Here is a 57,490-nt window from a genome sequence, read left to right on the forward strand (position 1 = left end):
ACCTCACATCCCGCATTGCGCATCAGTTTCATTTCGCGGAACTGACTGGTCATCGCATCGTACATCACGATTTTTCCGCTGGCAGGTTTGCCATAACCTGCCAGCAGTTTGATCGCTTCCATTGCCTGCAACGAACCAATTACGCCAATCAACGGCGCCATCACACCTGCTTCCACGCAGGTTAGCGCGTTCTCGCCAAACAAACGGCTAAGGCAGCGGTAGCAAGGCTCGCCGTCCTGATAAGTAAAGACGGTGATTTGCCCTTCCATACGAATTGCTGCTCCGGAAACCAGCGGCACCTTTGCGGCAAAACAGCCAGCGTTCAGTTGATTACGTACCGCTACGTTATCCGTACAGTCGAGCACCAGATCGTGTTCAGCAATCAACGCTGCAAGCTCAGCGTCATCAAGCAACGCATTCACCGGCGTAATCGAGATATGTGGATTGATCCGTGCCAGGGCGTCATGAGCAGATTCAACCTTCGGTTGCCCGACCGTAGCGTCACTGTGTAGCGTCTGGCGTTGCAGATTCGAGAGCGAGACAGTGTCGAAGTCGAGCAGCGTCAGGTTACCGACACCGGCGCTTGCCAGATACTGCGAGGCTGCGCAGCCGAGTCCACCAAGGCCGACGACCAGCACGCGAGAATCTTTTAACGCTTCCTGACCGTCAAAATCAAAACCACGCAGGATGATTTGCCGGTTGTAGCGCAGCATCTCCTGATCGCTGAGTTCCGCCATTACAGGCCTCCGAATAACGCGTTAAATGGCTCGACTTCCACCCATTCGCCCACTTCCACATTGCCGCGATCGCGTTCCAGCACGATAAAACAGTTGCCGAGGCTAAAGGAGCTAAATATATGTGAGCCCTGATGCCCGGTAGTGGTGACTTCCAGTTCGCCGTTGGCATTGCGTTGCAGCACACCACGCTGGAAATCAAGACGACCAGGCGTTTTCTTGAGGCGAGAAGCCGTGCGTACGCGCTGACGCGCGGGCAGGCCGCTGGCGGTGTTGCCGCTTAATTTTGCCAGTAACGGTTGTACCAGTTGGTAGAAGGTTAGCGTTGCTGAAACTGGATTACCCGGCAGGCCGCAGAACCAGCTATTGCCGAGTTTACCGAACGCGAACGGTTTACCCGGTTTAATCGCCAGCTTCCAGAAGGCAATTTCACCCAGCTCTTCGAGAATGGTTTTGGTGTAATCTGCTTCACCCACTGAAACACCGCCAGAACTGATCACTACATCCGCCTGACTGTCGGCTTCAATAAATGCTGCGCGCAAGGCGTGGGGATCGTCGCGGATAATCCCTAAGTTGATCACCTCGCAACCCAGTTGTTCTAACATCAGGTGTACGGCGAGACGGTTGGTGTCGTAGATTTGGCCGTCGCCCAGCGGCTGACCGGGTAACTGGAGTTCATCACCGGTGGAAAACAGCGCCACACGCACTTTGCGAATCACCGGAACTTCGGCAATTCCCAGCGAAGCAATCACCGGCAGCTCAGCGGTAGTCAGGCGAGTACCCGCCGGGAAAACAACCGCACCCGCAGAGATATCTTCACCGCGACGACGAATATTTTGCCCGCTACGCACTTCAGCGGTAAAACGCACTCCTGCATCTGTTTGTTCGGTCTGTTCCTGCATCACCACCGCTTCGCAGCCTTCCGGCACCGGAGCACCGGTCATAATGCGAATACAGGTGCCAGCAGGCCATTCACCATGATACGGCTGACCGGCAAACGATTTGCCAGCAACAGAAAGCGGTTGCCCGGAGGCGATATCGGCTAAGCGAACCGCGTAGCCGTCCATTGCCGAGTTATCAAATCCAGGGACATCGAGCGGCGAAACCACATCGCTCGCCAGAATACGACCAAAACACTGAACCAGTGGCAGCGTTTCCTGGGCAGTCAAAGGGGTAACGCGAGAAAGCATCTCATTAAGCGCGGTGTCGAGCGACATCAAACCGGTGGTAAATTCCATGAAAACACTCCTGCGGGGCAAAATCGAATCCGCCTATTATGTCAGAAAAACGCCACGGACTGTATGCCACCTCGGTCGTAGAGCGGGCTCCTGCCTTTACATGCCATATACATCTTTCTATATTCAAAAATTGAATGAATAATTCATAAAAATTCTGATATTTATAGCAAAGTGGCGAGCCACCCTTAATGGACGAATACTATGGGCAAAGCAGTGATTGCAATTCACGGCGGCGCAGGCGCAATTAGCCGCGCACAGATGAGTCTGCAACAGGAATTACGCTACATTGAGGCACTGTCAGCCATTGTCGAAACCGGACAGAAAATGCTCGAAGCGGGCGCAAGTGCGCTGGATGCAGTGACGGAAGCCGTGCGCTTGCTGGAAGAGTGTCCACTGTTTAACGCCGGAACTGGCGCTGTCTTTACGCGTGATGAAACCCATGAGCTCGACGCCTGCGTGATGGATGGCAACACCCTGAAAGCCGGTGCTGTGGCGGGCGTCAGTCATCTGCGTAATCCGGTTCTTGCCGCCCGTCTGGTGATGGAACAAAGCCCGCATGTGATGATGATAGGTGAGGGCGCAGAAAATTTTGCTTTTGCTCATGGCATGGAGCGCGTCTCGCCGGAGATTTTCTCCACGCCTTTGCGTTATGAACAATTGCTGGCAGCGCGTGAGGAAGGGGAAACGCTCCTTGACCATAGTGGCGCACCGCTGGATGAAAAACAGAAAATGGGCACTGTGGGAGCCGTGGCGTTGGATCTCCATGGCAATCTGGCGGCTGCCACGTCCACGGGGGGAATGACCAATAAATTACCTGGTCGGGTCGGCGACAGCCCGCTGGTTGGCGCCGGATGTTACGCCAATAACGCCAACGTGGCAGTTTCTTGTACCGGCACAGGCGAAGTTTTCATTCGCGCGCTGGCGGCGTATGACATTGCCGCGTTGATGGATTACGGCGGATTAAGCCTCGCACAAGCCTGCGAGCGGGTCGTTATGGAAAAACTCCCTGCGCTCGGCGGCAGTGGCGGTCTAATCGCTATCGATCACGAAGGTAACGTCGCGCTACCGTTTAACACCGAGGGAATGTATCGCGCCTGGGGCTACGCAGGCGATACGCCAACCACCGGTATCTATCGTGAAAAAGGGGACACCGTTGCCACACAGTGATGAGCTTGATGCCGGTGATGTGCTGGCGGTTGATAATCTCAATATTGCCTTTATGCAGGACCAGCAAAAAGTGGCAGCGGTTCGCGGTCTCTCTTTTAGCCTGCGACGTGGCGAGACACTGGCGATTGTTGGAGAGTCCGGTTCCGGCAAGTCAGTCACAGCACTGGCGCTGATGCGTCTGCTTGAACAGGCGGGCGGCCTGGTGCAGTGCGACAAAATGGTATTGCGGCGCCGCAGTCGTGAGGTGATTGAGCTTAGTGAGCAGAGTTCCCGGCAAATGCAGCATATACGCGGTGCGGATATGGCGATGATTTTCCAGGAGCCAATGACGTCGCTAAATCCGGTATTTACCGTGGGCGAGCAGATTGCCGAGTCTATCCGTCTGCATCAGAACGCCAGTCGTGAAGAAGCAATGGCGGAGGCGAAACGGATGCTGGATCAGGTTCGCATCCCGGAAGCGCAAACCATTCTTTCGCGTTATCCGCATCAACTCTCCGGTGGGATGCGCCAGCGGGTGATGATTGCCATGGCGCTGTCATGTCGTCCGGCGGTGCTGATAGCCGATGAGCCGACGACCGCACTGGACGTCACCATTCAGGCGCAGATCCTGCAATTAATCAAAGTGTTGCAAAAAGAGATGTCGATGGGCGTCATCTTTATCACTCACGACATGGGCGTGGTGGCGGAGATTGCCGATCGGGTACTGGTGATGTATCAGGGCGAGGCGGTGGAAACGGGCAGCGTCGAACAGATTTTTCATGCGCCACAGCATCCTTATACCCGTGCGCTATTGGCTGCTGTTCCGCAGCTTGGCGCGATGAGAGGGCAAGATTATCCCCGACGTTTCCCGTTGATATCGCTTGAACATCCGACTAAACAGGAACGCCCTGTCGAGCAGAAAACGGTGGTTGATGGCGAACCTGTTTTACAGGTGCGTAATCTGGTCACCCGTTTCCCTTTGCGTAGTGGGTTGTTGAATCGCGTAACGCGGGAAGTGCACGCCGTTGAAAAGGTTAGTTTTGATCTCTGGCCGGGTGAAACGTTGTCGCTGGTGGGCGAGTCTGGCAGCGGTAAATCCACTACCGGGCGGGCGTTGCTGCGCCTGGTCGAATCGCAGGGCGGCGAAATTATCTTTAACGGTCAGCGAATCGATACCTTGTCACCCGGCAAACTTCAGGCATTGCGCCGCGATATTCAGTTTATTTTTCAGGACCCTTACGCTTCGCTGGACCCACGTCAGACGATCGGTGATTCGATCATAGAACCGCTGCGTGTTCATGGGTTATTGCAGGGTAAAGACGCTGCTGCACGCGTTGCGTGGCTACTGGAACGCGTTGGTCTGTTACCCGAACATGCGTGGCGCTACCCGCATGAGTTTTCCGGCGGTCAGCGTCAGCGTATCTGTATTGCCCGTGCGCTTGCGTTGAATCCCAAAGTCATTATTGCCGATGAAGCCGTGTCGGCGCTGGATGTTTCTATTCGCGGGCAGATTATCAACTTGTTGCTCGATCTCCAGCGTGATTTCGGTATTGCATATCTGTTTATCTCCCACGATATGGCGGTCGTGGAGCGGATCAGCCATCGTGTAGCGGTGATGTATCTCGGGCAAATTGTCGAAATAGGCCCCCGGCGCGCGATCTTTGAAAATCCGCAGCACCCTTATACGCGTAAATTACTGGCGGCAGTTCCGGTTGCTGAACCATCCCGACTGCGGCCACAGCGCGTACTGCTATCGGACGATCTTCCCAGCAATATTTATCAGCGTGGCGAAGAGGTTGCAGCCGTCTCGTTGCAATGCGTCGGGCCGGGGCATTACGTCGCACAACCACAATCAGAATACGCATTCATGCGTAGATAACATTCAGGCGGAGAATCAAATGGCAAGAGCTGTACACCGTAGTGGGTTAGTGGCGCTGGGTATTGTCACAGCGTTGATGGCATCTTGTGCATTCGCTGCCAAAGATGTGGTTGTGGCGGTGGGATCGAACTTCACCACCCTCGACCCGTATGACGCGAATGACACGTTGTCACAGGCCGTGGCGAAATCGTTTTACCAGGGACTGTTCGGTCTGGATAAAGAGATGAAGCTGAAAAACGTGCTGGCGGAGAGTTATACCGTCTCCGGCGACGGCCTCACTTATACCGTGAAATTGCGTGAAGGGATTAAGTTCCAGGATGGCACCGACTTCAATGCGGCGGCGGTAAAAGCGAATCTGGACAGAGCCAGTGACCCTGCGAATCATCTTAAACGCTATAACCTGTACAAGAATATTGCCAAAACTGAAGCGGTCGACCCGACAACGGTGAAGATTACGCTTAAGCAGCCGTTCTCAGCGTTTATTAATATTCTTGCCCATCCGGCGACAGCGATGATTTCTCCGGCGGCGCTGGAAAAATATGGCAAGGAGATTGGTTTTCATCCGGTGGGAACCGGGCCGTATGAACTGGATACCTGGAATCAGACCGATTTTGTGAAGGTCAAAAAATTCACTGGTTACTGGCAGTCGGGACTGCCCAAACTGGACAGCATTACCTGGCGTCCGGTGGCGGATAACAACACCCGTGCGGCCATGCTGCAAACCGGTGAAGCGCAGTTTGCTTTCCCCATTCCCTACGAGCAGGCCGCGCTGCTGGAGAAAAACAAAAATATCGAGCTGATGGCCAGTCCGTCGATTATGCAGCGTTATATCAGTATGAATGTGACGCAAAAGCCATTCGATAACCCGAAGGTACGTGAGGCGCTGAATTATGCCATCAACCGTCCGGCGCTGGTGAAAGTCGCGTTTGCGGGATATGCAACGCCCGCCACTGGCGTGGTGCCGCCGAGTATCGCCTACGCGCAAAGTTACCAACCGTGGCCTTACGATCCGGCAAAAGCGCGCGCATTACTCAAAGAGGCGGGATATCCCAACGGTTTCAGTACCACGCTGTGGTCGTCGCATAACCACAGCACCGCGCAGAAAGTGCTGCAATTTACCCAGCAGCAGTTAGCGCAGGTAGGGATTAAAGCCCTGGTGACGGCGATGGATGCCGGACAACGGGCGGCAGAAGTAGAAGGTAAAGGGCAAAAAGAGAGTGGCGTGCGACTGTTCTATACCGGCTGGTCGGCTTCGACCGGCGAAGCTGACTGGGCGTTATCGCCGCTGTTTGCGTCACAGAACTGGCCACCGACGCTGTTTAATACTGCGTTTTACAGCAATAAACAGGTAGATGACTACCTGGCTCAGGCACTGAAAACTAACGATCCGGCGGAAAAGACCCGCTTGTATAAGGCGGCGCAGGATATCATCTGGCAAGAGTCGCCGTGGGTTCCGCTGGTGGTCGAAAAACTGGTGTCGGCACACAGTAAAAATCTGACCGGTTTTTGGATCATGCCAGACACCGGCTTCAGCTTTGAAGATGCGGACTTGCAATAAGCAACGCAGGGAGTGGAATGCTTAATTACGTTATAAAACGCTTACTGGGGTTGATTCCGACGCTGTTTATCGTCTCGGTGCTGGTGTTTTTATTTGTCCATATGCTGCCCGGCGATCCGGCGCGATTGATTGCCGGGCCCGAAGCTGATGCTCAGGTCATCGAACTGGTGCGTCAGCAACTGGGGTTGGATCAGCCGCTGTATCACCAGTTCTGGCACTATATCAGCAATGCCGTGCAGGGAGATTTTGGCCTGTCGATGGTCTCGCGTCGTCCGGTTGCCGATGAGATTGCCAGCCGCTTCATGCCAACGCTGTGGCTGACCATAACCAGTATGGCCTGGGCGGTGATATTTGGTATGGCGGCGGGGATTGTTGCCGCCGTCTGGCGTAACCGCTGGCCAGATCGCTTGAGTATGACCATCGCGGTGTCGGGGATCTCCTTCCCGGCATTTGCCCTGGGGATGCTTTTGATTCAGGTTTTTTCCGTTGAGCTGGGTTGGCTACCTACGGTAGGTGCAGACAGTTGGCAGCACTACATTTTACCCTCCCTGACGCTCGGCGCGGCAGTGGCAGCCGTGATGGCGCGCTTTACCCGCGCGTCGTTTGTCGACGTATTAAGCGAAGATTATATGCGTACCGCGAGGGCGAAAGGGGTGAGCGAAACCTGGGTTGTCCTCAAACATGGGCTACGCAACGCCATGATCCCGGTAGTGACCATGATGGGCTTACAGTTTGGCTTTTTGCTCGGTGGTTCCATCGTGGTGGAGAAAGTCTTCAACTGGCCCGGACTTGGGCGCTTACTCGTTGACTCCGTAGAAATGCGTGATTACCCGGTGATTCAGGCGGAAATTCTGCTTTTCTCGCTGGAATTTATTCTTATCAACTTAGTGGTGGACGTGCTTTATGCCGCCATTAACCCGGCTATCAGGTACAAGTAAGGATGCGATTATTTAACTGGCGTCGTCAGGCGGTGTTAAACGCCATGCCACTGGTAAAACCTGATCAGGTGCGTACTCCGTGGCATGAGTTCTGGCGACGTTTTCGCCGCCAGCATATGGCGATGACCGCCGTATTGTTCGTCATTTTGTTGATTGTGGTGGCCATTTTTGCTCGCTGGATCGCCCCCTATGACGCCGAAAATTATTTCGATTATGACAATCTGAATAACGGACCTTCTTTGCAGCACTGGTTTGGCGTCGATTCACTGGGGCGCGACATTTTCAGCCGTGTCCTGGTTGGTGCGCAAATCTCGCTGGCGGCGGGTGTGTTTGCGGTGTTTATCGGTGCGGCGATTGGGACGTTGCTGGGTTTGCTGGCTGGATATTATGAAGGCTGGTGGGATCGGCTGATCATGCGTATTTGTGATGTGCTGTTTGCTTTCCCTGGCATTTTGCTGGCTATTGCTGTTGTTGCGGTGCTGGGAAGCGGCATTGCTAACGTGATTATCGCCGTCGCTATCTTTTCTATTCCGGCGTTTGCCCGACTGGTGCGCGGCAACACGCTGGTGTTAAAACAGCAAACCTTTATTGAATCAGCGCGCAGTATTGGTGCCAGCGATATGACCATTTTGTTGCGCCACATCTTACCGGGGACAGTCTCTTCCATCGTCGTGTTTTTCACCATGCGCATTGGCACCTCGATTATCTCCGCCGCCAGTCTGTCGTTTCTCGGCCTGGGAGCGCAGCCGCCGACCCCGGAGTGGGGAGCGATGCTCAACGAAGCGAGAGCGGATATGGTTATCGCGCCGCATGTGGCGGTTTTTCCGGCACTGGCTATTTTCCTGACCGTGTTGGCGTTCAACTTGCTGGGTGATGGTTTGCGTGATGCGCTGGACCCCAAAATTAAAGGATAGTCACGGTTGAATATTGCTTGAAAGGGTAATGACCTCAGAGGAAATTATTGCCTTAAGCAAGTGTTGTAACTTTTTTCTAATTTTGTAGAATCGGGTAATTTGGTTAAAAAGCCGTTGCGAGGGACTATTTATGCAGCGGCACAGCGTACTGACAGTTATTTTGTTAAATGTATTAACATGCTGAGTTTATACGAAAAGATAAAGATAAGGCTGATAATTTTATTTTTATTGGCTGCGCTGTCATTTATTGTTCTTTTTTTCATCATTAACTATCAACTGGTATCGGAGCGTGCGGTAAAACGTGCCGATAGCCGCTTTGAACTTATTCAAAAAAACGTTGGCTATTTCTTTAAAGATATTGAACGTTCCGCTCTGACGTTAAAGGACTCACTCTATTTATTGAAAAACAGTGAGGAGATTAAACGTGCCGTCATCCTGAAAATGGAAATGATGCCATTTTTAGATTCAGTGGGGCTGGTACTGGATAATAATAAATATTATCTATTTTCGCGGCGGACGAATGATAAAATCGTTGTTTATCATCAGGAAAAGGTAAATGGCCCCCTTGTTGATGAGGCAGGACGCGTCATCTTTGCCGATTTTAATCCGTCGCAGCGCCCGTGGTCAGTAGCTTCGGATGGCTCTGACAGTAGCTGGAATCCGGCATATAATTGCTTTGATCGTCCGGGGAAAAAATGTATTTCTTTTACGCTGCGAATTAACGGCAAAGACCGTGATTTGCTGGCTATTGATAAAATTCATGTCGATTTAAACTGGCGATATCTGAACGAATACCTTGATCATATCAGCGCAACTGATGAAGTCTTGTTTCTGAAACAAGGTTATGAAATCATTGCCAAGAACCAACTCGCCCGTGAAAAATTGATTATTTATAATAGCGAAGATAATTATAATATTATTGATTCTGTCGATACGGAGTATATAGCAAAAACATCGCGCGTACCCAATAACTCGCTATTCGAAATCTATTTTTATTATCCTACGGGGAAACTATTTAACGCGTCAGATAAACTCTTTTATTTGCCGTTTGCTTTCATTATTGTCGTATTGCTGGCGCTTTACTTAATGACGACCCGTGTGTTCCGTCGCCAATTTTCAGAAATGACAACGCTGGTCAATACGCTGGAGTTTTTACCTGACTCTGCGGATCAAATGCAGGCACTGAAAATTCGTGACGGCGATGCGAAAGAGATTATCAGCATCAAAAATTCGATCGCGGAAATGAAAGATGCTGAAGTTGAGCGTTCAAATAAATTGCTCTCACTGATCTCCTACGATCAGGAAAGCGGTTTTATCAAAAATATGGCGATTATTGAGTCAAACAATAATCAGTATCTGGCCGCCGGGATCATCAAACTGTGCGGACTGGAAGCCGTCGAAGCCGTGTTTGGTGTCGAGGAACGCAACAAAATTGTCAGGAAGCTGTGTCAGCGAATTGCCGAGAAATATGCACAATGCTGCGATATCGTGACATTTAATGCCGATCTCTATTTATTATTGTGTCGGGAAAATATACAGACTTTTACCCGTAAGATCGCGATGATAAACGATTTCGACAGTAGCTTTGGCTACCGCAATCTGCGTATACACAAATCTGCCATTTGTGAACCTCTGAAGGGCGAAAATGCCTGGAGCTATGCAGAAAAACTGAAGCTGGCGATTTCCAGCATCCGTGACCATATGTTCTCTGAGTTTATTTTCTGTGATGATGCGAAACTCAGCGAAATTGAAGAGAATATCTGGATTGCGCGCAATATCCGTCACGCCATGGAAAAAGGCGAGCTATTCCTGGTTTATCAACCGATTGTTGATATTAACACCCGCGACATTCTGGGCGCTGAGGCGCTGTGTCGCTGGGTTTCTGCGGAGCGGGGGATCATCTCGCCGCTGAAGTTTATTGCTATCGCGGAAGATATCGGTTTTATCAATGAACTGGGTTACCAAATTATTAAAACGGCGATGGCTGAATTCCGCCATTTTAGCCAGCGTGTGCTCCTGAAACAGGATTTCTTACTGCATATTAATGTTTCGCCCTGGCAGTTAAACGAACCACATTTTCATGAGCGTTTTATCGCCATCATGAAAGAACATGAACTGACAGCGAAAAGTCTCTGTATTGAGATCACTGAAACTGTGATCGAGCGAATTAGTGAACATTTTTATCTCAATATTGAACAATTGCGTAAACAAGGGGTACGAATATCGATTGATGACTTTGGTACAGGTTTGTCAAACCTGAAACGTTTTTATGAAATTAATCCTGATAGCATAAAAGTGGACTCGCAATTTACCGGCGATATTTTCGGCACTGCGGGCAAAATTTTGCGCATTATCTTCGATCTGGCACGCTATAACCGGATCCCGGTGATTGCAGAAGGTGTTGAGAGCGAAGAGGTTGCGCGTGAATTAATCAAATTAGGGTGTATTCAGGCCCAGGGGTATCTGTACCAGAAGCCGTTGCCATTCTCTGCCTGGGACAAAAATGGGAAGTTAGTAAAAGAGTAGTTTAGGTATGTCCAGAATCAATAAATTCGTACTTACAGTCAGTCTGCTGATTTTTATCATGATTTCAGCGGTTGCCTGCGGGATCTATACCCAGATGGTAAAAGAACGGGTGTATGGCCTGAAACAGTCCGTTATTGATACTGCTTTTGCGGTGGCAAATATTGCTGAATATCGGCGTAGTGTGGCAATTGATCTCATTAACACGCTTAACCCGACTGAAGAACAACTGCTGGTTGGCTTGCGCACAGCTTATGCTGACTCGTTTTCACCTTCTTATTTGTATGATGTTGGCCCTTATCTGATTTCCAGTGATGAGTGTATTCAGGTTAAGGAGTATGAAAACAATTATTGTGCAGATATTATGCAGGTTGTTAAGTATCGGCATGTTAAAAATACGGGGTTCATCTCTTTTGACGGCAAAACCTTCGTCTATTATCTCTATCCGGTTACTCACAATCGCAGTCTGATATTTTTGCTTGGGCTGGAACGATTTTCGTTACTGTCAAAGTCACTGGCAATGGATAGCGAGAACCTGATGTTCTCACTGTTTAAGAACGGCAAACCAGTTACCGGTGATGAATATAATGCCAAAAATGCCATCTTCACCGTTTCGGAAGCGATGGAGCATTTCTCCTATTTGCCGACCGGATTGTACGTATTTGCTTATAAAAAAGACGTTTATTTGCAGGTATGTACGCTGATTATTTTCTTTGCTGCCCTGGTGGCAGTTATTTCAGGCACAAGTTGCTTCTATCTGATACGCAGAGTGATTAATCGTGGCATTGTTGAGAAAGAAGCCATTATTAATAACCATTTTGATCGCGTTCTGGACGGTGGGCTTTTCTTTTCGGCGGCGGATGTCAAAAAACTCTACAGCATGTATAACTCGGCGTTTCTTGACGATCTGACCAAAGCAATGGGCAGAAAATCCTTTGACGAAGATTTAAAAGCCTTACCGGAAAAAGGCGGTTATTTATGCCTGTTTGACGTCGATAAATTCAAAAATATTAACGACACCTTCGGTCATTTGTTGGGCGATGAAGTGTTGATGAAGGTAGTGAAAATCCTTAAATCACAAATCCCGGTGGATAAAGGTAAAGTCTACCGCTTTGGCGGCGACGAATTTGCGATAATTTATACTGGCGGAACCCTGGATGAGTTGCTATCGATTTTAAAAGATATTGTCAATTTCCAGGTGGGGAGTATTAATTTAAGCACCAGTATCGGCGTGGCGCATTCAAATGAATGTACTACCGTTGAACGACTGAAAATGCTGGCGGATGAGCGGCTGTATAAGAGTAAGAAAAACGGCAGGGCACAGATTAGCTGGCAGTAGAATAGTGTTAGTACCCCTTAATCAAGGGGTACTAACGAATGTGATATCATTTGAGAAAAATTTATTTTGCAAAAACTTCCGGCCCTTTTATTGCCAATGTATTTAAAATTCGTAGTGCCGGGCCGCTCGGTTTTATTTCATTACGTTCCCATTTCGAGACGCTTTCTTTTGACATTCCCATTGTATGTGCGAGCACAGATTGTGACATGCCGTATCGGGAGCGGATGGCTTTGATCTCTTCACCCGTCATCGATTTGACTTTGTCTATACGGGCGCTGACTTCACGAGCTTTGACCATGACGGCAATGGCATCAACTTCACTATCAGACATCAGGCCCAGTGCATTCAGTTCCTTCGCATCTTCCAGCATCATTTGTAATTTATTGCTCATTTTTCACCTCAATCAAAAAGCCAGTTTCGATCAAATCCTCTATTTGCTTATTGCTAAAGGCCAGAAATGCAGTGGCCATTTTTTTGTAGGCCGCCAGTTCATCATCTTCGATTTCTTTGGTTCCTTTACTGCTTAGAGCACTCTTGGACCAACCATCATAAAAAAACACATGATTTGCTGATTTAAAAAAGATAATTGTTCTGGCTCCACCACTCTTTCCTTGTTGGAGGGGTAACCGTTTTTTAATAACACCGCTACCTAAATCAGCCTCCCATATGCCTTGCATCACTTCTTCAGCGGCAGTCATGAGAACTTTATCGCGAATACCAAGTTTTTTCGTACTTTGGCTGAATCGCCTTGCCTTATACACACCCATACATCCATCCTTGTGGTAATGTTTACTATAGTAACCATTACGCTTATTTCAAGTAATTGCGATCAAAAATTTAATTTGGTGTGAAAAAGTGAGAGTCGTCTCGAGAACGATTCATTTTTCTCGATTTATTCATCAGGGGGATTTTGTGCGCAAGGGAAGGACATCGGGAAGGGGAGAATAGGCAGATCGAAGAACAATATCCTTGTTAGATCTGCCTTTCGATTAATTAAACCCGGCTACCCCACAAATCGTACTCGTCGGCGTGCTCGACTTTCACACGCAGGATATCGCCCAGCTTAACGTTGGTTTCACCATTGAGATAAACTGCGCCGTCGATTTCCGGAGCGTCTGCCATGCTGCGGCCGATTGCGCCTTCTTCGTCTACTTCATCGACGATCACCAGAATTTCACGGCCCACTTTTTCTTGCAGGCGCTCGGCGGAAATCTGCTGTTGCAGTTGCATGAAGCGATTCCAGCGTTCTTCTTTCACTTCTTCCGGCACTTGATCTGGCAGAGCATTGGCATCAGCGCCTTCAACCGGGCTGTATTTAAAGCAGCCAACGCGATCCAGACGTGCTTCTTTCAGGAAGTCGAGCAGCATCTGGAAATCTTCTTCCGTCTCGCCAGGGAAGCCGACAATAAAGGTTGAACGCAGGGTCAGTTCCGGGCAAATTTCGCGCCACTGTTTAATGCGCGCCAGTTGGCGATCTACAGAACCCGGACGCTTCATCAGTTTGAGAATGCGCGGGCTGGCGTGCTGTAACGGAATATCCAGATACGGCAGGATTTTGCCTTCAGCCATCAGCGGGATAACGTCATCTACATGCGGGTAAGGGTAAACGTAGTGCAGACGTGTCCAGATCCCCAGTTTTGATAACTGTTCGCACAGGCTGACCATACTGGTTTTTACCGGCTCGCCGTTGTGGAAGCCTGTACGGTGTTTAACATCAACGCCATACGCGGAAGTATCCTGGGAGATCACCAGAATCTCTTTAACGCCTGCATCTACCAGGCGTTTCGCTTCGCTTAACACTTCGCCAATCGGACGGCTCACCAGATCGCCGCGCATAGACGGAATAATGCAGAAGGTGCAACGGTGGTTACAGCCTTCGGAAATCTTCAGATAGGCGTAATGACGTGGCGTCAGCTTAACGCCTTGCTCCGGCACCAGGCTCAGGAATGGGTTGTGTTTCGGTTTTGGCACGTAGTGATGAACGTGCTCCAGAACTTGCTCATAGCTATGAGGGCCGGTGATTTCCAGCACTTTTGGGTGGACTTCGCGGATCTGATCTTCTTTCGCCCCCAGACAACCGGTCACTATTACCTTGCCGTTTTCATTCAACGCTTCACCAATGGCTTCCAGTGATTCTTGCACCGCACTGTCAATAAAACCGCAGGTGTTGACGATCACCATGTCTGCGTCGTCGTAGCTCGGTACTACGTCATAACCTTCAGTGCGCAGTTCGGTCAGAATACGCTCTGAATCGACGAGGTTTTTCGGACAGCCGAGGGAAACAAAGCCGATTTTCGGCTGGGGAGTTACTTTGCTCATAGCTTAAAAAATATTCAGTTACAGGAAAGGTCAGGGCAGGGATTCTACAGAGTTCTGGATAAAATTTGTATCGTAATCTGGTCAACAGGCGAGGAAAACGCCCCAACTATCGGGGCGTAAATGGTTATCAGGCTACTGGGTTTTCCGTTAGCGCCTTTGCAGGCTGGTTGCTGGATTTGTCCCGCAGCGTAAAGACCGAAATAAGCGTGAAGCAACCGGCAATCGCCCCCAGGATTAGATAGGTTTCAGCAAAGCCAATGGTGTCATACAGATAGCCAGCAATGGGTGAATAGATTGCCGTGGCGATGGATGCCACAAAAAGCACCAGCAGGTAGACCGTCGAAGAGAGTTTGTGATCAAAGTTAGCCGCGATAAATTTAAACACAGACACCAGGATCAGTGGTTTTTCGATTGCATGCATCATTTTAACGGCCGCAATCCACACCGGTCCCAGTTGGATAGCAGAACCGGCAATGCGTAACGACATAATGGTTCCGGCAATCACTAATGCCCATTTTGCGCCAGTGCGGTTAACAAACCACGGCATCAGACAGAGAAATAGGGTTTCTCCGCAGACCTGGACAGAAGCCAAAATCCCGTACCAGCGATTGCCTTCTTCTGGCGTCGGAAATTGCAGCGAAAAATATTGTGCGAATTGTTGATCGTAGGTGTCATAAATTTGCGTTACGAACAGAGTGAACATCAATAAAAACCAGAACTGACTATTTTTCGCCAGTTCAAGCGCATGGATAGCTTTCAGCGAATTAGTTTTTTCAATTTCGGCCTCGGTAAGTTCGATTTTGGTAAACATAAAGCAGATTGCGGCGACCACAATGGCACAGCTTGCCAGCCAGAAAGAGAGATTAGGGCTGGTATCAATGTATTTACCCACAATCCACGCGGCGGCGGCCCATCCCAGAGAGCCCCACATTCTTACGCGACCATATTCAAAATGATAACGACGCGAAACTTTATCTATCCAGGAATCCAGAACGCCACAACCAGAATTAAAAATTATCCCCAGGTAAACGCCACCCAAAACAGCGCCCAGCCAGAAGTTATGAACCAGAAGCGGGGCATACACATAAATAAAGAATGGGCCTACGGGAAGTAATAATGCGACGAGGATCCAGATGAGTTGTTTCTTAAGACCAAATTTATCGGAGATGAAACCGAAGAACGGTTGCATTAATAACGCAATGAAAGCATTAACGGAATAAAGTAATCCTGTGCGTGTGGCGGTAATTTCCAGATGCTGTGTCGTCCATATGACAAAAAATGCCATCGTTGCCGACCAGGCAAAGAGGTACAGGAAATCGAAAATACTGAGCAAAATATAATTACGTTTACCGGGCAATAACATAGCCATATCCTCAATCACTGGCGTTGGGTCATTTACCGTTGGCACAGGTATTCGCTGTGCTTACTGGTTATTGTTTTGGTATGCATCTCCGGAAAATGTCATACGTTAACAATTTCATTTTTACTCTGACCCTGACAGTGATGATTAGGCAATGTGTTAAATGAATGTTTGCGATTTGCATCACAATTATTGCTGGTAATAAAAAAGATTTAGCGAAATAGATCACTAAATCTTTTTATGAGAACGTATTACTTTTATGCCTTGCGTGTTAGCTCATCCGCCAGTGTGCGAAGGTGTTCAGCAATATTCATCAGATCAGTCTGTGGTGAGTGCAGAGGGCCAGCAGAGTTACGCACGACCAGGCGACTGGGAAGGATGGTTGAAGAGCGGAGCATCGCGTGTTCATCGTCCGGCTGTAAAATCTGTTGAACGGCAATTTTCCCTTGTAAATCAAAGTCGATTGCGACGGTCGTTAGCGAAGGTTCAAAAAACGCACTCTCATAGGTGTCGTCATAGCCAATGACAGAAATATCTTGCGGGATTTTACGTTTTTGTTGATGTAAGGCGCTTAACGCCCCCAATGCCATCTGATCATTGGCGATCAGAAGAGCGGTCGCCTGTGGCGTTTCACGTAGCATCTGTAACGTCGCCAGATAGCCGCTTTGAGCGTCCCAACTACCGTAATGAATGGCCAGCGGCGTCAGTTGGAGTGAGGCGAGAGTATCGCGCCAGGTATTGAGTCGTAGCCGCGCCGGTACTGAGTTTTCTGGGCCGGAGATCAGGCAAAATTGACGATGCCCCAAATCGTAAAGATATTTCACGCTGGCACGTGCACCTTCTGCAGGATTAAAAGTGACGTTAAACACCGGGCTATAAGGGTCCACGTCGAGAAACAGACACAACACATCGCTGTTTTCAGCAACCAGAGTTTCAGCCAATGCCGTTTCCAGCGGTGCGTTGATAATAATCTTTGTTACCCGTTGTGCTTTTAAGTCATTAATTGCAGCCTGAATACCTTTAATATCAACATCATCTATCATGGATATCAGCACCTGATATCCCTGTTCTCCGGCATATTTTTTCACTGCTGCCGCAATTTGCGAGGGGGCATGTAGGGCGAGCGAAGTTGTAACCAGCCCGACCGTTTTGCTCTCTTTCCCTACCAACTGTTGAGCTACGCGATTTGGAACGTATTTAAGTTCGGCAATGGCTTGTTCAATTTTTTGACGTGTTTTGGCAGACACGTTCGCTGAATTGTTAAGCACCCGCGACACTGTCTGATAAGAAACATTGGCATGACGAGCAACATCGGCAAGGGTTGCAGCTTTGGTTTTCATATTCGCCCCGGCTAAAAGATTTGTCACAGTATACCGCAGTGAATGTCATACGTATCACGCTCACCTGTCTCAGTGCCGGTAAGCTGACCCATCGAACCTGTTTGCAGGGAAAAACGCGTACTTGATCACATTCCTGCCGGACATTCCTTGCATAACGAAGCAATTAATTACTAGATGACAGTATTGTGAACGAATAACATTTTTTGTCTGTTTAAAACAATTCAGGAGTCAGCATGGACAAGCACCCACCGATCATCCCCAGAGCCCCATGGTTACTTCATGGTGCTGATTACAACCCGGAGCAATGGTTACATGTCCCCGGGATTCTGGAGAAAGATATCGCCATGATGCAACAGGCTGGTTGTAACACCATGTCGGTGGGTATTTTTAGCTGGTCAATGCTGGAACCCACAGAGGGGGAATATTGCTTTAACTGGCTGGATGAGGTGCTGGATAAACTTCATGCTGGTGGGATCTCTGTCTTCCTCGCAACACCAAGCGGAGCCAAACCTGCCTGGCTTGCTGCACGTTATCCAGAGGTTCTGAGAGTTAGCGCCTCACGCGAGAAAATGCTTCACGGCGGTCGCCATAATCACTGCCTTTCTTCTCCCGTGTATAAAGAGAAAGTGACGCAAATTAACCGTAAGCTGGCGCAGCGATACGCAAATCATCCGGCGGTTCTGGGATGGCATATCAGTAATGAGTATGGCGGAGAGTGTCATTGTAATGGATGCCAACAGGCGTTTCGCCGTTGGTTGCAGACTCGTTACACCACTCTTGAGGCGCTTAATCAGGCATGGTGGACTGGCTTCTGGAGCCATACATACAGTGACTGGTCACAAATTGAATCTCCTTCCCCATTAGGTGAGATGTCTAACCACGGTTTGAATCTTGACTGGCGGCGCTTTGTCACATCGCAGGTAAAAGAGTTCTATCAAATGGAGATCGCGCCGTTAAAAGCAGAACGCCCCGATTTACCTGCGACGACCAATTTTATGTGGTATTTCAATGACTACAACTACTGGGCATTAGCTGAAGTGGTTGATTTTGTGAGTTGGGATAGCTATCCCATGTGGCATAAACAGGAAGATGAACGCGCCGTTGCTTGTAAAACAGCGATGTATCACGACCTGATGCGTACTTTAAAAAATAAACCGTTTATTCTGATGGAATCCACGCCCAGCCAGACAAGCTGGCAGCCAACCAGCAAATTGAAAAAGCCGGGAATGAATATTCTTTCTTCCTTACAGGCCGTCGCTCACGGCGCAGACGGCGTGCATTATTTTCAGTGGCGTAAGAGTCGTGGCGCCGTGGAGAAGTTTCATGGTGCGGTGGTTGATCACGTCGGTCATCTGGAGACGCGTACCGGGCGCGAAGTCATACAACTGGGGCAACGGCTGGCTCATCTTAAACAATTGGTCGGAACGAAAACCCAGGCAAAAGTTGCCATTATTTTCGACTGGGAAAACCGCTGGGCGGTCAACGATGCTGCCGGGCCGCGCAATTGCGGTATCCACTACGAGCAAACGGTAGTGGAGCATTACCGACCTTTCTGGGAGCAGGGCGTGGCGGTCGATATTATCAATGCTGATTGTGATCTTACGGGTTATCAGTTAGTTATTGCCCCAATGCTCTATATGGTTCGCGATGGATTTGCTGCTCGTGCTCGCGCCTATGTTGAAGCTGGTGGCAATTTTGTCACCACTTACTGGTCCGGGATTGTCAATGAAACCGATTTATGTCATCTGGGTGGATTCCCTGGCCCGTTGCGTGACCTGATGGGGGTGTGGGCTGAAGAGATTGATAGCCTTAATGATTATCAGCATAACGAAGTTATCTGCGAGCCGAATGCGTATGGACTGCAGGGGCAATGGCAGGCACGGGAATTATGTGCGGTTATTCACGCCGAAGGTGCACAGGTTCTGGCGCGCTATGGTGAGGATTTTTATGCGGGTACACCTGCGTTAACAGTAAATCACGTCGGACAAGGTCGAGCTTTCTATGTGGCTTCGCGTAATGATGCGCCATTTCATCAAGCGTTTGCCGCGATGTTGATCAACACACTTCATCTCCCAAAAGCACTTGCTACTGAACTTCCTGCTGGCGTTATTGCAACGCGTCGGACAGACGGCGAGCAGGAATGGGTTTTTGTACAAAATTACACTGCTCATGTACAAAATGTTGTGCTTCCTGGAGCGTGGCGAGTGACGGAAACAGGTAAAGCTTGTTCACAAGACTTAGAACTGGCGCCGTGGGGATGCGAGGTGCTGGAAAGAGAAATAATGTAAATTCTTATTAATAAAATGTGAAGTATTGATCCCTGACAGCATTTTGTACAAAAAGTAGCCATACTATTTAATTGCACAAAGGCTGCAAAGAGGAGGATCGAAGTATGTTCGTTGACAGACAGCGAAGCGATCTACTTAACCGGTTGATCGATGCAAGAGTTGACCTCGCCGCATATGTGCAACTGAGGAAGGCCAAAGGATACATGTCCGTCAGCGAAAGCAATCATCTACGAGATAACTTTTTTAAACTGAATCGCGAACTGCACGATAAATCGCTGCGGTTGAATCTTCATCTGGATCAAGAAGAGTGGAGTGCTCTTCATCATGCTGAAGAAGCATTAGCGACAGCCGCAGTATGTTTGATGAGCGGGCATCATGATTGCCCGACTGTTATTACCGTCAACGCCGATAAGCTTGAAAATTGTCTGATGAGCTTAACGCTGAGTATCCAGAGCCTTGAACAGCACACCATGCTTGAGCAGGCCTGAAAACTAAGGGGGAGAAAGCGTCTCCCCCTTCATGTTTAAGTTTTTGTAAAAATGAATTTGTCATCTCCTCCACTGACTACGCTTTAAGCCAGAGTCAATCCGGAGGCGTTATGCATCGACAATCCCTTTTCCTTGTGCCCTTTCTCTGTGTTTCTTCCGCTCTCTGGGCGGCTCCTGCGCCGGTAAATGTCGAAGTACTACAAGACAAACTCGATCATCCGTGGGCGCTGGCCTTTTTACCTGATAATCATGGCATGTTAATCACCCTGCGCGGTGGCGAGTTGCGTCACTGGCAAGCAGGAAAAGGATTATCTGCGCCGCTTGCCGGTGTGCCGAACGTCTGGGCGCATGGACAGGGAGGCTTGCTGGATGTGGCATTAGCGCCTGATTTTGCCCAGTCGCGCCGCATCTGGTTAAGTTATTCCGAAGTTGGCGATGATGGCAAAGCCGGAACTGCCGTGGGTTATGGTCGCTTAAGTGATGATCTCTCAAAAGTGACCGACTTCCGCACCGTTTTTCGCCAGACACCAAAACTTTCTACCGGCAACCATTTTGGCGGGCGGCTGGTCTTCGACGGTAAAGGTTATCTGTTTATTGGTCTGGGAGAAAACAATCAGCGCCCGACAGCGCAGGATCTGGATAAATTGCAGGGTAAATTAGTGCGTCTGACTGACCAGGGCGAGATCCCGGATGATAATCCTTTTGCCAGGGAATCCGGTGCGCGCGTAGAGATCTGGTCTTATGGCATTCGTAACCCGCAAGGAATGGCGATGAACCCGTGGAGTAATGCACTGTGGCTGAATGAACATGGCCCGCGCGGCGGCGATGAAATAAATATCCCGCAAAAAGGCAAAAACTACGGCTGGCCGTTGGCTACCTGGGGCATTAATTACTCAGGTTTTAAAATACCGGAAGCGAAAGGGGAGATCGTCGCCGGGACCGAGCAACCTGTTTTTTACTGGAAAGATTCGCCCGCCGTGAGCGGCATGGCCTTCTATAACAGCGATAAATTCCCCCAGTGGCAGCAAAAATTATTTATTGGCGCGCTGAAAGATAAAGATGTCATTGTGATGAGCGTCAACGGCGACAAAGTGACAGAAGATGGCCGTATTTTAACGGACAGAGGGCAGCGAATTCGTGATGTTCGCACTGGACCCGACGGTTATTTATACGTTCTCACCGACGAGTCCAACGGGGAATTACTCAAAGTTAGCCCACGCAATTAGCTAACGGGGATCATCACCACTTTACGCACTGCGGGGCGTTCGGTGAGTTGCTGATACCAGCGTTGCAGATTCGGACGCGGTGTCCAGGTCAGGCCAACGTTAAACAAATTGTAGATAAACGGTGCGATAGCAATATCGCCCACACCAAACTCGTCGCCAGAAAACCATTTTACTTTTGCCAGTTCCGCATCAAGTAGAGCAAACAGGGCATCGCACTCTTTGCAGCTGGCATCAATGGCGGCCTGATCACGTTCTTCCGGTGGCGTTCTGACTAACCCCATCAGGATCCCACGATGGGCATTGCTGAGCGTCTGGTTTGCCCAGTCCATCCACTTTTCGGCTTCTGCGCGACGTGCCGGCGAGTCGATCCACAGACGTTTTTGCCCGTACTGTGCAGCCAGGTAGCGGACAATGGCATTTGATTCCCAAAGAATTAAGTCACTTTCGTCGTCACGCAACAGCGGCACCAGCCCGTTGGGATTCATCGCCAGAAAATCGGCGTCATGGTTTACCCCAAACTCACGACCCGCCAAAATTTGCTCATAAGGCAGTTCCAGTTCTTCGAGCGTCAGCAACACTTTTTTAACGTTGGTTGAATTATTCCGACCCCACAGCGTAATCATACTCACCCCTTTTCCGACAGGCAGCCACAGGCTGAACAGGACTCCGATGGTGAAGTAAAGTTAACTTTTAAGCAACAGCGAGTAAAAAAATGACGCCAGAAGCAGCGAAGCGGCAGGATATTGCATAAACTTTAAAAACTTTACCAACTTACGGTTTCTTTAAACTTGTGTGTGCGTTATTAATCACCGAACTTATCATACGGCGATATAACGTATTTTTTTTGAATGGATACTCGGGTGGCATTTATGACGCAATACTCCTCTTTCCTTCGTGGTCTTGCAGCGGGTTCTGCATTTTTATTCCTTTTTGCCCCAACGGCATTCGCGGCGGAACAAACCGTTGACGCGCCGAGCGTGGATGCGCGTGCATGGATTTTAATGGATTACGCCAGCGGTAAAGTGCTGGCAGAAGGCAATGCGGATGAGAAACTGGATCCCGCGAGCCTGACCAAAATAATGACCAGCTATGTGGTTGGACAGGCGCTTAAGGCTGATAAGATCAAACTCACCGATATGGTGACGGTCGGTAAAGATGCCTGGGCGACGGGAAACCCGGCACTGCGCGGTTCGTCGGTGATGTTCCTCAAACCGGGCGATCAGGTTTCGGTGGCAGATTTGAACAAAGGTGTGATTATCCAGTCCGGTAATGACGCCTGTATTGCGTTGGCCGATTACGTTGCCGGGAGCCAGGAGTCATTTATTGGTTTGATGAATGGTTATGCCAAAAAACTGGGCCTGACCAACACTACCTTCCAGACTGTGCACGGTCTGGATGCGCCGGGGCAATTCAGTACCGCGCGCGATATGGCGTTGTTGGGTAAAGCGTTAATCCACGATGTGCCGGAAGAGTACGCCATTCATAAAGAGAAAGAGTTTACCTTTAACAAAATTCGCCAACCAAACCGTAACCGTCTGCTGTGGAGCAGCAACGTTAACGTTGATGGTATGAAGACCGGAACCACGGCTGGTGCGGGATACAATCTGGTCGCTTCTGCTACTCAGGGTGATATGCGTTTGATCTCTGTGGTGCTGGGGGCAAAAACTGACCGCATCCGTTTTAATGAGTCTGAGAAATTACTGACCTGGGGCTTCCGCTTTTTTGAAACCGTGACGCCAATTAAACCTGATGCCACCTTTGTGACTCAGCGCGTCTGGTTCGGTGATAAGAGCGAAGTGAATCTCGGCGCAGGCGAAGGGGGATCAGTGACCATCCCACGCGGGCAACTGAAAAACCTGAAAGCGAGTTATACGTTAACGGAACCGCAGCTCACCGCGCCGCTGAAAAAAGGTCAGGTTGTCGGCACCATTGATTTCCAGCTTAACGGTAAATCTATTGAACAGCGTCCGCTGATCGTGATGGAAAATGTGGAAGAGGGCGGGTTCTTTGGTCGGATGTGGGACTTCGTGATGATGAAATTCCATCAGTGGTTCGGCAGCTGGTTCTCTTAATCTTCTGATGACCGGATGGCGCGGAAACGTCATCCGGTTATGCGTTATTAATACATCAACTTAATACGCTGCGTCTGCGCATACTTCACATACTCATCTTCCGGACAACAATCGCTCACCACAATATCAAAGCGTTTCAGCTCGCCCATGCGCGCCGGACGTACCTTGCCAAACTTACTGTGGTCGACAACCAGCACGTGCTTTTGTGCCATCGACATCGCCCAGTGTTTTACCGGCAACTCTTCAAGATTAAAACAGGTTGCGCCTTTACTGACATGCACGCCCGCTGCGGAATAAAAAGCGATATCCGGGCAAAAATTATTCAGTGTTTGCTGAAAATCAATGGGTTTGAAAATGGCGTTGCTGGCGTGAAATTCACCACCACAAAGAAACGCGCGGCAATGGGGTTTCTCTTTTAGCGCCAGAAAGGTATTTAGTGAATAACAAATGGCGGTGAAAGGGATTTCATTATCTATCGCTTCAATAATCCACGGCGTGGTGGTGCCACAGTCAAAAAAGAGGGTCTGATCGGGTTCAACCAGCGTCGCGGCCAGTTTTGCCGCCCGGCGTTTTTCTTCCACCAGGCGGGATTTTTGATCGCTTAACAGGTAATGGCTGGCACTACGCGGTTCCAGAACAATATAGCCGCCGAGTAGTACGACGGGGGCATTGTTGTTATTCAAATCGCGACGAATCGTCATCTCTGAAACCCCGAGCAGGGCGGCGGCGTCCTTCAGGTGTAACTTATCGCTGCGTTTTAATTCTTGTAGTAACTGCCCTATACGCTCTTCGCGACGTGTTTCCATATTCCCTCTGAATAGTTATTGAAGCGAGCCGCCTGATATTACACTTTTTATCCGAAATCAGCCACGCACCCAGCCTTTACGTATAGGTAAGGCGAAACAGAAGCGATACCACAATTGCAGCTTCTGGTAGAGTATAGCCCCCACCGCCTGCCAGATAATCTGGGCGCTAAGGCAACCAATCATTCCTGCCAACAATCCACCGAGCATGTCCAGCGGCCAGTGAACACCGAGATAAACACGTGACCAGGCAATGACCACCGCCAGCGCCATAAGGATTGTGCCTGACCACAGGCGATGCCAGCATAAAAATGCCAGCGCAAAGGTGAAAATCACCGTACCGTGGTCGCTTGGGAAAGAGTCATCCGCCGCATGATGCAGGAAGTTATAGCCGATATGATCAACAAACGGACGGTCGTGCGGAAATAAGTGCCCCATCGTCCAGGAAACAAACAGGCTGACTGCCAGCGCGATGGCGATTTTTATCACCAGTTGCCGTTGAGCCGTAAATCCCCATAGCCAAAGCACCGTAGCCAGCAGCGGCACTACAGTAATTAAATCTTTGGCAATAAAAATCGCTAACGAAATCATCCATGCGGATGAGTCTGGCGTCGCATTAATAAGAGAGAATAATGAGTAATTCAGATTTTCCAGCATAACTTTCAGACTCAAAAGGTGATTAAAATGGGGAGCCATCAGGCAAGTCGATGAGCATAAAGTGCGTGTTAAACAGGGTAAAGCAGCATCGTCTTATTTCACTTTCGGATTGGCTTACAACAGGGAATAGTAACGCGAAGGAATTAAATAAAGCTTAAAGAAAGAGTGGCTATACTCGGAATAATGTAAGAATGTGCTTAAGCGTGGTTTCAACTACAAAATTTGCTTTCTCGTTTGCTGCGCTTTTATTAAACTTTGTGCGATTATTCTTGGCGAAGAAATTGCATGCAAAATAGATTAGCTACTGGTGCCAGACTTGGGCGTCAGGCATTACTTTTCCCCCTCTGTCTGGTGCTCTACGAATTCTCGACCTATATCGGCAATGATATGATTCAACCCGGTATGCTCGCGGTAGTGGAAGAGTATCAGGCGGGTATTGACTGGGTTCCTACTTCGATGACCGCTTACCTGGCGGGCGGGATGTTTTTACAGTGGCTCCTGGGGCCGCTGTCGGATCGTATTGGTCGCCGTCCGGTGATGCTGGCAGGCGTGGTGTGGTTTATCGTCACCTGTCTGGCAATATTGCTGGCGCAAAACATTGAACAATTCACGTTATTGCGCTTCCTGCAGGGGATAAGCCTTTGTTTCATTGGCGCTGTTGGATACGCCGCGATTCAGGAATCCTTCGAAGAGGCGGTTTGTATCAAGATCACCGCGCTGATGGCGAACGTGGCGCTGATTGCTCCGCTACTCGGTCCGCTGGTGGGCGCCGCGTGGATCCATGTGCTGCCCTGGGAAGGCATGTTTGTGCTGTTTGCTGCATTGGCGGCGATCTCCTTTTTCGGTCTGCAACGCGCTATGCCGGAAACTGCCACGCGTATTGGTGAGAAACTGTCCCTGAAAGAGCTAGGCCATGACTACAAGCTGGTGCTGAAGAACGGTCGCTTTGTTGCCGGAGCTCTGGCGCTGGGATTCGTCAGCCTGCCGCTGCTGGCGTGGATCGCCCAGTCACCGATTATCATCATCACCGGCGAAAAGTTGAGCAGCTATGAATATGGGTTGCTGCAAGTGCCAGTTTTCGGGGCGTTAATTGCGGGTAACTTGCTGTTAGCGCGTTTGACCTCGCGCCGCACCGTTCGTGCATTGATCATCATGGGTGGCTGGCCGATTATGATTGGCTTGCTCGTCGCCGCTGCCGCAACGGTTATCTCATCGCACGCGTATTTATGGATGACCGCCGGGTTAAGTATTTATGCTTTTGGTATTGGCCTGGCGAATGCGGGACTGGTGCGATTAACCCTGTTTGCCAGCGATATGAGTAAAGGTACGGTTTCTGCGGCGATGGGGATGTTACAAATGCTGATCTTTACCGTCGGTATCGAGATCAGTAAACATGCCTGGCTGAATGGCGGTAATGGACTGTTTAATCTCTTTAACCTTGCCAACGGAATTTTGTGGCTGCTGCTGATGTTTATTTTTTTAAAAGATAAACAAACAGGAAATTCAAACGACGGATAAGAAAATGCCTGGTTGCTTTGTACAATCAGGCATTCATGGATTAATGGTGATGGTCGTCGATTTGATGTTCGATAACCATCCCTTCGCCTACGCTGGCAAGATGACGAACATACGGATGTGGGCGGTAAGCCGGAGCTGGAGTAGGCGCCACATAGACAGTTTGTGGTACAGTCGCGACGCTGACCGCTTGTGGAACGCTGACTGAATCGGGGACTACCACCACTTTGTATCCGCTCGGCACATCAACGGTGACACTTTGCGCCATTGCCACACCAGTAAAACTCAACAGAAACGCGCCCAGCAGTACACAATTTTTCATCATCATTTCGCCTGAAATAATCCAGAAGGGGAATTTCCGCGAATTATGCATCCTTCATTCAGGCATTGTGTTGCCGGGCGTGCTGCCGTTTTATTGATTAAATGGCGCTTCGTGCTTAAGAATTTTATCGATCACATCCAGTACGCTTTCACGGTTATTAGAGCCTGCGCGGTATTTCGCCGCAGCTACGACCGCGTTGCCAGCATTTTCCATCGCAAAGCTAAAGCCAGCCTGGCGCAGCATTTCGATATCGTTACCGCCATCGCCAAAGACCACCACTTTACTGTCATCTATTCCCCATAATTTCTGGAGTTGCCGCAGGCCATTGGCTTTATGTACGCCGGGGATAATCAGATCGATGCTACCGTTGCCGGTGTGAACCGGCACCATAATATCGCCAATCGAATCATGTAACTCTTTTTGCACTTGCGGAATCAGTTCATCGGAAAGATTCAGGCCAAACTTAAAGAAGATATCTTCTAAGTTGTCAAAGTTATCGACATATTCCAGACGGTGATAATACATTTCCGCCACCGTTTTCATGGCATCGTCATATTTTTTGAGGGTATAGGCGCTATTTTTTCCGCAGGCAATAATTTCCACTTCCGGGCGCGTCAGTAAATGTTCCACGACAGTGGCAAATGCATCCTTCGACAGCTCGCCATTAAAAACATCTTTGCCTTCGCTCACAACCCAACCACCGTTTTCTGCCACAAAGGCAATTTCATCGGCAATTTCGGGGAAGAAAGAGATCAACTGATAATATTGATTCCCGCTGGCGACCACAAAGCGAATCCCTTGTGCTTTCATCTGCTGATACTGAGCCATAAACCGCTCGCGGTTATAGGTTTTTTGATCGCTTAAGAAAGTACCATCCATGTCTACCGCAATTAATTTAATGCTCATCAATTATTCTCCATCGCCGTCTGCGTTTTGGTATCGGGTTTGGCGACGGCTTTCGCGACAATAGCCGCGAGAATAACCAGCGCCAGTACAACCAGCATTGCACTACGTAATCCATAATGTTCGCCGAGATAGCCCAGCAGCGGCGGCCCGACGAGGAAAGCCAGATAACCGGTCGTCGCTACTACGCTGACGCGGGTCGGCGCATCGGGGCCGGTATCGCTGGCGGCAGAAATGGTCAGCGGGAAGCCCAGCGAGGCACCCAATCCCCAAAGAACAACAGACACCCCAGCGACCCAGGCGCTATCGACAAAAATAATCAGCCCAATACCCAACGCACCCATTAGCGCACTGGCACGAACCACGGCAACACGGCTGTAACGGTCGATGAACCAACCGCCAGTGAAGCGCCCAACGGTCATCCCCAATGTGAAACCGGCATAAATCAGTGAGCCGGAAGTGGGGCTAAAACCGTGACCATCAACCATTAACAAGGGTAACCAGTCGTTGGCAGAACCTTCAGCAAAGGCCATCGCCAGCACCACAACACCAATCAACAGCAACTGGATATCGCGATAAAAAGGTACGCCTTTTTCGCCATGCTGCGTGCCATCGGCGGCATTTTTTCCCGTACCGCCGGGGATTGCCTGAATGGCGATATAAATAGGCGCGATGCCTACCAGTGCCGCCAACAAAATATGCATAGTTGCCGGAACGCCAAAGGCCGTTAGCGCCATCCCAACACCAGCGCCTGCCAGCGTGCCGAGGCTATAAAAGCCGTGCATCATCGGCAAAACCGTTTTATTCATTTCTCGCTCAACGGCGGCACCTTCAACGTTTATAGCAACTTCAGCGGAACCAAAACTGGCTCCAAAGACGCCAAGACCAACGGCAAAGAGCACGGGCGATGTCAGCCAGAGCGCCAGACTTAATATCATCATCCCGATCAACGCGCAGGACATCGTGACCAGGATGACATTACGCGTCCCAAAACGTTTCACTAACCACGCCGAGCAGAGAATTCCGCTCATCGAACCGATCGACAAACCAAAGAGTACACCGCCCATTTCAGCGATCGAAACAGAAAGAATGTCTCGAATCGCTGGCGTACGGGTTGCCCAGGACGCCATTAACAAGCCTGGCAAAAAGAAGAACATAAACAGCGCCCAGGTTCGGCGTTTCAAGGCATTACGTGAAGAATTTACGGTCATAGATCACGTCAAAAAAAGAAGAGGGAAGACAACCTTAGCAAGGTTGTGTACATTTGTACACAATTGCAAAGAGAGGAAATGACATGCGTCGCGCTAACGATCCGCAACGGCGAGAAAAAATCATCCAGGCCACGCTGGAGGCGGTGAAACTTTACGGAATACATGCCGTTACGCACCGCAAAATCGCTACCCTTGCCGGAGTGCCGTTGGGGTCGATGACCTACTATTTTTCAGGAATTGATGAGTTGCTGCTGGAGGCGTTCAGCAGTTTTACAGAGATAATGTCTAAGCAATATCAGGCATTTTTTAGCGATGTTAGTGATGCCTCAGGCGCCTGCCAGGCCATAACCGACATGATCTACAGCTCGCAGGTTGCAACGCCGGATAACATGGAACTGATGTATCAACTTTACGCATTGGCCAGCCGAAAACCGCTATTAAAAACGGTGATGCAAAACTGGATGCAGCGTAGTCAGCAAACGCTCGAACAATGGTTTGAACCCGGAACCGCCCGCGCGCTGGATGCGTTTATTGAAGGGATGACACTGCATTTTGTCACTGACCGTAAGCCGCTATCGCGCGAGGATATTTTGCAGATGGTGGCGCAATTGGCAGGGCAGGAGATAAATTTCAGGCAACAAAAAACCCATCAACCTTGAACCGAAATGGCGGGGTTGATGGGCTCCACAAAATGGGGACATCAAAGAAAAGCAGTGGCACTAATTAAGACTGATGCCCCGAGGAAAAGTTCTGTGGTTGTACAAAAAAATTTCATTTTTGGGGCAACTTCAGTTTTATCCGAGTCCTGGCCATACCATTACGATGATTGTCCCTGCCAGCGTCAGCAGTACGTTAGCTATTGCATAAGTGCCCGCATAACCTAATGCCGGGATGTTGCTGCGCGCAGTGTCGCTGATGATCTCCATTGCCGGAGCACAAGTACGTGCGCCCATCATTGCACCGAATAACAGCGCGCGGTTCATGCGCAGCACATAAGCGCCAAACAGGAAGCAAATAACAACGGGCACCAGGCTGACAATTAACCCGGCAATCAACATCTGACCGCCAATAGCACCCAGGCCGTTATTGATGCCACTACCGGCGCTTAAACCCACGCCCGCCATAAATACCATCAAACCGAACTCTTTCACCATGCTTAACGCGCCCTGGGGAATATAGCCGAAGGTCGGGTGGTTCGCTCGCATAAAGCCCAGCATAATACCAGCGAATAACAACCCGGCGGCGTTACCCATGCCGAAGCTGAATGTGCTGAACTGGAAGGTGATCATCCCGATCATCAGACCTATGACAAAGAACGCGCAGAATGCCAGTAGATCGGTAACCTGGCTGTGAATAGAGATAAAGCCGATGCGATCGGCGATGGTTTTCACGCGACGGGCATCGCCGCTCACCTGCAATACATCGCCTTTATTAAGCACCACGTTATCGTCGATCGGCATTTCGATCTGGCTGCGGATGACGCGGTTAAGGAAACAACCGTGATCGGTCAGCTTCAGTTGTGCCAGGCGTTTACCGACAGCGTTATGGTTTTTGACGACCACCTCTTCAGTGACGATACGCATGTCGAGAAGGTCTCGATCAAAAACTTCTTTACCGTTACGGAAGCTGGGATCGAGCCGGGCGTGGGCGTCGGGATATCCTACCAACGCTATTTCATCGCCCATCTGTAGCACGGCGTCACCATCCGGATTTGCCAGAATCCCGTTACGACGAATACGTTCAATGTAGCAACCGGTTTGTCGATAAATACCCAGTTCGCGCAAGTTTTTGCCATCGGCCCAGGCGACCAGTTCCGGCCCGACGCGGTAGGCGCGAATGACCGGCAGATAGACTTTACGGCTGGCGTCGGTATCCAGACCTCGTTCACGAGCGATTTGTTGGGCGCTGGTCTGTAAGTCCTGATGCTGCAACTTAGGCAAGTAACGCGCACCGACAATCAAACTCACCAGGCCAATCAAATAGGTTAATGCATACCCGAGGCTTAAATTATCCAGTGCCGCAGAGAGCTGCCCGCTTTCTATTCCTGAGTGGCGTAAGGTATCGCCCGCACCAACCAAAACCGGTGTTGATGTCATTGAACCAGCCAACATACCGGCCGTCAGGCCGATGTCCCAGCCAAACAACTTACCCAGCCCTAAGGCGATCAGCAGTGCACTACCGACCATTACCAGGGCTAACATTAGGTAATTTTTCCCATCGCGGAAAAAAATGGAAAAAAAGTTGGGTCCGGCTTCGACCCCGACGCAGAAAATAAACAGCATAAAGCCAAGATTAAGCGCGTCGGTGTTAATACTGAAATGTTGTTGACCTAATAACAGTGATACGACTAAAACGCCAATGGAATTACCCAGTTGGATTGAACCAAGTCGTAATTTTCCGAGACATAGTCCAAGCGCGAGGACCACGAATAATAACAGAATGTAATTCCCATTTAACAATTCGGCGACGTTTATATTCACGGAGACTAACTTCTTGTTTACGAGTAAGCTGTTGAAAGAAATGGTAATTTAAGATAATGTTTTTACCTGAATTCAGAGCGCAGATTCATTCAGCGCACTTAATCAATAGTAAAGTAACAATATATTTTACTAGTGTAATCACATTAGATACCAACGGCTATAAGAATTGTGTTGGCCTATATTAGCATGGAATGCGAAGCGGCTTTATCTTACTGAGCGCCACACCGGCGAAAAATGTGTTCGATAGAGGCAGTGTCAGGAGGAACATGTGAAACATAAACAACATTGGGCGGGGGCAATTTGCTGTTTTGTCCTCTTTATTGTGGTGTGCCTTTTTCTGGCGACACATATGAAGGGAGCTTTTCGGGCTGCCGGGCACCCTGAAATCGGCTTACTGTTTTTCATTCTTCCTGGGGCTGTAGCCAGCTTTTTTTCGCGGCGTAGAGAAGTCCTTAAACCACTGTTTGGCGCAATGCTGGCAGCGCCGTGTTCTATGTTAATTATGCGTCTGTTTTTTTCACCATCACGCTCATTCTGGCAGGAGCTGGCGTGGTTGTTGAGTGCCGTCTTCTGGTGTGCGCTGGGCGCATTATGTTTTTTGTTTATCAGTAGCTTGTTCAGGCCGCAACACAGAAAAAATCAATAAAGCCCTCAAACAGAGAGGGCTTATCCGGTAATCAGGCGTCAAGATTCTCTTTCACCCAGGCAGCAAAATCGGTATAGCCACCGATGTGTTGCTGATCGACAAAAATCTGCGGTACGGTTTCTACCGGCTTGCCAGCTTTCTGTTGCAGATCCTCTTTAGTGATCCCTTCAGCACGAATATCCACATACTGATAGTGAAAATCATCGTGTTCATTACTTAACTTTTCTGCCAAATCTTTGGCACGCACGCAGTAAGGGCAACCCGGACGACCGAAAATAACGGTTTGCATTGGCTTTCTCCATTTATCTCTCATGTGTGCATGATCACGCCAAATCTTATTCGCTGAAAGTAGGTTTAACCTGTTGCATTGATTGCTTAAAGCTATAACTGTTAAGCACAACGCGGCGAAAGGTTTTAAACTGGCAGCTCACTTTGCAGAGGGAAGTTTATGCGCGCGATCGGTAAATTGCCTAAAAGCGTGTTGATACTGGAATTTATCGGAATGATGTTACTGGCGGCGGCGTTGCTGTCGATCAGTGACAACTTTTCGCTTCCAGCGCCGTTTTCTACGCCAGAAGCGCAAATTCTGATGATTTTTCTCGGTGTTTTGCTCATGCTTCCCGCTGCGGTGGTGGTTATTCTTCAGGTGGCAAAACGGCTGGCCCCGCAACTGATGAATCATCCACCGGAATCTTCACGTTCAGAAAGAGAAAAAGATAATGACGCCAACCATTGAACTTATTTGTGGTCACCGCTCCATTCGCCATTTCACTGATGAACCTATCTCCGCTGAACAGCGTGAGGCGATTATCAACAGCGCCCGCGCGACCTCCAGTTCCAGCTTTTTGCAGTGTAGTAGCATTATTCGCATTACCGACCCCGCATTGCGTGAAGCCCTGGTGCCGCTGACCGGCGGGCAAAAACACGTTGCGCAAGCGGCGGAGTTTTGGGTGTTTTGCGCCGACTTTAACCGTCATTTGCAGATCTGCCCGGATGCTCAACTCGGCCTGGCTGAACAGTTGTTGCTCGGTGTTGTTGATACAGCGATGATGGCACAAAACGCCTTAACCGCAGCGGAATCGCTGGGGTTGGGCGGTGTATATATTGGCGGCCTGCGCAATAACATTGAAGCGGTGACGGAGCTGCTGAAATTACCAAAGCATGTTCTGCCGCTGTTTGGCCTGTGTCTCGGCTGGCCTGCGGATAACCCGGATCTCAAGCCGCGTTTACCGGCCTCTATTTTGGTGCATGAAAACAGCTACCAACCGCTGGATAAAGATGCTCTGGCGCAGTATGACGAGCAACTGGCGGAATATTATCTTACCCGTGGCAGCAATAATCGCCGGGATACCTGGAGCGATCATATTCGGCGGACGATTATCAAAGAAAGCCGTCCTTTTATTCTCGATTATTTGCATAAACAAGGTTGGGCGACGCGCTAAAACCGTTACGGCGATGTATTATACGCGGGCTTTTGACCAGGTCTGACAGAGAGGTGCAGGGTGAAAATTGCCATATTGTCCCGGGATGGAACGCTCTATTCGTGTAAGCGGCTGCGTGAAGCCGCCATACAGCGTGGTCACCTGGTTGAAATTCTCGATCCGCTTTCTTGCTACATGAACATTAATCCTGCGGCGTCTTCCATTCACTATAAAGGCCGCAAACTCCCCCATTTTGACGCGGTGATCCCGCGTATTGGCACTGCTATAACCTTTTATGGGACGGCGGCGCTGCGCCAGTTCGAAATGCTGGGCAGTTATCCGCTGAACGAATCGGTCGCGATTGCCCGGGCGCGTGACAAATTGCGTTCAATGCAACTGCTGGCGCGTCAGGGCATTGACCTGCCTGTCACGGGGATTGCGCATTCGCCGGATGATACCAGCGACTTAATCGATATGGTCGGTGGTGCGCCGCTGGTGGTTAAGCTGGTCGAAGGCACGCAGGGAATTGGTGTGGTGCTGGCGGAAACGCGCCAGGCGGCAGAAAGCGTGATTGATGCTTTTCGCGGCCTGAACGCTCATATTCTGGTGCAGGAATATATAAAAGAGGCGCAAGGGTGCGATATCCGCTGTCTGGTCGTCGGTGATGAAGTTGTCGCGGCGATTGAACGGCGGGCGAAAGAGGGCGATTTCCGCTCCAATTTGCATCGTGGCGGCGCAGCAAGCATCGCCAGTATCACGCCGAAAGAGCGTGAAATCGCCATCAAAGCCGCGCGAACAATGGCGCTGGATGTTGCCGGTGTGGATATTCTGCGTGCCAATCGCGGGCCGTTGGTGATGGAGGTGAATGCGTCGCCGGGGCTGGAAGGAATAGAAAAAACCACCGGTATCGACATTGCGGGTAAAATGATCCGCTGGATCGAACGCCACGCCACGGCAGAATATTGCCTGAAAACGGGTGGTTAGTCGTAATTACATTACTGATCATGGTTTTGCCTGCGCTTTTTGCGTAAGCTGTGCCAGTCTTTTTATCGGAAGAGGTTGTACAAAATTATGACATCGCTGGTCGTTCCTGGTCTGGATACGTTGCGTCAATGGCTCGATGACCTGGGGATGAGTTTTTTTGAATGTGATAACTGTCAGGCTTTGCATCTGCCCCATATGCAGAATTTCGACGGTGTCTTTGATGCCAAAATCGACCTGATTGATAACACAATCCTGTTTTCTGCCATGGCGGAAGTCAGGCCTTCAGCCGTGTTGCCGCTGGCGGCGGATTTATCAGCCATCAATGCCAGCTCACTGACCGTGAAAGCATTTCTCGATATGCAGGATGATAATCTGCCAAAGCTGGTGGTTTGCCAGTCTTTATCTGTTATGCAGGGCGTAACCTATGAACAGTTTGCATGGTTTGTACGTCAGAGCGAAGAACAGATTTCGATGGTCATCCTCGAAGCTAATGCCCATCAGCTGCTGTTGCCGACTGACGATGAAGGGCAAAATAACGTTACCGAAAACTATTTCCTTCACTGATAACTTTCTTCGAACACGCAGTCGCTGCCGCAGTGACTGCGCGTCGTAATATTTCCTGCTGATTTTAACCTTTCATTAAAGATTAATTCACTTCTATTGTGCCGGGTTTGCTTTATCACATAGAGCAAATACGCATAAAAATTTGTTAAATACCGTTTTTTAATTACAGCTATAGTTTCAAACCCTGGCTAAAGTTATTCTTGCGAGGCTTTTATATAGCGAGCAATGCTGGCCGGGAGAGAGTTCTCTTTTCTTGCACCGCGCCGATAAAAAATATGCACGTTTATTGCATATCTTTCAGTGTGACAACTTTTGTTCGTTTGTTAACGAACTTTCAGAAGGAAAGAGATATGACCGCCTTAAATAAAAAATGGCTATCGGGTCTGATTGCGGGTGCTCTGATGGCCGTCTCTGTCGGCACGCTCGCGGCTGAACAAAAAACACTCCACATCTATAACTGGTCTGATTATATTGCCCCGGATACGGTGGCAAATTTTGAAAAAGAGACCGGTATCAAAGTCGTCTACGATGTTTTTGATTCCAACGAAGTGCTGGAAGGCAAATTAATGGCGGGGAGTACCGGCTTTGATCTCGTTGTGCCGTCAGCCAGCTTTCTTGAACGCCAGTTGACTGCGGGAGTATTCCAGCCGCTGGATAAAAGCAAATTGCCGGAGTGGAAGAATCTCGATCCAGAACTGCTGAAGCTGGTGGCAAAACACGATCCCGACAATAAATTTGCCATGCCGTATATGTGGGCGACTACCGGGATTGGCTATAACGTCGATAAAGTCAAAGCGGTGCTGGGCGAAAACGCGCCGGTCGATAGCTGGGACTTGATCCTCAAACCTGAAAATCTGGAAAAACTGAAAAGCTGTGGTGTCTCTTTCCTCGATGCGCCGGAAGAGGTTTTTGCCACTGTGTTGAATTATCTTGGTAAAGATCCGAACAGCACCAAAGCGGATGATTACACCGGACCAGCGACTGACCTGCTATTGAAACTGCGCCCGAATATTCGTTATTTCCACTCTTCCCAATACATCAATGATCTGGCGAATGGTGACATCTGCGTGGCGATTGGCTGGGCGGGCGATGTCTGGCAGGCCTCAAACCGCGCGAAGGAAGCGAAGAATGGCGTGAATGTCTCTTTCTCAATTCCGAAAGAAGGGGCGATGGCATTCTTTGATGTATTCGCCATGCCTGCCGATGCCAAAAATAAAGACGAAGCGTATCAGTTCCTGAATTATTTGCTGCGTCCGGATGTGGTGGCACACATCTCTGACCATGTGTTCTATGCCAATGCGAACAAAGCAGCTACACCGCTGGTGAGCGCGGAAGTGCGTGACAATCCTGGTATTTATCCTCCGGCAGATGTCCGCGCCAAAATGTTCACCCTGCAAGTACAGGATCCGAAAATTGATCGTGTGCGCACCCGCGCGTGGACCAAAGTGAAGAGCGGAAAATAATCCGCAGCCGTAGATGCCGGACGGGCGCACCATCCCCGCCGGCAATTCGCACCATCATGGTGCGCTTGCACACATTAAATGCCGGAGAGCAGCCGTGAATGACGCTATCCCTCGCCCGCAGGCGAAAAGTCGTAAGTCGCTGACACCACTATTAGAAATCCGCAATTTGACCAAATCTTACGATGGTCAACATGCGGTCGATGATGTCAGTCTGACCATTTATAAGGGCGAAATCTTTGCACTGCTGGGCGCATCCGGCTGTGGCAAGTCCACACTGCTGCGTATGTTGGCAGGTTTCGAACAACCTTCTGCCGGGCAGATTATGCTTGATGGCGTCGATTTGTCACAGGTTCCGCCTTATCTGCGCCCCATCAACATGATGTTCCAGTCCTACGCGCTATTCCCCCATATGACCGTGGAGCAAAACATTGCCTTTGGTCTGAAACAAGACAAGTTACCAAAAGCGGAAATTGCCAGTCGGGTCAACGAGATGCTGGGACTGGTGCATATGCAGGAGTTTGCCAAACGCAAACCGCATCAGCTTTCCGGTGGTCAACGTCAGCGAGTGGCGCTGGCCCGAAGCCTTGCCAAACGCCCGAAACTATTACTGCTCGATGAACCGATGGGCGCGTTGGATAAAAAACTGCGCGACCGGATGCAGCTTGAAGTGGTGGATATTCTGGAGCGTGTCGGCGTGACCTGTGTGATGGTAACGCACGATCAGGAAGAGGCGATGACCATGGCGGGGCGCATCGCGATTATGAATCGCGGTAAATTTGTTCAGATTGGCGAGCCGGAAGAAATTTATGAGCACCCGACCACGCGATATAGCGCCGAGTTCATTGGATCGGTCAATGTTTTCGAAGGACTGCTAAAGGAACGCCAGGAAGATGGCCTGTTGCTTTATTCGCCTGGGCTGGTGCATCCGTTGAAAGTCGATCCCGATGCGTCAGTGGTGGATAACGTGCCGGTGCATGTGGCGCTGCGTCCGGAAAAAATCATGCTCTGTGACGAACCGCCTGCTGATGGCTGCAATTTTGCAGTGGGAGAGGTGACACATATTGCCTATCTCGGTGATTTGTCTGTTTATCATGTCCGCCTGAAAAGCGGGCAGATGATCAGCGCCCAGTTACAAAACGCCCATCGTTTTCGCAAAGGGTTACCGACCTGGGGCGATGAAGTTCGTTTGTGCTGGGAATCAGACAGTTGTGTGGTGCTGACGGTTTAAGGAGCAAAGATGAGTACACTTGAACCTGCTGCCCAGCCGGGTGGATTAAAGCAGTGGCTTACACAGTGGCAAATGAAGCACGGGCGCAAACTGGTGATTGCGCTGCCGTATATCTGGTTGATTTTGTTGTTTCTGCTGCCATTTCTGATTGTCTTTAAAATAAGCCTGGCGGAGATGGCGCGCGCTATTCCACCTTATACCGAACTGATGGCGTGGGCTGACGGGCAACTTTCCATCACTCTTAATCTCGGTAATTTTCTGCAACTGACTGACGATCCGCTCTATTTCGATGCTTATCTCCAGTCGTTACAGGTGGCGGCGATTTCGACCGTTTGTTGCTTATTGCTCGGCTATCCGCTGGCGTGGGCAGTGGCGCACAGTAAACCGTCGACCCGCAATATCTTATTGCTGCTGGTGATCCTGCCTTCGTGGACCTCATTTTTGATCCGCGTTTACGCCTGGATGGGGATACTAAAAAACAATGGCGTGCTGAATAATTTTCTGCTGTGGCTGGGGGTTATCGATCAGCCGCTGACCATTCTGCATACCAATCTGGCAGTTTATATCGGCATTGTTTACGCCTACGTACCGTTTATGGTGCTGCCGATCTACACCGCCTTGATTCGTATTGATTATTCGCTGGTGGAAGCCGCGCTGGATCTCGGCGCGCGTCCGCTGAAGACTTTCTTTACGGTGATTGTGCCGCTTACCAAAGGTGGGATTATCGCCGGATCAATGCTGGTTTTCATTCCGGCGGTGGGTGAGTTTGTGATCCCGGAACTGCTCGGTGGCCCTGATAGCATCATGATCGGGCGCGTTCTGTGGCAGGAGTTTTTCAATAACCGCGACTGGCCGGTGGCTTCTGCGGTGGCGATCATTATGTTATTGCTGCTGATTGTGCCAATTATGTGGTTCCACAAATATCAGCAAAAAAGTGTGGGGGCACACGGATGAATAATTTACCGGTCGTTCGTTCGCCCTGGCGAATTGTGATTTTGTTGCTGGGCTTCACCTTTCTCTATGCGCCGATGCTGATGCTGGTCATCTATTCATTTAACAGTTCGAAACTGGTGACGGTGTGGGCCGGTTGGTCAACGCGCTGGTACGGTGAGTTATTGCGTGATGATGCGATGATGAGTGCAGTCGGCTTAAGTCTGACGATTGCCGCCTGTGCGGCGACGGCGGCGGCAATCCTCGGGACTATTGCGGCGGTCGTGCTGGTACGTTTCGGGCGGTTTCGTGGATCGAATGGCTTTGCCTTTATGATCACCGCGCCGTTAGTCATGCCTGATGTGATCACTGGCCTGTCGCTGTTGTTATTGTTCGTTGCCCTTGCTCATGCCATCGGCTGGCCTGCCGATCGCGGTATGTTAACTATCTGGCTGGCGCACGTGACTTTCTGTACGGCTTATGTGGCAGTTGTTATTTCTTCGCGTCTGCGGGAACTGGATCGCTCCATTGAAGAAGCGGCGATGGATCTCGGCGCGACGCCGCTGAAGGTGTTTTTCGTCATTACACTACCGATGATCATGCCGGCGATCATTTCAGGCTGGTTACTGGCTTTTACTCTGTCGCTCGACGATCTGGTGATCGCCAGCTTTGTTTCCGGGCCGGGAGCCACTACGTTACCGATGCTGGTCTTCTCCAGCGTGCGGATGGGGGTGAATCCGGAAATCAACGCCCTGGCAACATTGATTCTCGGTGCGGTCGGAATTGTCGGATTTATCGCCTGGTATTTAATGGCGCGCGCAGAAAAGCAGCGGATACGCGATATCCAGCGTGCAAGACGTGGCTGAAGACACTAAAATTTGCCAACCTGGCTACATAATGCCGCGCATGTCGCGGCATTGTTTTCATGGAAGACGAAACGTTGGGATTTTTTAAGAAAACATCTTCATCACATGCTCGCCTGAATGTGCCTGCACTGGTGCAGGTGGCGGCGCTCGCCATTATTATGATCCGTGGCCTCGACGTGCTGATGATTTTCAATACGCTGGGCGTGCGCGGTATCGGCGAGTTCATTCATCGCAGCGTACAAACCTGGAGTTTAACGCTGGTCTTTCTAAGCAGCCTTGCGCTGGTTTTTATTGAAATCTGGTGTGCGTTTTCGCTGGTGAAAGGGCGTCGCCTGGCGCGCTGGCTGTATCTGTTGACGCAAATCACGGCCGCCAGTTACCTGTGGGCAGCTTCGCTCGGTTATGGTTACCCTGAGCTGTTCAGCATTCCTGGTGAATCGAAACGTGAAATCTTCCATAGCCTGATGTTACAAAAGCTGCCGGATATGCTCATCTTATTGCTGTTGTTCGTTCCCGCCACCAGTCGGCGGTTCTTCCAGTTGCAATAATGTGTATAATCCTCGCCCCTGATGATGTGAAGGTCAATGTATGCAGTGCGCACTTTACGACGCGGGTCGCTGTCGCTCCTGTCAGTGGATAACGCGGCCGATTCCAGAGCAACTCTCCGCTAAAACCGCCGATCTTAAAAATCTGTTGGCCGATTTTCCGGTTTCGGAGTGGTGTGCGCCGGTGTCTGGTCCGGAACAAGGGTTTCGCAATAAAGCCAAAATGGTGGTGAGTGGTAGCGTTGAAAAACCACTGCTCGGAATGCTACACCGCGACGGTACGCCAGAAGATCTTTGCGACTGCCCGCTTTACCCTGCCTCATTTGCGCCTGTTTTTGCGGCGCTAAAACCGTTTATCGCCCGTGCGGGGCTGACGCCCTACAACGTGGCGCGCAAGCGTGGCGAACTGAAATATATTCTGCTGACTGAAAGCCAGATAGATGGCGGTATGATGCTGCGCTTTGTACTGCGTTCTGAAACCAAGCTGGTGCAACTGCGTAAGGCGCTGCCGTGGTTACAGGCACAACTGCCACAGCTAAAAGTCATTACCGTCAATATTCAGCCAGTGCATATGGCGATAATGGAAGGGGAGACGGAGATCTACCTGACCGAACAGCAGGCGCTGGCAGAGCGTTTTAATGACGTGCCGCTGTGGATCCGCCCGCAAAGTTTCTTCCAGACAAATCCGGCGGTCGCCAGCCAGCTGTATGCCACCGCGAGTGACTGGGTGCGGCAATTGCCGGTAAATCATATGTGGGATCTGTTCTGCGGCGTTGGCGGTTTTGGTTTGCATTGCGCAACGCCAGAAATGCAGTTAACGGGGATTGAGATTGCGCCAGAAGCGATTGCCTGTGCGAAACAATCTGCTGCTGAACTGGGTCTAGCGCGTCTGCAATTTCAGGCGCTGGACTCCACTCAGTTTGCCACCGCTCAGGGTGAAGTGCCGGAACTGGTGCTGGTTAATCCACCGCGTCGCGGCATTGGTAAACCGCTGTGTGATTATCTTTCGACGATGGCACCGCGTTTTATTATCTACTCAAGCTGTAACGCCCAAACGATGGCGAAAGATATCCGCGAACTGCCAGGATATCGCATTGAGCGGGTACAGCTTTTCGATATGTTCCCCCACACCGCACATTATGAAGTGCTGACGCTGCTGGTGAAGCAATAAAAAAGCCGCATCTGCGGCTTTCTGAATCTTACTGCGGGAACCACTGATCGCTGATTTTCTGATATGTACCGTCTGCTTTAACGGCTGCCAGTGCCTTATTCAGTTTCTCCAGCAGAGCTTTGTTATCCGGACGTACAGCGATGCCCAGACCGGTGCCGAAGTACTGCGGATCGGTTACTTTCTCAGTCGCAACGCCCAGTTGCGGATTGGTTTTCAGCCACTCATTAACTACCGCTGTATCACCAAATACCCCATCAATACGACCATTTTTCAGGTCGATAAATGCATTCTGATAACTGTCATAAGAGACGGTTTTCACTTCCGGATGCTGATCCTGAATATATTTCTGGTGAGTGGTGCCGTTTTCCATACCAATACGTTTACCTTTCAGGTCGGCAAAAGTCTTATAGGTATCTTTTTTGGCAATCACGACGGCTGAGTTTTCGTAATAGGGGGTGGTAAAGGCTACCTGCTTGCTACGTTCCGGTGTGATGTCCATCCCGGAAATCACTGCGTCATATTTTCTGAATTTCAGTGACGGGATCAGGCTGTCGAAAGCGTGATTAGTAAAAGTACATTCTGCCTGCATTTGTTTGCATAACGCCTTTGCCAGATCGATATCAAAGCCGACGATCTGGTTATTTGCATCCATCGATTCGAATGGTGGATAAGTGGCAGAGACGCCGAAATTGATTTTCTCTGCGGCAGAAGCGCCGAATGCACAGGATGCAAGTAATGCGGCAAGAACTAGCTTTTTCATGATGGAACTCCCGTCTGTCAATCTTATGATTATTAGCCGTGTCTGCGGCATGGATTTACAATGCCATCAAATGAATTTATATGCAATAAATATGATTAAATAGTTTGTGCTAGATAAAAAAAGACGGACAACTTAGTGGGTTGTCCGTCTTCATTATAAGGATTTATGCACTATGTACGCTGCATCCGGCACAGGCACCGTGCAGGTGTCTGATGCGACGCTGGCGCGTCTTCTCAGACCTACAAAACCCCCCGGCGAATGTGTACGCAGTCACATTAATTCCGACGTTCAAATGCCAGTGCTTTACGCTCAATCAGACGCATCATCAGCGTCAGCAGGCCGTTGACGACGAGGTAAATAATCCCCGCCGCGCCAAACACCATTACGTCGTAGGTACGTCCGTACAGTAACTGGCTGTAGCCCATCACTTCCATTAGCGTAATGGTGTATGCCAGAGAGGTACTTTTGAACACCAGCACCACTTCGTTGGAATAAGAAGAGAGCGAGCGTTTAAAGGCATACGGCAGCAGGATCGCCAGCGTATCTTTTTTGCTCATTCCCAGGGCGCTACAGGACTGCCACTGACCTTCCGGGATCGCACGAATTGCACCGTAAAACAGCTGCGTGGTATACGCCGCACTGTTCAGCGATAACGCAATCAGCGCACATAACCACGGTTCTGACAACAAATGCCACAGTGCCGGATACTCCTGCAACGTCGGGAACTGGCCCGGCCCGTAATAAATCAGGAAGATCTGCACCAGCAGCGGCGTACCGGTAAACAGCGTGATATAGCCACGCACCAGCCACACCAGCACCGGTGTTTTCAGCGTCAGGATGATGGTAAAAATCAACGCCAGAATGAGCGCCACAATCAGCGAGGCAACCGTCAGCGTCAGGCTGGTATGCAGCCCTTTCATCAGTTCGGGTAAATACTCAAGCATCAGCCAGGTCTCCGCTCAAAACGTGTCGCGCGCAGGTCAATGCGTTTGAGTATGTACTGGCTCAACAGGGTAATCACCAGGTAAATCGCCGCCGCCACAATGTACCAGGTAAACGGTTCCTGGGTACGGGTGGCGATGCTTTTGGTTTGCAGCATTAAATCATTCACACTAATCAAACTGACCAGCGCGGTATCTTTCAGCAGTACCAGCCACTGGTTGCCGAGACCAGGCAGCGCATGACGCCACATCTGCGGCATCACCAGACGGAAAAAGATAGCCGATTTCGACAGCCCCAGCGCCTGACCCGATTCCCACTGACCCATCGGCACCGCTTTCAGTGCGCCACGCAGAGTTTGCGAAGCATAAGCGGCATACAGCAGTGACAGAGCGATAACACCGCAAAGGAACGGGCTAACGTCGAAGTTCTCAATGTCCATCTGCACCGGGATCTGCACGAATCCAAGATTGATGGTGAAGCCATCCGCAAGCGTCAGCAGTAACTGCGAGGAGCCAAAGTAGATAAACAGCACCACCAGAATTTCTGGCAGGCCGCGCAGAATCGTCACCAGCGCCGAACCTGCCCACGCAACAGGGCGCCATTTTGCTGACTCCCATACTGCAAAGAACATCGCCAGCGCCAGTCCGACAATCAATGCACAAACGGCAAGGCCGACGGTCATCCCGGCGGCGCTTGCTAAAGGAAAAAATTCATTCATCAGGAATTACTTCTGGAACCATTTGTTGTAGATGGTTTCGTAAGTGCCATCTTTCTTCACTTTTTCCAGCGCAGTATTAAATTTCTGCTGCAGTTCAGCGTTGCCCTGACGTACTGCGATGCCGAGGCCAGTACCGAAGTAATCTTTATCGGTCACTTTGTCGCCCACAGCCGCCAGTTTTGGATTATCTTTCAGCCATTCGGTTACCACGGCGGTGTCACCGAATACACCGTCGATACGCCCGTTTTGCAGATCCAGTTTTGCGTTCTGGTAGCTGTCATACGGGACAGTGGTGATTTCCGGATGTTTATCCATAATGAATTTCTGGTGTGTCGTCCCGTTCTGCACACCGACTTTTTTACCTTTCAGCTGATCAACGCTGGTGTATTTACCTTGCTGACCCACAAACAGGGCGGAGTTGTCATAGTACGGAGTGGTGAACAGCACCTGTTTTTCACGCTCTGGAGTGATATCCATACCTGCCATAACGGCGTCCACACGGCGGAATTTCAGACTCGGGATCAGGCTGTCAAATGCCTGGTTGGAGAAAGTACAGGTTGCATCAATCTCTTTACACAGTGCCTGTGCGAGGTCGACGTCAAAACCGACGATCTGGTTATTTGCGTCTATAGATTCAAACGGAGGATAGGATGCTTCGGTAGCAAAACGAATGGTTTCGGCAGCTGTGGCGGAAAGACTAAAACCTGCAATTAACGCGGCAATCAGAACTTTTTTCATTGTCGTTATCCCGAATCTTTAGTGAGAGAGATAGTTTTTAAATGCTTCGGTTTGCGGCTCGGTAAAGCAGCGCGCGTCGCCTTGTTCAACGATGTGACCGTTTTCCATATACACCACACGGCTGGCGGTTTTACGCGCCACTTCAACTTCGTGGGTGACGATCACCTGGGTAATATTGGTCTCCGCCAGCTCACGAATGATGCTGACGATCTGTGCCGTAATTTCCGGGTCCAGCGCGGCGGTCGGTTCATCAAACAGCAGTACCTGCGGCTCCATCATCAGCGCACGGGCAATAGCAACACGTTGTTGCTGACCACCAGAAAGGTGCAGCGGGTAACGATCGCTATAAGGTTTGAGACGCAGACGCTCAAGCAGTTTTTCTGCGCGAGCCAGCGCCTGATCTTTACTCAAGCCAAGTACGCGGCATGGCGCTTCGATCAGGTTTTGCTGCACGGTGAGATGCGGCCACAGATTGTATTGCTGAAACACCATGCCGACGTTGCGACGCAGGTCGCGAATCGCTTTGTCAGACGGTGTTTTGGTGAAATCGAAATGGTTGCCTGCAATGTTGAGCGTACCGGAGCGCGGCATCTCAAGCAGATTGAGTACACGCAGCAGCGAGCTTTTCCCCGCGCCGCTGGGGCCAAGTAACACCAGCGTTTCGCCCTGCGGGCAATCCAGCGTGATATCGAACAGCGCCTGGTGTGCGCCGTAGAAGCAATTAATGCCGTTTAATTGAATACTCATTGACACTCGTATACTGGCAGTCTGATAGCTATTGAGGTCGAAGATAGTACCTTTGACAGAATAATTATGCAATATTTCTGCTTTAAAAGTTAAAAGCAAAGCGCATTATTCAATAAACATAGCACAAAATAACGAGGGCGTTGTTCGGCGAGCATAAATGTCGGCATTCCTCACAGAATGCCGGACAATTTATGGGGGTTATAATCTAATCAAGGAATTAACGGTTCTCAATGGACTGGCGTAATGTCCCCGCTTTGGCGTGAACGCTGCCACCTAAATAGCGCACATCGTCGATGACCCAACACTGGCCTTCCTGAATCATCAGCACCTCATCCTGCCAGCTCTGGTCGCCTTGTTTCAGATCCACGCGCAACGGAATATTACGTGCATCGCGATTCGGGATGGTAGAAGCACTGGCGACGCGGGCGCTGTCTGGCAAGGTGGTACGACTGGAGAAGGGATCGCTGCTTAACAATTCACGTTGGTTGTTATTGCGGTTGGCATCGCTGAGCAGTGCCGCCAGTTTGTCACTCAAATACGGGCGCAGAGCGGTAATGTCGTTACTGCGATGCTGAATACGGTAGTCATAGAATTGCTGAGCCACGCTGTCAGGGCCGCCCTGGACGCAAGAACCTGTGCGGGAGCCGTTGTCTTTATAGGCTGGCGTGACGGTGGTGCAAGCACTGAGTAACAGTGCGCAAGGGATAAGCATGGTCAATTTGCTGTAGCGCATAATGATTTCCTTATAAGCGAACACCTTGAAAGCGTTCTACGATAATAATGATATCCTTTCAATAATAGCGTATCAGTCCGATAATGCTTTTGAGATCGAAGGCTTAGCATACAAGGAGATCGATCATGCAATTTTCCACAACCCCAACACTTGAAGGTCAGACCATCGTTGAATATTGCGGTGTGGTGACGGGCGAAGCGATTTTAGGCGCCAATATTTTCCGTGATTTCTTTGCCGGTATCCGCGATATCGTCGGCGGTCGTTCAGGGGCTTACGAAAAGGAACTGCGCAAGGCACGAGAAATTGCGTTTGAAGAATTAGGTTCCCAGGCACGGGCGCTGGGAGCGGATGCAGTGGTCGGCATTGATATCGACTACGAAACGGTCGGGCAAAACGGCAGTATGCTGATGGTCAGCGTCAGCGGAACGGCGGTGAAAACGCGTCGATGAGAAGAGTTTTCTGGCTGGTTGCGGCGATCCTGTTACTGGCAGGGTGCGCAGGGGAAAAAGGCATTGTCGAGAAAGAGGGATACCAACTCGACACCCGACGCCAGGCGCAGGCGGCATATCCCCGTATTAAAGTGCTGGTGATCCACTACACGGCGGATGATTTCGACACGTCGCTGGCGACGCTGACCGATAAAAAAGTCAGCTCGCACTACCTTGTGCCAGCCGTGCCGCCGCGTTACAACGGCAAACCGCGTATCTGGCAACTGGTGCCGGAGCAAGAACTGGCCTGGCACGCGGGGATTAGCGACTGGCGCGGGGCGACGCGGATTAACGATACCTCTATTGGCATTGAGCTGGAAAATCGCGGCTGGCAGAAATCAGCGGGGGTGAAATATTTTACGCCGTTTGAACCAGCGCAAATTCAGGCGCTCATTCCTCTGGCGAAAGATATTATCGCCCGCTATCACATCAAACCAGAAAACGTGGTGGCACATGCGGATATTGCCCCACAGCGCAAAGACGATCCGGGTCCACTGTTCCCGTGGCAGCAACTGGCGCAGCAGGGGATTGGTGCCTGGCCCGATGCATCGCGCGTTAGCTTTTATCTGGCCGGGCGCGCGCCGCACACGCCGGTAGAAACCGCATCGTTGCTGGAACTTTTGGCACGCTACGGTTATGACGTAAAACCTGAAATGACGCCGCACGAACAGCAGCGAGTGATTATGGCGTTTCAGATGCACTTCCGCCCGACGTTATATAACGGCGAAGCGGATGCAGAAACTCAGGCGATTGCCGAAGCGTTGCTGGAGAAATACGGCCAGGATTAGCGCGGCAGTTTTCCGTGGTCGCGCAGCCAGGCGGCAGTTTGCTCAATACCTTCATTTAGCGTGATGATCGGCTGATAACCTAACTCTTCCTGCGCACGCGTAATATCCAGTGTAAAGTCAAAATTCAACTTGGAGACGCCGTAATGGGTCAGCGGCGGCTCTTTTGCTGACTTGCGTCCTAAACGCTCCATACTGCGGGCAATCATATCCAGCATCGGGTAAGGCACCGACCGGATACGGCAATCAATGTTCAGTTCGTCGATCAGTTTCTGCACGATGCTGCGCAGAGTGCGATGTTCGCCGTTGGTAATGTTGTACGTACGACCAGAAGGCAACTTATCGCACACTTCCTGACTCGCCAGCCACATAGCGTGCACGGCATTTTCATAGTAGGTCATATCGACCAGTGCGCTGCCGCCGTGGGGTAACAGAATGCTGCCGTAGTGGTGCATCATATGTGCCAGACGGGGAATAAAAACTTTATCGTGCGGGCCGAACAGACTTTGTGGGCGCAGAATAGTAAAGCGCGTTTGTGGGTTGGTCTGCGAAAGCATATTGATCACCTCTTCGCTGGCGGCTTTGCTGCGGGCAAATTCGTTGGCGAAGCGGTGAGGGCGAAAATCTTCTTTGATATCGCGATGGTGGTGATAGTCGAAGTACAGGGAGGGGGAAGAGATATGAATAAAATTACGCACGCCCCAGGCGACAGCCCATTCGCCCAGGCGGCGAGTGGCGCGAACGTTTGCCAGATCGAAAGCCTGCTGCGTTCCCCACGGCGAGGTAAAGCTGGAACAGTGCCACAGTGTATCAATGCCTGCGAGCATCACCTTCGCCTGCGATGAGACCAGCTCGGTCAGATCCGCATGGACAAACTCTGCACCTATTTTTTCCAGCAATTTGCCCATCGCTTCGTTGCGACCGGTTGCTCTCACACTGATGCCTTTCCGGCATAAAAACTCAACCGCGTTTCGACCTAAACCGCTGGTGGCGCCGGTAACCAGTACCTTCATATCATTCCACTGTTGTTGATAAAACGACGAGCGCATTCTTCCGTGATTTCCTCCTTGATGCAATGGGAAACGTGAAAGAATAACGCAGGTTTTTTTCGATTAATCTGTGCTTTGTTCTGCCAGTCTGGCGATTCGTTTTGCCATGCCGCGAAAAATAAACAGATGCGCGGGGATCATCAGTAGCCAGTAAAACAACCCTGGCATACCGTGAGGATGCCAGAAGGCGCGTACATCAATAGTGCGATAGTCGCCTTTATCTTCCAGCGTAAAACACAGTCGCCCAAGTCCTGGCGCTTTCATGCCAAATAACAGGGTAAGTTGTTTTTCCGGCTCGACGACAATCACTTTCCAGCTATCCACCGCATCGCCCGTTTGCAGATATTCCCGTGCGGGGCGGCCTTTCGCCAGTTTGTGACCTATCGCGCGATCCATTAGCGCCCGGGTCTGCCACAAAATATTGCCAAAGAAATAACGTTCTTTACCGCCGATTTGATTCACCACCTGCCATAAAGCCTGAAGGCTGGCGGAAGTTTTAACGGTAAACCCCGCCTGTTTGGCGAAATAACCGTATTCTGGTCGCCAGCGGGCAAAAGCCTGAGCGTCGTATCCCCAGTCGCTGGAGTTAACCAGTTTTTCTTCTTCTTTCAGGGTGCGACGTACCGCGTCATCGAAGGCGATCAGCGGTTGTGGGATGAGCGCGCGTAACGCGGTGTCATCCGCCAGCAGATCGTGTTTCAGCCCCTGAATCAACGCTTTGGCAGTAGTAGAGGGAACGGAGGTAATCACATTGAGAAACCACACCGAAATCCAGCGGGTGGGGAAGGGGACTGGAATCAACCAGCGATGTTTACCGCTCACCGCCATAAAATGTTCAAACTGCTGCTGATAGCTGAGCACCTCTGGTCCGGCGGCTTCGAATACCCGATGTTCGCTGGCCGGATGCTCCAACAGCGCCACCAGATAGTGCAGCAGGTTTTCCAGCGCGATGGGCGTGGTGCGTGAACGTACCCAGCGTGGCGGCGTTAACACTGGCAGGTTGTAAACCATATCACGCATCACTTCGAACGCTGCTGACCCGGCACCGACGATAATTCCGGCACGTAATTCGGTAACCGGTACATTCGCTTCACGCAGTATGTCCGCCGTAGCCTGACGAGCGCGCAGATGATCCGATTGCTCATGGGGCGGGGCTTGCAGTGAACTGAGAAAAATTAATTGCTTAACCGGCACTTCGCGCAGCGCATCGCGGACGTTGAGAGCCACCTGGCGCTCCTGCGCGATAAAATCGCCGCCTTCGCCCATGCTGTGCACCAGAAAATAGACGGTATCGATATCCTGCAACAGGGCCGGAAGATTATCCGGCCAGCTAAGATCGACTTTATGGCAACTGACATTAGCCAGTTGCAGCTTCGAAAGTCTGTCGACGTGACGTGCCGCCGCCAGAACCTGATGCCCCTGCTGGCTGAGTGTGCGCACCAGATGCTGACCAATGTAGCCACTGGCACCGAGAACTAAAATGCGTTGCGGCACGTCTCTCTCCTTAACGCGTCAGGAAAGCGCGCCAGTGGGCGGCAACTTCAGCCAGTTGTTCACGCGAGACGTCAAGATGCGTCACCAGGCGGACAATCGGCGAGGCGTTGATCAGTACGTTTCGCGCTTTCATGTATTCGCCTAACGCGGCAGCATTTTCTTCCCCGACGCGGACAAACAGCATATTGGTGTCCTGACGCATCACATCCGCGCCTGCCTCACGCAACTGCTCCGCCATCCAGGCGGCGTTGTCGTGGTCTTCCTGCAACCGTGCGACGTTATTTTTCAGCGCATACATCCCGGCGGCAGCCAGAATGCCGGACTGGCGCATCCCGCCGCCGGTCATTTTCCGCCAGCGGATGGCGCGTTTAATGTAATCACGATTGCCGACCAGTAACGAACCGACTGGCGTACCAAGACCCTTCGACAGACAAATGGTGAACGAGTCACAATATTGCGTGATCTCTTTCAGTTCGCAGCCGTAAGCCACTACGGCGTTAAAGATGCGCGCACCGTCAACGTGTAATGCCAGATTACGCTCGCGGCTAAATTCCCATGCTTCTTTCAGATATTCACGCGGCAGCACTTTGCCGTTGTGGGTATTTTCCAGACTGAGTAATTTGGTGCGGGCGAAGTGAATATCGTCGGGTTTGATTTTCATCGCCACTTTATCCAGCGGCAGCGTGCCGTCAGCAGCAGCGTCGATGGGTTGCGGCTGAATACTGCCCAGCACCGCTGCGCCACCAGCTTCAAACAGATAGTTATGCGCGGCCTGACCGACAATATACTCTTCGCCGCGTTCGCAGTGACTGAGCAGAGCGACCAGGTTAGCCTGGGTGCCGGTCGGCAGAAAGATGGCGGCTTCTTTACCGGAAAGCTCTGCGGCGTAGTCCTGCAAAGCATTAACGGTAGGGTCGTCTCCGTAAACGTCGTCCCCAACCGGGGCGGCCATCATCGTTTCGAGCATGGCGCGGCTCGGTTGGGTTACGGTATCACTGCGTAAATCAATCATGGCATGTCCTTATTTATGACGGGAAATGCCACCCTTTTTACCTTAGCCAGTTTGTTTTCGCCAGTTCGATCACTTCATCACCGCGTCCGCTGATGATTGCCCGCAGCATATACAGGCTAAATCCTTTGGCCTGTTCAAGTTTGATTTGCGGCGGAATGGCTAACTCTTCTTTGGCAACCGCCACATCCACCAGCACCGGGCCATTGATGGAGAAGGCGCGTTGCAGGGCTTCATCGACTTCAGATGCTTTTTCCACGCGAATACCCGTAATGCCGCACGCTTCGGCAATGCGGGCAAAGTTGGTGTCGTGCAGTTCGGTGCCGTCTGTCAGGTAGCCTCCGGCTTTCATCTCCATCGCCACAAAGCCCAGCACGCTGTTGTTAAAGACGATAATTTTCACCGGCAGTTTCATCTGCACTACTGAGAGGAAATCGCCCATTAACATGCTAAAACCGCCATCGCCGCACATGGCGACCACCTGACGTTCCGGCTCCGTCGCCTGAGCACCCAGCGCCTGTGGCATAGCATTAGCCATCGAACCGTGGTTAAACGAACCTAACAGGCGACGCTTGCCGTTCATTTTCAGATAACGCGCTGCCCATACTGTTGGCGTGCCGACGTCACAGGTAAAGATGGCGTCATCGGCAGCAAAATGGCTAATTTGCTGCGCCAGATATTGCGGATGAATTGCTTTCTCGCTCGGTTTAGCTAAATCGTCCAGCCCTTTGCGGGCATCGCGGTAATTTTCCAGCGCCTTATCGAGGAACTTGCGATCGGTTTTTTCTTCCACCAGCGGCAGCAATGCACGCAGAGTCGATTTGATATCGCCGACCAGTGCCATATCCACCTTGCTGTGCGCACCAATGCTCGCTGGGTTGATATCAATCTGAATAATTTTGGCATCGGTTGGGTAGAACGCGCGGTAGGGAAACTGCGTGCCGAGCAGAACTAACGTGTCGGCGTTCATCATGGTATGAAAACCCGATGAGAAGCCGATTAATCCCGTCATTCCAACATCATACGGGTTATCGTATTCGACATGTTCTTTACCGCGCAGGGCATGAATAATAGGCGCTTTAATTTTCCCGGCAAACTCGACTAACTCTTTATGCGCCCCCGCACAGCCGCTGCCACACATCAGGGCGATATTGCTGGAGTAACGCAGCAGTTGCGCCAGTTTGCGTAACTCTTCTTCTTCCGGTGTGACTACCGGCTGTGGCGCATGATACCAGTGCGTGGTTGCCCCTTCTGGCGCAGGTTTTAACGCCACGTCGCCCGGTAAAACGACAACGGAAACGCCACGGTTAAGCACCGCTTTGCGCATGGCAATCGCCAGCACTTGTGGGATCTGCTCCGGGCTGGAAACCAGCTCGCAATAGTGACTACATTCGCGGAATAACTCTTGCGGGTGGGTCTCCTGAAAATAACCGCTGCCGATTTCGCTGGAAGGGATGTGAGCGGCAATCGCCAGTACCGGAACGTGATTGCGATGACAATCGAACAGGCCGTTGATTAAGTGAAGATTGCCAGGGCCGCACGATCCGGCACAGACCGCCAGTTCTCCCGAAAGCTGGGCTTCAGCGCCAGCGGCAAAGGCCGCGACTTCTTCATGGCGGGTAGGCATCCACTCGATAGTGCCCATGCGATTCAGGCTGTCGCTAAGGCCGTTAAGTGAGTCGCCCGTGACTCCCCAGATGCGTTTCACGCCTGCCGATTCGAGCGTTTTGGCGATATAAGCTGCAACCGTTTGTTTCATGGTTCTCCGTCTCCTGAATGTGATAACGGTAACAAGTTTAGTAGATGCTGCCTGTTGCGCTGGCTGAATACTGATATTTCTGTTGCTTTTAATCCGGGAATCGCCAAGGCTGATGCGAATGACATTTTTACGATAAAAGGACTTAATTCAGATGGTTACACCAATGTTAAATGCAGTGAACCGGATGCTGACGCATGAGGATTTTGGCAAATTATTGTTACGCCTGGCGGTGGGAGGATTGATGCTTTTCCACGGGATACATAAGTTATTTGCCGGAATTGACGGTATTAGTGGAATGCTGGTTGCAAAAGGTTTTCCTGGATTTATTGCCTACGGCGTACTGATTGGGGAAGTGGTTGCGCCGATATTGATTATATTAGGTATTTTGACGCGACCTGCCGCATTGGTTATCGCCCTGACAATGGTCGTGGCGTGGTTGATGGTGGGAATGGGAAAAACAGGGATGCTGGATAAAACCGGAGCCTGGGCGATTGAAAGCCTGGTATATTTTTTTATTGCAGCTCTGGCAGTCGCTTTTCTTGGTGCCGGGCGTTATGCCGTGGCGGGTAATTCTGCCTGGCGATAATTCCTTAAAAAATGCCCGGCTAAGTTTGCCGGGCATTAAACTTTAGGCGAGCACCATATCCCCCTGCGGATGACATGAACACGCCAGTACGTAACCCTCGGCGATTTCGGCGTCGGTCAGCGTCATTGTGCTGCTCACCGTATATTCACCGGAAACCACTTTCGTCTTACAGCAGCCGCAAACACCCGCACGGCAGGCGGCGACAACCGGAACTTTGTTGCTTTCCAGCGCCTCCAGCAGCGTGGTGCCAACCGGTGCGTAAAATTCTTGCGCCGGTTGCAGTTTGGTGAATTTCAGACCGCTGGTCGCCGCTTCCGCCACTGGCGTAAAGAATTTCTCTTTAAAGAAGCGTGTCACGCCAAGCGCCTTCACTTCCTGTTCTACCCAATCCATATACGGAGCCGGGCCACAGGTCATCACGGTACGTGAAGCCAGTTCAGGAACGCTTGCCAGCAATTCGCGAGTGAGACGACCCGCGATAAAGCCTTCGGTAACGTTATTTTCCGCCACCAGCGTCACCGGATAGTTGCGCCATTCGTCGGCAAAAATAACGTCCTGCGGCGTACGCACGTTGTAGATCACCTGCACATCTGCCTGCGGACGATTTTTCGCCAGCCAGCGACGCATCGACATAATCGGCGTGATGCCGCAGCCTGCCGCCAGTAACAGGAATTTATCTTCAGATTTATCGTCGCAGGTAAATTCCCCCATTGCGTCCGAAAGCCAGATATAGTCACCGCGTTTCACGTCGCGGGTCAGCCACTGGGAACCGACACCGTCATCAATCCGCCGCACTGTCAGGGTGATGTATTCACTCACGCCTGGCGTGGAGGAAATGGTGTATGCACGCAGCGTTTCCGCTGAGTTACGCACGCTGACCAGTGCATATTGCCCGGCGCGATATGGGTAGTAATCGTGGCAAATCAGGGAAATCGTCCACACATCCGGCGTTTCTTGCTTAATGTGATGAACCTGCATCCGCCACGGGCATTGATTCGTTGGCATCGTCATCGACAAACTCCTTACGCGCTCAACAGTTGCTTCATGTCTTCTTCAACAGTGGTGATAGAACGCAGGCCGAATTTCTCGTTCAGCACCGCCAGCAGATCTGGGGTCAGGAAGCCGGGTGCAGTCGGGCCGGTGACGATATTTTTCACGCCCAGAGAAAGCAGCGTCAGCAGAATGACAATCGCTTTCTGTTCAAACCAGGAGAGCACCAGCGACAACGGCAGATCGTTGACACCGCAGCCCAGTTTTTCTGCCAGCGTTACCGCCAGAATAATCGCTGAATAAGCATCGTTACACTGACCGGCATCCACCAGACGCGGCAGGCCTTCGATATCGCCAAACTCCAGTTTGTTAAAGCGATATTTACCACAGGCGAGAGTCAGGATCAGGCAGTCATCCGGCACGCTAGTGGCGAAATCAGTGAAGTAGTGACGTTCGCCGCGCGCGCCGTCACAGCCGCCAAGCAGGAAGATATGACGCAGTTTTTCGCGGCTCACCAGATCAATCAGCGTATCCGCCGCGCCAAGCAGCGTCTGGCGACCAAAACCAACGGTGATCAGGTGCGGAATTTCGCTGTACGGGAAGCCCGCCATTTGTTGCGCCTGGGCGATAACCGCAGAGAAATCTTCGCCATCCAGATGACGCACGCCCGGCCAGCCAACAATGCTGCGGGTCCAGATACGATCGTCATAAGCGCCGACGGTTGGGTCGATGATACAGTTAGAGGTCATCACGATGGGGCCAGGGAAGCGAGCGAACTCAACTTGTTGATTTTGCCAGCCGCTGCCGTAGTTACCGACCAGATGTTTGAATTTACGCAGTTCCGGATAGCCATGCGCTGGCAGCATTTCGCCGTGGGTGTAGACGTTAACGCCCGTGCCTTCGGTCTGTTCCAGCAGGTTGTAGAGATCTTTGAGATCGTGACCGGAAATCAGGATGCATTTACCCGCCGTCGCTTTCACGTTGACCTGAGTTGGCGTCGGGTGACCGTATTTACCGGTTTCGCCTGCATCCAGAATGCTCATCACTTTGAAGTTCATCTGGCCGATTTCCATTGAACATTCGAGAAGTGCGTTCATATCGGAAGGCCAGGTTCCCAGCCATGCCATGATTTTATGGTACTGGGCGTAAATATCGTTGTCATATTGACCGAGAACGTGTGCGTGTTCCATATAGGCCGCCGCACCTTTCAGGCCATACAGGCAAAGCAGACGCAGGCCGAGAATGTTTTCGCCAATCGCCGCTTTATCTTTGTTCGGGGTAAATTCTGCCGCCTGACGTTGCAGTTCGCCGAGATCGTCGCTCACCAGTTGTAAGTCCGCCATCGGGTTATCGACGTGGGCGTTGGCATCTACAGCCAGGCATTGTGCTTTCAGCGCCTCGCGCAGGGCAATCGCTTCACGGGCGTAGCCGACAATACGCGGAGAATCGAAGTTAACGTTGGTCAGGGTTGAGAAAAATGCGCGTGGCGCGAAGCTGTCAACGTCGTGGTTGATGATGCCGTATTCACGCGCTTTTACTGCCCAGGCAGAAAGCCCTTGCAGCGCCGCGATGAGTAAATCCTGAAGGTCAGAGGTTTCCGCCGTTTTACCACACATCCCCTGCGCGTATGAGCAGCCGTTTCCTGCCGGAGTACGGATAGTTTGTTCACATTGCACACAAAACATGATCACACCTTTTAAAGTTATATTTAATATACATGTTTAAGGTTAAGACTCTTCAAGACGGGATAAAAGGGGTTTTTCATGCAACTTTAAGGGAGATTGATTTAGCGCAATTTTGGCGGCAGGGATCTACCGCCAGAGAGGTATTACGCAGAGAAAAGGGCGATCAGAATTGGCACTAACAGACTAAGAATAAAACCGTGAACAATCGCCGCTGGAACCATCTCCAGCCCGCCTGTCCGCTGAAGCACGGGCAGGGTGAAATCCATTGATGTGGCACCGCACAAACCCAGTGCCGTTGAGCGACTGCGACGGATAAGGCCGGGGATTAACATAATGGCGATCAGCTCACGTGCCAGATCATTAAAAAACGCCGCGCTCCCGATTACCGGGCCAAAAGATTCAGTCAACAAAATACCGGAAAGAGAATACCAGCCGAAACCGGAGGCCATTGCCAGCGCGGTATTGATGGGGAGATCAAGAATAAAGGCATTAATTAAGCCACCAATTAAAGAACTGGCAACCACCACCACAGCGACAATCATTCCCCGGCGATTAAGGACAATCTGCTTTAAGGTCATGCCATTATTGCGTAGCTGAATACCGACGAGGAAAAGTAACAGAATTAATGTGTATTCGCTGGCTTCAGTAGCATGTTGTAAGAAACCTAATCCGCTAAGGCCAATGGCAAAACCAATTACGACTACGCCGCACAGTTTTAGCGACTCCAGCGCCATCGCAATACGTGACGGAAGTTTTTCTTGCTGGTGGTGATTACGCCACGGCAGACCGCGCTCCAGCCACAACAACGCAATAATATTGCAGAGTAAAATAATGGTAATGCTGACGGCGGAATAATGCAGTATCGCCAGCAAATTACTGGCGAGATTATCAAGGAACGCCAGACTGATACCCATAAAAAAGAGAATGAGATAGACCATCCAGCTTAATAGCTGATTAATGCGTTTTAACGCAGCTTTTTGGCGAAGTGGAATGAGGTAACCCAAAATCAGGGGAACCAGAATGATTAACAGCCCAGAAAACATGAAAACTCAGTCCTTGCAAAGAAGAAGTCGAAATGCGCGATGACACACTACTGAAAGCAGAAGGATGAGTAAAGTTGCAATTAAAAGGAAATGTTATGCATAAGGATCGGTAGGGTATTCATTTTCATTTAAAGATATTCTTGCGCTTTAATTACAAACCGCACCGGTGTTGGTGGCGTCAAAATCGCCGAGGCGTTCCCTGAAGGCCGGGGCAGCCCACATGGATGTGGGCTGAGGGCGCGTTTTACAGGGATGTTACCTCGCGCCCGACCCGGTAGCCGCAAGGGATAAGTCGAGGGCACCGCGCAGCGGCGATTTTGTTCGCCAGAGCCCGGGGGTGCAGGGGGCGGCGGCGATTGGCCGCCCCCTGCGCGCTCCCTGCGCCAGTGACTATATGTGGCTTAACACATCAAGGAGCGCAACAGGAAGATGAATCAATATATTTAAAAAAGGCCTGACATTGCGCCAGGCCTTCTGCGTTAATTAATTACGTTTTTCCAGCAGAGTACGGTAAATCAGACCACCGATAATACCGCCGACAATTGGCACCACCCAGAAGAACCACAGTTGTTCTAGTGCCCAACCGCCCTGGAAGATGGCAACCGCAGTACTGCGCGCCGGGTTAACGGAAGTGTTAGTTACCGGAATACTGATTAAGTGAATCAGCGTTAATGCCAGACCAATGGCAATGGGTGCAAAACCCGCCGGAGCGTATTTGTCAGTTGCACCGTGGATCACCAGCAGGAAACCCGCACTCAGTACCAGTTCAACCACCAGTGCAGAAAGCATGGAATAACCGCCCGGTGAATGCTCGCCATAACCGTTAGAAGCAAAACCGCTGGCTGCCGCGTCAAATCCAGCTTTGCCGCTGGCAATTAAATACAGCAGTGCCG

At 50.7% G+C, this 57,490-nt stretch carries 56 protein-coding genes (2 of these 56 cut by a window edge); 27 read left to right on the plus strand and 29 right to left on the minus strand.

Going from position 1 to position 57,490, the window contains the following annotated elements:
• A protein-coding gene (gene moeB / locus C3D30_RS06455; RefSeq protein ID WP_105286621.1) for a molybdopterin-synthase adenylyltransferase MoeB crosses the window boundary here: on the minus strand, positions 1 to 737 show its 5' portion. 13 nt of this gene lie to the left of the window's left edge; 737 of the gene's 750 nt are visible here — the first part of the coding sequence; its start codon is at positions 735 to 737; the stop codon falls past the left edge of the window.
• The gene (moeA, locus tag C3D30_RS06460) at positions 737 to 1,972 is read right to left on the minus strand and encodes a molybdopterin molybdotransferase MoeA (protein ID WP_016159015.1); all 1,236 of its coding nucleotides are present in this window, start codon (positions 1,970 to 1,972) and stop codon (positions 737 to 739) included. Before moeA ends, moeB begins: the two co-directional genes overlap by 1 nt.
• A 201-nt stretch (positions 1,973 to 2,173) precedes the next feature.
• On the opposite strand from moeA, the gene iaaA reads away from it, so the two are divergent.
• The 7 genes from iaaA (at position 2,174) to C3D30_RS06495 (ending at position 12,269) form a co-directional block, all read left to right on the plus strand.
• Positions 2,174 to 3,139, plus strand: coding sequence for a beta-aspartyl-peptidase (gene iaaA / locus C3D30_RS06465; protein WP_000513750.1), 966 nt, complete (start codon positions 2,174 to 2,176; stop codon positions 3,137 to 3,139).
• Positions 3,126 to 4,997 (plus strand): glutathione ABC transporter ATP-binding protein GsiA, encoded by a 1,872-nt coding sequence (gene gsiA / locus C3D30_RS06470; RefSeq protein ID WP_010351158.1) that lies wholly within the window; start codon positions 3,126 to 3,128, stop codon positions 4,995 to 4,997. The genes iaaA and gsiA overlap by 14 nt, the downstream gene beginning before the upstream one ends.
• A 19-nt stretch (positions 4,998 to 5,016) precedes the next feature.
• Complete coding sequence (gene gsiB / locus C3D30_RS06475) at positions 5,017 to 6,555, plus strand: glutathione ABC transporter substrate-binding protein GsiB (protein ID WP_105286622.1); 1,539 nt, start codon at positions 5,017 to 5,019, stop codon at positions 6,553 to 6,555.
• Positions 6,556 to 6,572: 17 nt separating this feature from the next.
• Entirely contained in the window at positions 6,573 to 7,493 is a 921-nt protein-coding gene (gene gsiC / locus C3D30_RS06480; protein WP_000936029.1) for a glutathione ABC transporter permease GsiC, read from the plus strand.
• Positions 7,494 to 7,495: 2 nt separating this feature from the next.
• Entirely contained in the window at positions 7,496 to 8,407 is a 912-nt protein-coding gene (gene gsiD / locus C3D30_RS06485; protein ID WP_001236057.1) for a glutathione ABC transporter permease GsiD, read from the plus strand.
• A gap of 177 nt (positions 8,408 to 8,584) precedes the next feature.
• Positions 8,585 to 10,933, plus strand: coding sequence for a sensor domain-containing phosphodiesterase (locus C3D30_RS06490; protein ID WP_105286623.1), 2,349 nt, complete (start codon positions 8,585 to 8,587; stop codon positions 10,931 to 10,933).
• 7 nt (positions 10,934 to 10,940) lie between these two features.
• Entirely contained in the window at positions 10,941 to 12,269 is a 1,329-nt protein-coding gene (locus tag C3D30_RS06495) for a GGDEF domain-containing protein (protein ID WP_105286624.1), read from the plus strand.
• A 61-nt stretch (positions 12,270 to 12,330) separates the two neighbouring features.
• Here the strand turns inward: C3D30_RS06495 and C3D30_RS06500 are convergent, their stop codons facing one another.
• The 5 genes from C3D30_RS06500 to C3D30_RS06520 form a co-directional block, all read right to left on the minus strand.
• A complete protein-coding gene (locus tag C3D30_RS06500; protein ID WP_105286625.1) occupies positions 12,331 to 12,660 on the minus strand; it encodes a helix-turn-helix domain-containing protein in 330 nt (109 codons plus the stop codon).
• On the minus strand, positions 12,650 to 13,036 hold the full coding sequence (locus tag C3D30_RS06505) for a type II toxin-antitoxin system RelE/ParE family toxin (RefSeq protein WP_105286626.1): 387 nt from the start codon (positions 13,034 to 13,036) through the stop codon (positions 12,650 to 12,652). Before C3D30_RS06505 ends, C3D30_RS06500 begins: the two co-directional genes overlap by 11 nt.
• A gap of 226 nt (positions 13,037 to 13,262) precedes the next feature.
• The gene (rimO, locus tag C3D30_RS06510) at positions 13,263 to 14,588 is read right to left on the minus strand and encodes a 30S ribosomal protein S12 methylthiotransferase RimO (protein ID WP_105286627.1); all 1,326 of its coding nucleotides are present in this window, start codon (positions 14,586 to 14,588) and stop codon (positions 13,263 to 13,265) included.
• 127 nt (positions 14,589 to 14,715) lie between these two features.
• Positions 14,716 to 15,951, minus strand: a complete 1,236-nt coding sequence (locus C3D30_RS06515) for an oligosaccharide MFS transporter (RefSeq protein WP_000926279.1) — start codon at positions 15,949 to 15,951, stop codon at positions 14,716 to 14,718.
• A gap of 254 nt (positions 15,952 to 16,205) precedes the next feature.
• Complete coding sequence (locus tag C3D30_RS06520; RefSeq protein WP_000849772.1) at positions 16,206 to 17,288, minus strand: LacI family DNA-binding transcriptional regulator; 1,083 nt, start codon at positions 17,286 to 17,288, stop codon at positions 16,206 to 16,208.
• 233 nt (positions 17,289 to 17,521) lie between these two features.
• Here C3D30_RS06520 and C3D30_RS06525 point away from each other — a divergent pair, with 233 nt between their 5' ends.
• The 3 genes from C3D30_RS06525 (at position 17,522) to yliI (ending at position 21,290) form a co-directional block, all read left to right on the plus strand.
• The gene (locus C3D30_RS06525) at positions 17,522 to 19,576 is read left to right on the plus strand and encodes a beta-galactosidase (RefSeq protein ID WP_105286628.1); all 2,055 of its coding nucleotides are present in this window, start codon (positions 17,522 to 17,524) and stop codon (positions 19,574 to 19,576) included.
• Between the two features lie 104 nt (positions 19,577 to 19,680).
• Positions 19,681 to 20,064: a biofilm formation regulator BssR gene (gene bssR / locus C3D30_RS06530; protein WP_000497145.1), complete on the plus strand. Its 384-nt coding sequence runs from the start codon at positions 19,681 to 19,683 to the stop codon at positions 20,062 to 20,064.
• A gap of 110 nt (positions 20,065 to 20,174) precedes the next feature.
• Positions 20,175 to 21,290 carry an aldose sugar dehydrogenase YliI gene (gene yliI, locus C3D30_RS06535; RefSeq protein ID WP_105286629.1) on the plus strand — a complete coding sequence of 372 codons (1,116 nt, stop codon included), beginning with the start codon at positions 20,175 to 20,177 and terminating at the stop codon, positions 21,288 to 21,290.
• Here the strand turns inward: yliI and gstB are convergent.
• A complete protein-coding gene (gstB, locus tag C3D30_RS06540; protein WP_010354318.1) occupies positions 21,287 to 21,913 on the minus strand; it encodes a glutathione S-transferase GstB in 627 nt (208 codons plus the stop codon). The genes yliI and gstB overlap by 4 nt on opposite strands.
• A 246-nt stretch (positions 21,914 to 22,159) precedes the next feature.
• Here gstB and dacC point away from each other — a divergent pair, with 246 nt between their 5' ends.
• A complete protein-coding gene (gene dacC / locus C3D30_RS06545; RefSeq protein WP_016159005.1) occupies positions 22,160 to 23,362 on the plus strand; it encodes a serine-type D-Ala-D-Ala carboxypeptidase in 1,203 nt (400 codons plus the stop codon).
• 47 nt (positions 23,363 to 23,409) lie between these two features.
• On the opposite strand, the gene deoR is transcribed toward dacC, so the two are convergent.
• Complete coding sequence (gene deoR, locus C3D30_RS06550) at positions 23,410 to 24,168, minus strand: DNA-binding transcriptional repressor DeoR (protein WP_105286630.1); 759 nt, start codon at positions 24,166 to 24,168, stop codon at positions 23,410 to 23,412.
• Positions 24,169 to 24,225: 57 nt separating this feature from the next.
• Entirely contained in the window at positions 24,226 to 24,822 is a 597-nt protein-coding gene (gene ybjG / locus C3D30_RS06555; protein ID WP_000892325.1) for an undecaprenyl-diphosphate phosphatase, read from the minus strand.
• Between the two features lie 285 nt (positions 24,823 to 25,107).
• Here ybjG and mdfA point away from each other — a divergent pair, with 285 nt between their 5' ends.
• The gene (gene mdfA, locus C3D30_RS06560) at positions 25,108 to 26,340 is read left to right on the plus strand and encodes a multidrug efflux MFS transporter MdfA (RefSeq protein ID WP_001181217.1); all 1,233 of its coding nucleotides are present in this window, start codon (positions 25,108 to 25,110) and stop codon (positions 26,338 to 26,340) included.
• Between the two features lie 40 nt (positions 26,341 to 26,380).
• Here mdfA and ybjH read toward each other — a convergent pair whose 3' ends face one another.
• The 3 genes from ybjH to C3D30_RS06575 all read right to left on the minus strand — a co-directional run bounded on the left by ybjH (position 26,381) and on the right by C3D30_RS06575 (position 28,773).
• Positions 26,381 to 26,665, minus strand: coding sequence for a protein YbjH (ybjH, locus tag C3D30_RS06565; protein ID WP_077629224.1), 285 nt, complete (start codon positions 26,663 to 26,665; stop codon positions 26,381 to 26,383).
• Between the two features lie 84 nt (positions 26,666 to 26,749).
• Positions 26,750 to 27,565 (minus strand): 5-amino-6-(5-phospho-D-ribitylamino)uracil phosphatase, encoded by an 816-nt coding sequence (gene ybjI / locus C3D30_RS06570; protein WP_105286631.1) that lies wholly within the window; start codon positions 27,563 to 27,565, stop codon positions 26,750 to 26,752.
• Complete coding sequence (locus C3D30_RS06575; protein ID WP_105286632.1) at positions 27,565 to 28,773, minus strand: MFS transporter; 1,209 nt, start codon at positions 28,771 to 28,773, stop codon at positions 27,565 to 27,567. Before C3D30_RS06575 ends, ybjI begins: the two co-directional genes overlap by 1 nt.
• 83 nt (positions 28,774 to 28,856) lie before the next feature.
• On the opposite strand from C3D30_RS06575, the gene rcdA reads away from it, so the two are divergent.
• Positions 28,857 to 29,432: a DNA-binding transcriptional regulator RcdA gene (rcdA, locus tag C3D30_RS06580; protein WP_001250445.1), complete on the plus strand. Its 576-nt coding sequence runs from the start codon at positions 28,857 to 28,859 to the stop codon at positions 29,430 to 29,432.
• Positions 29,433 to 29,567: 135 nt separating this feature from the next.
• Here the strand turns inward: rcdA and C3D30_RS06590 are convergent, their stop codons facing one another.
• Positions 29,568 to 31,253, minus strand: a complete 1,686-nt coding sequence (locus C3D30_RS06590) for an aspartate:alanine antiporter (protein ID WP_001024862.1) — start codon at positions 31,251 to 31,253, stop codon at positions 29,568 to 29,570.
• A 268-nt stretch (positions 31,254 to 31,521) separates the two neighbouring features.
• On the opposite strand from C3D30_RS06590, the gene C3D30_RS06595 reads away from it, so the two are divergent.
• A complete protein-coding gene (locus tag C3D30_RS06595; RefSeq protein ID WP_000681103.1) occupies positions 31,522 to 31,899 on the plus strand; it encodes an inner membrane protein YbjM in 378 nt (125 codons plus the stop codon).
• Between the two features lie 31 nt (positions 31,900 to 31,930).
• On the opposite strand, the gene grxA is transcribed toward C3D30_RS06595, so the two are convergent.
• The gene (gene grxA, locus C3D30_RS06600) at positions 31,931 to 32,188 is read right to left on the minus strand and encodes a glutaredoxin 1 (RefSeq protein ID WP_001195223.1); all 258 of its coding nucleotides are present in this window, start codon (positions 32,186 to 32,188) and stop codon (positions 31,931 to 31,933) included.
• A 159-nt stretch (positions 32,189 to 32,347) separates the two neighbouring features.
• On the opposite strand from grxA, the gene C3D30_RS06605 reads away from it, so the two are divergent.
• The 10 genes from C3D30_RS06605 (at position 32,348) to rlmC (ending at position 41,071) form a co-directional block, all read left to right on the plus strand.
• Positions 32,348 to 32,635: a YbjC family protein gene (locus C3D30_RS06605; RefSeq protein ID WP_001201566.1), complete on the plus strand. Its 288-nt coding sequence runs from the start codon at positions 32,348 to 32,350 to the stop codon at positions 32,633 to 32,635.
• Positions 32,619 to 33,341, plus strand: coding sequence for a nitroreductase NfsA (gene nfsA, locus C3D30_RS06610; protein ID WP_021550513.1), 723 nt, complete (start codon positions 32,619 to 32,621; stop codon positions 33,339 to 33,341). The genes C3D30_RS06605 and nfsA overlap by 17 nt, the downstream gene beginning before the upstream one ends.
• Before the next feature lie 60 nt (positions 33,342 to 33,401).
• Complete coding sequence (gene rimK, locus C3D30_RS06615) at positions 33,402 to 34,304, plus strand: 30S ribosomal protein S6--L-glutamate ligase (protein WP_000684316.1); 903 nt, start codon at positions 33,402 to 33,404, stop codon at positions 34,302 to 34,304.
• 87 nt (positions 34,305 to 34,391) lie between these two features.
• Positions 34,392 to 34,868 (plus strand): type III secretion system chaperone family protein, encoded by a 477-nt coding sequence (locus tag C3D30_RS06620; RefSeq protein WP_000203025.1) that lies wholly within the window; start codon positions 34,392 to 34,394, stop codon positions 34,866 to 34,868.
• 350 nt (positions 34,869 to 35,218) lie between these two features.
• Entirely contained in the window at positions 35,219 to 36,331 is a 1,113-nt protein-coding gene (potF, locus tag C3D30_RS06630; protein ID WP_000126057.1) for a spermidine/putrescine ABC transporter substrate-binding protein PotF, read from the plus strand.
• Between the two features lie 94 nt (positions 36,332 to 36,425).
• Positions 36,426 to 37,559: a putrescine ABC transporter ATP-binding subunit PotG gene (gene potG, locus C3D30_RS06635; protein WP_000995981.1), complete on the plus strand. Its 1,134-nt coding sequence runs from the start codon at positions 36,426 to 36,428 to the stop codon at positions 37,557 to 37,559.
• Between the two features lie 9 nt (positions 37,560 to 37,568).
• Entirely contained in the window at positions 37,569 to 38,513 is a 945-nt protein-coding gene (gene potH / locus C3D30_RS06640; RefSeq protein WP_105286633.1) for a putrescine ABC transporter permease PotH, read from the plus strand.
• Positions 38,510 to 39,355, plus strand: coding sequence for a putrescine ABC transporter permease PotI (gene potI / locus C3D30_RS06645; protein WP_001061658.1), 846 nt, complete (start codon positions 38,510 to 38,512; stop codon positions 39,353 to 39,355). Before potH ends, potI begins: the two co-directional genes overlap by 4 nt.
• Positions 39,356 to 39,414: 59 nt before the next feature.
• Positions 39,415 to 39,903: a YbjO family protein gene (locus C3D30_RS06650; RefSeq protein ID WP_000389254.1), complete on the plus strand. Its 489-nt coding sequence runs from the start codon at positions 39,415 to 39,417 to the stop codon at positions 39,901 to 39,903.
• 40 nt (positions 39,904 to 39,943) lie between these two features.
• On the plus strand, positions 39,944 to 41,071 hold the full coding sequence (rlmC, locus tag C3D30_RS06655; protein WP_105286634.1) for a 23S rRNA (uracil(747)-C(5))-methyltransferase RlmC: 1,128 nt from the start codon (positions 39,944 to 39,946) through the stop codon (positions 41,069 to 41,071).
• Positions 41,072 to 41,099: 28 nt separating this feature from the next.
• Here the strand turns inward: rlmC and artJ are convergent, their stop codons facing one another.
• The 6 genes from artJ to C3D30_RS06685 form a co-directional block, all read right to left on the minus strand.
• A complete protein-coding gene (artJ, locus tag C3D30_RS06660) occupies positions 41,100 to 41,831 on the minus strand; it encodes an arginine ABC transporter substrate-binding protein ArtJ (RefSeq protein WP_010349646.1) in 732 nt (243 codons plus the stop codon).
• Between the two features lie 275 nt (positions 41,832 to 42,106).
• On the minus strand, positions 42,107 to 42,775 hold the full coding sequence (artM, locus tag C3D30_RS06665; protein WP_000895401.1) for an arginine ABC transporter permease ArtM: 669 nt from the start codon (positions 42,773 to 42,775) through the stop codon (positions 42,107 to 42,109).
• Positions 42,775 to 43,491, minus strand: coding sequence for an arginine ABC transporter permease ArtQ (gene artQ / locus C3D30_RS06670; protein ID WP_105285211.1), 717 nt, complete (start codon positions 43,489 to 43,491; stop codon positions 42,775 to 42,777). Before artQ ends, artM begins: the two co-directional genes overlap by 1 nt.
• A 6-nt stretch (positions 43,492 to 43,497) precedes the next feature.
• Positions 43,498 to 44,229, minus strand: coding sequence for an arginine ABC transporter substrate-binding protein ArtI (gene artI / locus C3D30_RS06675; RefSeq protein ID WP_105286635.1), 732 nt, complete (start codon positions 44,227 to 44,229; stop codon positions 43,498 to 43,500).
• An 18-nt stretch (positions 44,230 to 44,247) separates the two neighbouring features.
• The gene (gene artP, locus C3D30_RS06680; protein WP_000027204.1) at positions 44,248 to 44,976 is read right to left on the minus strand and encodes an arginine ABC transporter ATP-binding protein ArtP; all 729 of its coding nucleotides are present in this window, start codon (positions 44,974 to 44,976) and stop codon (positions 44,248 to 44,250) included.
• Positions 44,977 to 45,193: 217 nt separating this feature from the next.
• Positions 45,194 to 45,709, minus strand: a complete 516-nt coding sequence (locus C3D30_RS06685; protein WP_010349649.1) for a lipoprotein — start codon at positions 45,707 to 45,709, stop codon at positions 45,194 to 45,196.
• 125 nt (positions 45,710 to 45,834) lie between these two features.
• Here C3D30_RS06685 and C3D30_RS06690 point away from each other — a divergent pair, with 125 nt between their 5' ends.
• Positions 45,835 to 46,158, plus strand: a complete 324-nt coding sequence (locus C3D30_RS06690; RefSeq protein ID WP_001160737.1) for a heavy metal-binding domain-containing protein — start codon at positions 45,835 to 45,837, stop codon at positions 46,156 to 46,158.
• Entirely contained in the window at positions 46,155 to 46,985 is an 831-nt protein-coding gene (amiD, locus tag C3D30_RS06695; protein WP_105286636.1) for an N-acetylmuramoyl-L-alanine amidase AmiD, read from the plus strand. The genes C3D30_RS06690 and amiD overlap by 4 nt, the downstream gene beginning before the upstream one ends.
• On the opposite strand, the gene C3D30_RS06700 is transcribed toward amiD, so the two are convergent.
• The 4 genes from C3D30_RS06700 to poxB all read right to left on the minus strand — a co-directional run bounded on the left by C3D30_RS06700 (position 46,982) and on the right by poxB (position 52,293).
• Positions 46,982 to 47,995 carry a 3-beta-hydroxysteroid dehydrogenase gene (locus tag C3D30_RS06700; RefSeq protein ID WP_105286653.1) on the minus strand — a complete coding sequence of 338 codons (1,014 nt, stop codon included), beginning with the start codon at positions 47,993 to 47,995 and terminating at the stop codon, positions 46,982 to 46,984. The two genes, amiD and C3D30_RS06700, sit on opposite strands and share 4 nt — an antisense overlap.
• A gap of 99 nt (positions 47,996 to 48,094) precedes the next feature.
• Positions 48,095 to 49,525: an SDR family oxidoreductase gene (locus C3D30_RS06705; RefSeq protein ID WP_105286637.1), complete on the minus strand. Its 1,431-nt coding sequence runs from the start codon at positions 49,523 to 49,525 to the stop codon at positions 48,095 to 48,097.
• Between the two features lie 10 nt (positions 49,526 to 49,535).
• Complete coding sequence (gene ltaE / locus C3D30_RS06710; protein WP_105286638.1) at positions 49,536 to 50,537, minus strand: low-specificity L-threonine aldolase; 1,002 nt, start codon at positions 50,535 to 50,537, stop codon at positions 49,536 to 49,538.
• Between the two features lie 37 nt (positions 50,538 to 50,574).
• Positions 50,575 to 52,293: a ubiquinone-dependent pyruvate dehydrogenase gene (gene poxB / locus C3D30_RS06715; RefSeq protein ID WP_105286639.1), complete on the minus strand. Its 1,719-nt coding sequence runs from the start codon at positions 52,291 to 52,293 to the stop codon at positions 50,575 to 50,577.
• A gap of 151 nt (positions 52,294 to 52,444) precedes the next feature.
• On the opposite strand from poxB, the gene C3D30_RS06720 reads away from it, so the two are divergent.
• On the plus strand, positions 52,445 to 52,879 hold the full coding sequence (locus C3D30_RS06720) for a DoxX family protein (protein WP_000258530.1): 435 nt from the start codon (positions 52,445 to 52,447) through the stop codon (positions 52,877 to 52,879).
• Positions 52,880 to 52,921: 42 nt separating this feature from the next.
• On the opposite strand, the gene hcr is transcribed toward C3D30_RS06720, so the two are convergent.
• The 4 genes from hcr to aqpZ form a co-directional block, all read right to left on the minus strand.
• Complete coding sequence (hcr, locus tag C3D30_RS06725) at positions 52,922 to 53,890, minus strand: NADH oxidoreductase (RefSeq protein WP_000178638.1); 969 nt, start codon at positions 53,888 to 53,890, stop codon at positions 52,922 to 52,924.
• Positions 53,891 to 53,901: 11 nt separating this feature from the next.
• Positions 53,902 to 55,554 (minus strand): hydroxylamine reductase, encoded by a 1,653-nt coding sequence (gene hcp, locus C3D30_RS06730; RefSeq protein ID WP_000458802.1) that lies wholly within the window; start codon positions 55,552 to 55,554, stop codon positions 53,902 to 53,904.
• 143 nt (positions 55,555 to 55,697) lie between these two features.
• Positions 55,698 to 56,597: an L-lysine exporter LysO gene (gene lysO / locus C3D30_RS06735; RefSeq protein ID WP_105286640.1), complete on the minus strand. Its 900-nt coding sequence runs from the start codon at positions 56,595 to 56,597 to the stop codon at positions 55,698 to 55,700.
• A gap of 483 nt (positions 56,598 to 57,080) precedes the next feature.
• Positions 57,081 to 57,490, minus strand: the 3' portion of a protein-coding gene (gene aqpZ, locus C3D30_RS06745) for an aquaporin Z (RefSeq protein WP_105286641.1). Its footprint extends 286 nt past the window's final position; the window shows 410 of its 696 coding nt (coding positions 287-696); its start codon lies beyond the right edge, outside the window; the stop codon is at positions 57,081 to 57,083.

The organism is Escherichia sp. MOD1-EC5433 (assembly GCF_002966005.1).
GTDB lineage: Bacteria > Pseudomonadota > Gammaproteobacteria > Enterobacterales > Enterobacteriaceae > Escherichia > Escherichia ruysiae.

Coding starts and splice junctions, on each gene's coding strand:
- moeA (WP_016159015.1), bottom strand. CDS start 1,972: ATGGAATTTACCACCGGTTTGATGTCGCTCGACACCGCGCTTAATGAG.
- iaaA (WP_000513750.1), top strand. CDS start 2,174: ATGGGCAAAGCAGTGATTGCAATTCACGGCGGCGCAGGCGCAATTAGC.
- gsiB (WP_105286622.1), top strand. CDS start 5,017: ATGGCAAGAGCTGTACACCGTAGTGGGTTAGTGGCGCTGGGTATTGTC.
- gsiC (WP_000936029.1), top strand. CDS start 6,573: ATGCTTAATTACGTTATAAAACGCTTACTGGGGTTGATTCCGACGCTG.
- gsiD (WP_001236057.1), top strand. CDS start 7,496: ATGCGATTATTTAACTGGCGTCGTCAGGCGGTGTTAAACGCCATGCCA.
- C3D30_RS06490 (WP_105286623.1), top strand. CDS start 8,585: ATGCTGAGTTTATACGAAAAGATAAAGATAAGGCTGATAATTTTATTT.
- C3D30_RS06495 (WP_105286624.1), top strand. CDS start 10,941: ATGTCCAGAATCAATAAATTCGTACTTACAGTCAGTCTGCTGATTTTT.
- C3D30_RS06500 (WP_105286625.1), bottom strand. CDS start 12,660: ATGAGCAATAAATTACAAATGATGCTGGAAGATGCGAAGGAACTGAAT.
- C3D30_RS06505 (WP_105286626.1), bottom strand. CDS start 13,036: ATGGGTGTGTATAAGGCAAGGCGATTCAGCCAAAGTACGAAAAAACTT.
- rimO (WP_105286627.1), bottom strand. CDS start 14,588: ATGAGCAAAGTAACTCCCCAGCCGAAAATCGGCTTTGTTTCCCTCGGC.
- C3D30_RS06515 (WP_000926279.1), bottom strand. CDS start 15,951: ATGTTATTGCCCGGTAAACGTAATTATATTTTGCTCAGTATTTTCGAT.
- C3D30_RS06520 (WP_000849772.1), bottom strand. CDS start 17,288: ATGAAAACCAAAGCTGCAACCCTTGCCGATGTTGCTCGTCATGCCAAT.
- C3D30_RS06525 (WP_105286628.1), top strand. CDS start 17,522: ATGGACAAGCACCCACCGATCATCCCCAGAGCCCCATGGTTACTTCAT.
- bssR (WP_000497145.1), top strand. CDS start 19,681: ATGTTCGTTGACAGACAGCGAAGCGATCTACTTAACCGGTTGATCGAT.
- yliI (WP_105286629.1), top strand. CDS start 20,175: ATGCATCGACAATCCCTTTTCCTTGTGCCCTTTCTCTGTGTTTCTTCC.
- gstB (WP_010354318.1), bottom strand. CDS start 21,913: ATGATTACGCTGTGGGGTCGGAATAATTCAACCAACGTTAAAAAAGTG.
- dacC (WP_016159005.1), top strand. CDS start 22,160: ATGACGCAATACTCCTCTTTCCTTCGTGGTCTTGCAGCGGGTTCTGCA.
- deoR (WP_105286630.1), bottom strand. CDS start 24,168: ATGGAAACACGTCGCGAAGAGCGTATAGGGCAGTTACTACAAGAATTA.
- ybjG (WP_000892325.1), bottom strand. CDS start 24,822: ATGCTGGAAAATCTGAATTACTCATTATTCTCTCTTATTAATGCGACG.
- mdfA (WP_001181217.1), top strand. CDS start 25,108: ATGCAAAATAGATTAGCTACTGGTGCCAGACTTGGGCGTCAGGCATTA.
- ybjH (WP_077629224.1), bottom strand. CDS start 26,665: ATGATGATGAAAAATTGTGTACTGCTGGGCGCGTTTCTGTTGAGTTTT.
- ybjI (WP_105286631.1), bottom strand. CDS start 27,565: ATGAGCATTAAATTAATTGCGGTAGACATGGATGGTACTTTCTTAAGC.
- C3D30_RS06575 (WP_105286632.1), bottom strand. CDS start 28,773: ATGACCGTAAATTCTTCACGTAATGCCTTGAAACGCCGAACCTGGGCG.
- rcdA (WP_001250445.1), top strand. CDS start 28,857: ATGCGTCGCGCTAACGATCCGCAACGGCGAGAAAAAATCATCCAGGCC.
- grxA (WP_001195223.1), bottom strand. CDS start 32,188: ATGCAAACCGTTATTTTCGGTCGTCCGGGTTGCCCTTACTGCGTGCGT.
- C3D30_RS06605 (WP_001201566.1), top strand. CDS start 32,348: ATGCGCGCGATCGGTAAATTGCCTAAAAGCGTGTTGATACTGGAATTT.
- nfsA (WP_021550513.1), top strand. CDS start 32,619: ATGACGCCAACCATTGAACTTATTTGTGGTCACCGCTCCATTCGCCAT.
- C3D30_RS06620 (WP_000203025.1), top strand. CDS start 34,392: ATGACATCGCTGGTCGTTCCTGGTCTGGATACGTTGCGTCAATGGCTC.
- potF (WP_000126057.1), top strand. CDS start 35,219: ATGACCGCCTTAAATAAAAAATGGCTATCGGGTCTGATTGCGGGTGCT.
- potH (WP_105286633.1), top strand. CDS start 37,569: ATGAGTACACTTGAACCTGCTGCCCAGCCGGGTGGATTAAAGCAGTGG.
- potI (WP_001061658.1), top strand. CDS start 38,510: ATGAATAATTTACCGGTCGTTCGTTCGCCCTGGCGAATTGTGATTTTG.
- C3D30_RS06650 (WP_000389254.1), top strand. CDS start 39,415: ATGGAAGACGAAACGTTGGGATTTTTTAAGAAAACATCTTCATCACAT.
- rlmC (WP_105286634.1), top strand. CDS start 39,944: ATGCAGTGCGCACTTTACGACGCGGGTCGCTGTCGCTCCTGTCAGTGG.
- artJ (WP_010349646.1), bottom strand. CDS start 41,831: ATGAAAAAGCTAGTTCTTGCCGCATTACTTGCATCCTGTGCATTCGGC.
- artM (WP_000895401.1), bottom strand. CDS start 42,775: ATGCTTGAGTATTTACCCGAACTGATGAAAGGGCTGCATACCAGCCTG.
- artQ (WP_105285211.1), bottom strand. CDS start 43,491: ATGAATGAATTTTTTCCTTTAGCAAGCGCCGCCGGGATGACCGTCGGC.
- artI (WP_105286635.1), bottom strand. CDS start 44,229: ATGAAAAAAGTTCTGATTGCCGCGTTAATTGCAGGTTTTAGTCTTTCC.
- artP (WP_000027204.1), bottom strand. CDS start 44,976: ATGAGTATTCAATTAAACGGCATTAATTGCTTCTACGGCGCACACCAG.
- C3D30_RS06685 (WP_010349649.1), bottom strand. CDS start 45,709: ATGCGCTACAGCAAATTGACCATGCTTATCCCTTGCGCACTGTTACTC.
- C3D30_RS06690 (WP_001160737.1), top strand. CDS start 45,835: ATGCAATTTTCCACAACCCCAACACTTGAAGGTCAGACCATCGTTGAA.
- amiD (WP_105286636.1), top strand. CDS start 46,155: ATGAGAAGAGTTTTCTGGCTGGTTGCGGCGATCCTGTTACTGGCAGGG.
- C3D30_RS06700 (WP_105286653.1), bottom strand. CDS start 47,995: ATGAAGGTACTGGTTACCGGCGCCACCAGCGGTTTAGGTCGAAACGCG.
- ltaE (WP_105286638.1), bottom strand. CDS start 50,537: ATGATTGATTTACGCAGTGATACCGTAACCCAACCGAGCCGCGCCATG.
- poxB (WP_105286639.1), bottom strand. CDS start 52,293: ATGAAACAAACGGTTGCAGCTTATATCGCCAAAACGCTCGAATCGGCA.
- C3D30_RS06720 (WP_000258530.1), top strand. CDS start 52,445: ATGGTTACACCAATGTTAAATGCAGTGAACCGGATGCTGACGCATGAG.
- hcr (WP_000178638.1), bottom strand. CDS start 53,890: ATGACGATGCCAACGAATCAATGCCCGTGGCGGATGCAGGTTCATCAC.
- hcp (WP_000458802.1), bottom strand. CDS start 55,554: ATGTTTTGTGTGCAATGTGAACAAACTATCCGTACTCCGGCAGGAAAC.
- lysO (WP_105286640.1), bottom strand. CDS start 56,597: ATGTTTTCTGGGCTGTTAATCATTCTGGTTCCCCTGATTTTGGGTTAC.